The organism is Enorma phocaeensis, from assembly GCF_016901575.1.
GTDB classification, from domain to species: Bacteria; Actinomycetota; Coriobacteriia; order Coriobacteriales; family Coriobacteriaceae; genus Limicola; species Limicola phocaeensis_A.
Map to the genome: position 1 here is coordinate 1 of NZ_JACJKQ010000016.1, position 53,658 is coordinate 53,658.

At 65.2% G+C, this 53,658-nt stretch carries 51 protein-coding genes; 33 read left to right on the plus strand and 18 right to left on the minus strand.

The annotated features are described in order from the left end of the window. Positions 1-89: 89 nt before the first annotated feature. The gene (locus H6A15_RS07975; protein ID WP_204673224.1) at positions 90-479 is read right to left on the minus strand and encodes a hypothetical protein; all 390 of its coding nucleotides are present in this window, start codon (positions 477-479) and stop codon (positions 90-92) included. A 281-nt stretch (positions 480-760) separates the two neighbouring features. Between H6A15_RS07975 and H6A15_RS07980 the strand changes: the two genes are divergently transcribed. The 5 genes from H6A15_RS07980 to ruvB all read left to right on the plus strand — a co-directional run bounded on the left by H6A15_RS07980 (position 761) and on the right by ruvB (position 5,599). Then, positions 761-1,123, plus strand: a complete 363-nt coding sequence (locus tag H6A15_RS07980; RefSeq protein WP_204673225.1) for a desulfoferrodoxin family protein — start codon at positions 761-763, stop codon at positions 1,121-1,123. Between the two features lie 171 nt (positions 1,124-1,294). Next, entirely contained in the window at positions 1,295-3,295 is a 2,001-nt protein-coding gene (locus H6A15_RS07985; RefSeq protein ID WP_204673226.1) for a nitrilase-related carbon-nitrogen hydrolase, read from the plus strand. Between the two features lie 86 nt (positions 3,296-3,381). Continuing rightward, positions 3,382-3,906 (plus strand): crossover junction endodeoxyribonuclease RuvC, encoded by a 525-nt coding sequence (gene ruvC, locus H6A15_RS07990; RefSeq protein WP_204673227.1) that lies wholly within the window; start codon positions 3,382-3,384, stop codon positions 3,904-3,906. Next, positions 3,903-4,520: a Holliday junction branch migration protein RuvA gene (ruvA, locus tag H6A15_RS07995; protein WP_204673228.1), complete on the plus strand. Its 618-nt coding sequence runs from the start codon at positions 3,903-3,905 to the stop codon at positions 4,518-4,520. The genes ruvC and ruvA overlap by 4 nt, the downstream gene beginning before the upstream one ends. Beyond that, positions 4,520-5,599, plus strand: coding sequence for a Holliday junction branch migration DNA helicase RuvB (gene ruvB, locus H6A15_RS08000; protein ID WP_204673269.1), 1,080 nt, complete (start codon positions 4,520-4,522; stop codon positions 5,597-5,599). Before ruvA ends, ruvB begins: the two co-directional genes overlap by 1 nt. An 85-nt stretch (positions 5,600-5,684) precedes the next feature. On the opposite strand, the gene H6A15_RS10740 is transcribed toward ruvB, so the two are convergent. Continuing rightward, the gene (locus H6A15_RS10740) at positions 5,685-5,879 is read right to left on the minus strand and encodes a DUF2442 domain-containing protein (protein WP_204673229.1); all 195 of its coding nucleotides are present in this window, start codon (positions 5,877-5,879) and stop codon (positions 5,685-5,687) included. A 23-nt stretch (positions 5,880-5,902) separates the two neighbouring features. Then, entirely contained in the window at positions 5,903-6,130 is a 228-nt protein-coding gene (locus H6A15_RS08010) for a cold-shock protein (RefSeq protein WP_204673230.1), read from the minus strand. 215 nt (positions 6,131-6,345) lie between these two features. Between H6A15_RS08010 and H6A15_RS08015 the strand changes: the two genes are divergently transcribed. The 3 genes from H6A15_RS08015 (at position 6,346) to H6A15_RS08025 (ending at position 10,295) form a co-directional block, all read left to right on the plus strand. Beyond that, positions 6,346-7,893: a C69 family dipeptidase gene (locus H6A15_RS08015; protein ID WP_204673231.1), complete on the plus strand. Its 1,548-nt coding sequence runs from the start codon at positions 6,346-6,348 to the stop codon at positions 7,891-7,893. 160 nt (positions 7,894-8,053) lie between these two features. Next, the gene (locus tag H6A15_RS08020; protein ID WP_204673232.1) at positions 8,054-8,518 is read left to right on the plus strand and encodes a hypothetical protein; all 465 of its coding nucleotides are present in this window, start codon (positions 8,054-8,056) and stop codon (positions 8,516-8,518) included. Positions 8,519-8,522: 4 nt separating this feature from the next. Next, positions 8,523-10,295, plus strand: a complete 1,773-nt coding sequence (locus H6A15_RS08025) for an ABC1 kinase family protein (RefSeq protein WP_204673233.1) — start codon at positions 8,523-8,525, stop codon at positions 10,293-10,295. Positions 10,296-10,329: 34 nt separating this feature from the next. On the opposite strand, the gene H6A15_RS08030 is transcribed toward H6A15_RS08025, so the two are convergent. The 3 genes from H6A15_RS08030 to H6A15_RS08040 form a co-directional block, all read right to left on the minus strand. Beyond that, positions 10,330-10,926 (minus strand): histidine phosphatase family protein, encoded by a 597-nt coding sequence (locus H6A15_RS08030; protein ID WP_204673234.1) that lies wholly within the window; start codon positions 10,924-10,926, stop codon positions 10,330-10,332. Between the two features lie 115 nt (positions 10,927-11,041). Beyond that, complete coding sequence (locus H6A15_RS08035) at positions 11,042-11,593, minus strand: GNAT family N-acetyltransferase (RefSeq protein ID WP_204673235.1); 552 nt, start codon at positions 11,591-11,593, stop codon at positions 11,042-11,044. Positions 11,594-11,824: 231 nt separating this feature from the next. Next, a complete protein-coding gene (locus tag H6A15_RS08040; protein WP_204673236.1) occupies positions 11,825-13,891 on the minus strand; it encodes a class I tRNA ligase family protein in 2,067 nt (688 codons plus the stop codon). A 98-nt stretch (positions 13,892-13,989) separates the two neighbouring features. Here H6A15_RS08040 and H6A15_RS08045 point away from each other — a divergent pair, with 98 nt between their 5' ends. From H6A15_RS08045 to H6A15_RS08065, 5 genes are all read left to right on the plus strand, one after another. Beyond that, positions 13,990-14,742, plus strand: coding sequence for a DUF3267 domain-containing protein (locus H6A15_RS08045; protein WP_204673237.1), 753 nt, complete (start codon positions 13,990-13,992; stop codon positions 14,740-14,742). Continuing rightward, positions 14,739-15,371, plus strand: a complete 633-nt coding sequence (locus H6A15_RS08050) for an epoxyqueuosine reductase QueH (protein WP_204673238.1) — start codon at positions 14,739-14,741, stop codon at positions 15,369-15,371. The genes H6A15_RS08045 and H6A15_RS08050 overlap by 4 nt, the downstream gene beginning before the upstream one ends. Positions 15,372-15,447: 76 nt before the next feature. Next, positions 15,448-15,933, plus strand: coding sequence for a GNAT family N-acetyltransferase (locus H6A15_RS08055; protein WP_204673239.1), 486 nt, complete (start codon positions 15,448-15,450; stop codon positions 15,931-15,933). Positions 15,934-16,057: 124 nt separating this feature from the next. Next, the gene (gene queA, locus H6A15_RS08060) at positions 16,058-17,284 is read left to right on the plus strand and encodes a tRNA preQ1(34) S-adenosylmethionine ribosyltransferase-isomerase QueA (RefSeq protein ID WP_204673270.1); all 1,227 of its coding nucleotides are present in this window, start codon (positions 16,058-16,060) and stop codon (positions 17,282-17,284) included. Between the two features lie 92 nt (positions 17,285-17,376). After that, positions 17,377-18,078 (plus strand): phosphatase PAP2 family protein, encoded by a 702-nt coding sequence (locus H6A15_RS08065; RefSeq protein ID WP_342635833.1) that lies wholly within the window; start codon positions 17,377-17,379, stop codon positions 18,076-18,078. 149 nt (positions 18,079-18,227) lie between these two features. On the opposite strand, the gene H6A15_RS08070 is transcribed toward H6A15_RS08065, so the two are convergent. Beyond that, complete coding sequence (locus H6A15_RS08070; protein ID WP_204673240.1) at positions 18,228-19,982, minus strand: hypothetical protein; 1,755 nt, start codon at positions 19,980-19,982, stop codon at positions 18,228-18,230. Positions 19,983-20,208: 226 nt separating this feature from the next. On the opposite strand from H6A15_RS08070, the gene H6A15_RS08075 reads away from it, so the two are divergent. Next, positions 20,209-21,348, plus strand: coding sequence for an aldo/keto reductase (locus H6A15_RS08075; RefSeq protein ID WP_204673241.1), 1,140 nt, complete (start codon positions 20,209-20,211; stop codon positions 21,346-21,348). A 360-nt stretch (positions 21,349-21,708) separates the two neighbouring features. Here the strand turns inward: H6A15_RS08075 and H6A15_RS08080 are convergent, their stop codons facing one another. Together H6A15_RS08080 and H6A15_RS08085 are read right to left on the minus strand one after the other, a co-directional pair. Next, positions 21,709-22,068 (minus strand): hypothetical protein, encoded by a 360-nt coding sequence (locus tag H6A15_RS08080; RefSeq protein ID WP_204673242.1) that lies wholly within the window; start codon positions 22,066-22,068, stop codon positions 21,709-21,711. A gap of 213 nt (positions 22,069-22,281) precedes the next feature. Then, positions 22,282-22,932, minus strand: a complete 651-nt coding sequence (locus H6A15_RS08085; protein WP_204673243.1) for a lactate utilization protein — start codon at positions 22,930-22,932, stop codon at positions 22,282-22,284. Positions 22,933-23,072: 140 nt separating this feature from the next. On the opposite strand from H6A15_RS08085, the gene tgt reads away from it, so the two are divergent. Further along, positions 23,073-24,212 (plus strand): tRNA guanosine(34) transglycosylase Tgt, encoded by a 1,140-nt coding sequence (gene tgt / locus H6A15_RS08090; RefSeq protein ID WP_204673244.1) that lies wholly within the window; start codon positions 23,073-23,075, stop codon positions 24,210-24,212. Between the two features lie 88 nt (positions 24,213-24,300). On the opposite strand, the gene H6A15_RS08095 is transcribed toward tgt, so the two are convergent. Further along, positions 24,301-25,065 (minus strand): helix-turn-helix transcriptional regulator, encoded by a 765-nt coding sequence (locus tag H6A15_RS08095; protein WP_204673245.1) that lies wholly within the window; start codon positions 25,063-25,065, stop codon positions 24,301-24,303. 97 nt (positions 25,066-25,162) lie between these two features. Beyond that, positions 25,163-27,076: a 1,4-alpha-glucan branching enzyme gene (glgB, locus tag H6A15_RS08100; protein ID WP_204673246.1), complete on the minus strand. Its 1,914-nt coding sequence runs from the start codon at positions 27,074-27,076 to the stop codon at positions 25,163-25,165. A 261-nt stretch (positions 27,077-27,337) separates the two neighbouring features. Between glgB and H6A15_RS08105 the strand changes: the two genes are divergently transcribed. From H6A15_RS08105 to H6A15_RS08115, 3 genes are all read left to right on the plus strand, one after another. Beyond that, positions 27,338-27,874: a TetR/AcrR family transcriptional regulator gene (locus H6A15_RS08105; RefSeq protein ID WP_204673247.1), complete on the plus strand. Its 537-nt coding sequence runs from the start codon at positions 27,338-27,340 to the stop codon at positions 27,872-27,874. A 272-nt stretch (positions 27,875-28,146) separates the two neighbouring features. Beyond that, positions 28,147-28,839, plus strand: a complete 693-nt coding sequence (locus tag H6A15_RS08110; protein WP_204673272.1) for a TIGR00730 family Rossman fold protein — start codon at positions 28,147-28,149, stop codon at positions 28,837-28,839. Between the two features lie 75 nt (positions 28,840-28,914). After that, positions 28,915-29,856, plus strand: coding sequence for a TIGR02452 family protein (locus H6A15_RS08115; protein ID WP_204673248.1), 942 nt, complete (start codon positions 28,915-28,917; stop codon positions 29,854-29,856). 145 nt (positions 29,857-30,001) lie between these two features. Here H6A15_RS08115 and H6A15_RS08120 read toward each other — a convergent pair whose 3' ends face one another. After that, complete coding sequence (locus tag H6A15_RS08120) at positions 30,002-30,592, minus strand: HdeD family acid-resistance protein (RefSeq protein ID WP_204673249.1); 591 nt, start codon at positions 30,590-30,592, stop codon at positions 30,002-30,004. Positions 30,593-30,938: 346 nt separating this feature from the next. Between H6A15_RS08120 and H6A15_RS08125 the strand changes: the two genes are divergently transcribed. Then, positions 30,939-31,862, plus strand: a complete 924-nt coding sequence (locus H6A15_RS08125) for a tyrosine-protein phosphatase (RefSeq protein ID WP_204673250.1) — start codon at positions 30,939-30,941, stop codon at positions 31,860-31,862. Between the two features lie 11 nt (positions 31,863-31,873). On the opposite strand, the gene H6A15_RS08130 is transcribed toward H6A15_RS08125, so the two are convergent. After that, positions 31,874-32,707 (minus strand): YaaA family protein, encoded by an 834-nt coding sequence (locus tag H6A15_RS08130; RefSeq protein ID WP_204673251.1) that lies wholly within the window; start codon positions 32,705-32,707, stop codon positions 31,874-31,876. A 290-nt stretch (positions 32,708-32,997) separates the two neighbouring features. Here H6A15_RS08130 and H6A15_RS08135 point away from each other — a divergent pair, with 290 nt between their 5' ends. The 6 genes from H6A15_RS08135 (at position 32,998) to H6A15_RS08160 (ending at position 39,877) form a co-directional block, all read left to right on the plus strand. Then, complete coding sequence (locus H6A15_RS08135) at positions 32,998-34,347, plus strand: ABC transporter substrate-binding protein (RefSeq protein ID WP_204673252.1); 1,350 nt, start codon at positions 32,998-33,000, stop codon at positions 34,345-34,347. Positions 34,348-34,445: 98 nt separating this feature from the next. After that, entirely contained in the window at positions 34,446-35,288 is an 843-nt protein-coding gene (locus H6A15_RS08140; protein ID WP_204673253.1) for a carbohydrate ABC transporter permease, read from the plus strand. After that, positions 35,288-36,124, plus strand: coding sequence for a carbohydrate ABC transporter permease (locus H6A15_RS08145; protein WP_204673254.1), 837 nt, complete (start codon positions 35,288-35,290; stop codon positions 36,122-36,124). Before H6A15_RS08140 ends, H6A15_RS08145 begins: the two co-directional genes overlap by 1 nt. A 6-nt stretch (positions 36,125-36,130) precedes the next feature. Continuing rightward, a complete protein-coding gene (locus tag H6A15_RS08150; RefSeq protein WP_204673255.1) occupies positions 36,131-37,150 on the plus strand; it encodes a LacI family DNA-binding transcriptional regulator in 1,020 nt (339 codons plus the stop codon). Positions 37,151-37,172: 22 nt separating this feature from the next. Beyond that, positions 37,173-38,687, plus strand: coding sequence for a 4-alpha-glucanotransferase (gene malQ, locus H6A15_RS08155; RefSeq protein ID WP_204673256.1), 1,515 nt, complete (start codon positions 37,173-37,175; stop codon positions 38,685-38,687). A gap of 5 nt (positions 38,688-38,692) precedes the next feature. Beyond that, positions 38,693-39,877, plus strand: a complete 1,185-nt coding sequence (locus H6A15_RS08160; protein WP_204673257.1) for an ABC transporter ATP-binding protein — start codon at positions 38,693-38,695, stop codon at positions 39,875-39,877. Between the two features lie 271 nt (positions 39,878-40,148). Here the strand turns inward: H6A15_RS08160 and H6A15_RS08165 are convergent, their stop codons facing one another. Beyond that, complete coding sequence (locus H6A15_RS08165; RefSeq protein ID WP_204673258.1) at positions 40,149-41,540, minus strand: aminopeptidase; 1,392 nt, start codon at positions 41,538-41,540, stop codon at positions 40,149-40,151. 159 nt (positions 41,541-41,699) lie between these two features. On the opposite strand from H6A15_RS08165, the gene H6A15_RS08170 reads away from it, so the two are divergent. The 6 genes from H6A15_RS08170 to H6A15_RS08195 all read left to right on the plus strand — a co-directional run bounded on the left by H6A15_RS08170 (position 41,700) and on the right by H6A15_RS08195 (position 48,576). Then, positions 41,700-42,632 carry a GNAT family N-acetyltransferase gene (locus H6A15_RS08170; protein WP_204673259.1) on the plus strand — a complete coding sequence of 311 codons (933 nt, stop codon included), beginning with the start codon at positions 41,700-41,702 and terminating at the stop codon, positions 42,630-42,632. Positions 42,633-42,901: 269 nt separating this feature from the next. After that, entirely contained in the window at positions 42,902-44,626 is a 1,725-nt protein-coding gene (locus H6A15_RS08175) for an ABC transporter ATP-binding protein/permease (protein ID WP_204673260.1), read from the plus strand. Beyond that, on the plus strand, positions 44,623-46,308 hold the full coding sequence (locus H6A15_RS08180) for an amino acid ABC transporter ATP-binding/permease protein (RefSeq protein ID WP_239462459.1): 1,686 nt from the start codon (positions 44,623-44,625) through the stop codon (positions 46,306-46,308). The genes H6A15_RS08175 and H6A15_RS08180 overlap by 4 nt, the downstream gene beginning before the upstream one ends. A 47-nt stretch (positions 46,309-46,355) precedes the next feature. Beyond that, positions 46,356-46,745 (plus strand): DUF454 family protein, encoded by a 390-nt coding sequence (locus tag H6A15_RS08185; protein WP_204673261.1) that lies wholly within the window; start codon positions 46,356-46,358, stop codon positions 46,743-46,745. A gap of 85 nt (positions 46,746-46,830) precedes the next feature. Continuing rightward, complete coding sequence (locus H6A15_RS08190) at positions 46,831-47,184, plus strand: nitrous oxide-stimulated promoter family protein (RefSeq protein WP_342635834.1); 354 nt, start codon at positions 46,831-46,833, stop codon at positions 47,182-47,184. Between the two features lie 126 nt (positions 47,185-47,310). Then, positions 47,311-48,576 carry a uracil-xanthine permease family protein gene (locus tag H6A15_RS08195; protein ID WP_204673262.1) on the plus strand — a complete coding sequence of 422 codons (1,266 nt, stop codon included), beginning with the start codon at positions 47,311-47,313 and terminating at the stop codon, positions 48,574-48,576. Here the strand turns inward: H6A15_RS08195 and H6A15_RS08200 are convergent. From H6A15_RS08200 to H6A15_RS08210, 3 genes are read right to left on the minus strand one after another with little or no spacing between them, the layout of a single operon-like run. Further along, positions 48,545-49,078: an AAA family ATPase gene (locus tag H6A15_RS08200; RefSeq protein ID WP_204673263.1), complete on the minus strand. Its 534-nt coding sequence runs from the start codon at positions 49,076-49,078 to the stop codon at positions 48,545-48,547. The two genes, H6A15_RS08195 and H6A15_RS08200, sit on opposite strands and share 32 nt — an antisense overlap. Before the next feature lie 35 nt (positions 49,079-49,113). Beyond that, entirely contained in the window at positions 49,114-49,650 is a 537-nt protein-coding gene (locus H6A15_RS08205; protein ID WP_204673264.1) for a flavodoxin domain-containing protein, read from the minus strand. Next, positions 49,647-50,279 carry a TetR/AcrR family transcriptional regulator gene (locus H6A15_RS08210; protein ID WP_204673265.1) on the minus strand — a complete coding sequence of 211 codons (633 nt, stop codon included), beginning with the start codon at positions 50,277-50,279 and terminating at the stop codon, positions 49,647-49,649. Before H6A15_RS08210 ends, H6A15_RS08205 begins: the two co-directional genes overlap by 4 nt. 232 nt (positions 50,280-50,511) lie before the next feature. On the opposite strand from H6A15_RS08210, the gene H6A15_RS08215 reads away from it, so the two are divergent. After that, a complete protein-coding gene (locus H6A15_RS08215) occupies positions 50,512-51,219 on the plus strand; it encodes a TetR/AcrR family transcriptional regulator (protein ID WP_239462464.1) in 708 nt (235 codons plus the stop codon). A gap of 171 nt (positions 51,220-51,390) precedes the next feature. Next, positions 51,391-52,662: an MFS transporter gene (locus H6A15_RS08220; protein WP_204673267.1), complete on the plus strand. Its 1,272-nt coding sequence runs from the start codon at positions 51,391-51,393 to the stop codon at positions 52,660-52,662. A gap of 23 nt (positions 52,663-52,685) precedes the next feature. On the opposite strand, the gene H6A15_RS08225 is transcribed toward H6A15_RS08220, so the two are convergent. Then, positions 52,686-53,658 (minus strand): helix-turn-helix domain-containing protein (locus H6A15_RS08225; RefSeq protein WP_204673268.1); only part of this gene is annotated, 973 nt, incomplete at its 5' end.

The following is a 53,658-nucleotide window of genomic DNA, read 5'->3' on the forward strand; positions in this document are numbered from 1 at the left end:
AGATGTGTATAAGAGACAGGGCCGGAGCCGGGGCCCCGATCTCCTCCATCTCCACAAGATACTGGGTCCCGTCGATTGAGATCTTGAATTTACGCAGCATGGGTGTTCTCCGTCACTTTCTTTCGATAGATGCGTTTTACGGTAAACGAGCTTTTATCAAGCGCCCCGGCTCCCAGGGCCGTAGCGATGCAGGCCACGCGGGTGTATTCGGGGTTCGCCATGCTCACGCGGCGCAGCACCAGGTTGCTCTCGGTGTGCTCGCCGGCGGCGATGGCGGCGGCGATGATGCAGGCCACCTTGTGCCCTTCGGGATCGACGGGGAGGTATGCGGGTAGTTCCTCCCAATCGGCAGCGGGGTAGCCGGGCGCGATCATCTCTACCTGCGGCGCCGAAGCGGTGCGCGCGGGACCCGCCCGCCTGCTTCCACGTCGCCTTGCCATGCGCGAGAAGCGCTCGCGCAACCAGGAGCGAAATCCCATAGACCGTCCTCTCCCGCGCGCACGAGGGTGTCAATCGTTTGGTGAATGGGCGACACCCCGGGGGCGCGAATTACAGTAATGATGATTGTATAGAGAATTTGAAGATATGCGAAGGGGTGAAAATCAATTAACGGACAGCTTGCCCGGCGTGAACAAAGGCATGCGTACATGGAGGGTTGGTGTCGGTATGCAGCCTGTGCATACCCGGGATTATCCCCTATAGGCGAGGGGAATACTAAGCGGTACGCGAGTGGTTCACACGTATATCGAAAGGATATGACATGGCAACATTCTTTAAGGATTCAACCGGCAAGCTCTTCGTCGCGCTCAGCGCCGATGCGGCGGCTCCCGAGGGCTTCGAGGCGCTCGAGGCCAACTCGGTCGACGCCGCGCAGGAGAAGCATGTGCCCGTGGTAGACGTCCAGCGCGACGGGCACGTGATCCATGTAACGGTCGGCGAGGTCGAGCATCCCATGCTCGAGGAGCACTATATCGAGTGGATCGCGCTTGAGGCCGATGGACGCCTCGAGGTGCATGACCTCAAGCCCGGGCAGACCCCTGCCACCTTCTTTGCCGGCGGCATGAAGTCCGGCACCGTCTACGCCTACTGCAACCTGCACGGCCTGTGGAAGAAGGCCTTCTAGTCCGTCGCCCCGCGCGGCGCACGACGCTCGGCAGTGCGGTCTCGTTATCGACGTTTTACATCAAATCCGCAGCTCTACGCACCGGGTGGCCCCCGGATGGAGTAAAGTGGAATGACGAGGGGTCGCCTTCGGGCGGCCCCTTTTCTGAGGTAAGAAAGGAAGGTGGCTCGGGTGAACATCGCGCTCGCGCAGATCGATATGCGCCTTGGCGACATCGAGGGCATCTGCGCGCGGGTCGAGAGCCAGGCGGTACTCGCCAAGGAGAGAGGCGCCGACCTCTTGTGCGTTCCCGCGCCGCTGATGGCGGGAGTCGTGCCCGGAGGGCTCATCGAGGCGTCCAACTACGAGAACGACCTGGTGCGCAGCCTCGAGCGGCTGGCCGCCCGTCTGAAGGAGCTCGAGGTCGTGGCGCTCGTGCCCGCCGTGGTCTCCTATGGCGGAGCGCCGCTCTTCGAGGTGTTCGTGCTCGATCGCGGACGGGCGGTCCCGGCGCGGACCATGCTGGCGCTTCGTCGCGAGCGGACCGGCGACGACCTTTGGGCGCCGCCGGTGTTCGACGTGGCGGGCGTGCGCGTCGCGGTGACCTTCGACGCCCTGCGCGACCTCGAGGAGCTGCCCCGAGGCTGCGACCTCATGGTGTACTTCCAGGCAAACGCCTTTGACGTTCACGACGAGGCGTCGAGCGCCGTGGCATCGGTTGCCGACGGGCATTTTCGTCGCGAGGTGGCGCGGGCGGGGCTTTGGCTTGCATGCATGGCGCCCGTGGGCGCCTTTGACGACGCGGTGTACACCGGCGGATCGTTTGTGATGGACGACGCCGGGCGCGTGGTCGCCCAGGCCCCGTGCTTCGAGGAGTCCCTGCTCGTCCAAGAGGTGCGCCGCGGCATGCAGCTGCCCTGCATCGAGCAGCACGAGCTGCCGCAGTACCGGCGTGAGGAATGGCTGTGGGAGGCGCTCGTGATAGCGGTTCGCGACACGGCGCTCGCCCGCGGGAGCCGTCGCGCGGCCCTGCTGCTCTCGGGAGACCTTCAGTCGTCGCTTGCGGCGGCGCTCTGCGTCGACGCGCTGGGGCCTCGTAACGTGGTGGGGCTTGTGGTCGAGCGCTCCGAGGTGTATACGCCGTCGCAGGAGGTCGCCGAGCGCGAGCGCATGGAACTCGTCCGCACCCTCGCGTCGAACCTCAACATCCGCCTCGTCGAGCACGAGGCGCCCGAGGTCTCCGCCATCGTCGACCGCGTCCCCACGTTTGCCGAGGGCCCTCAGCTGCGCGAGCAGGCGGAGGGCATGCTCTTGCGCGACCTCGCGCGGATAGAGCACGCGGTGCCGGTGAGCTCCATCACGAAGACCGACGCCGCGCTTTCGGCTCCGGCCCTCGCGGCCTCGTTCCAGGGGGTGATGGCTCCCTTCGGCGACGTATACCTCTCGGCGCTCGAGTTCCTGGCGCGCATGCGCAACGGCGCCGGGACGGCGGTGCCCACGCGTCTGGTGACATTGAACGCGGTGGAGCGCTCCCTCTCCGAGGCGCTTGCGCGCGCCATGCGCGACGACTGGGAGAAGACCGACTGGGCAGACCATATCGCCCGGGTGCTGGCCAAGCTCGAGCCGAGCCAGGTCGACGGCATCCTCGAGGCGCACGTGGACCGAAACCTCCCGTTCGAGGAGCTTCCGACGATCGACGCCAACCGCGAGGCGGCTGCCTTGCTGTTGGTTCTGGTGAGGCACGGCGAGTATGCGCGGCGCATGCTGCCCGAGTGCCCCATCGTCTCGGGCCGCTCGTTCTCCGAGCGCATGTGGCCCGCGTCGCTCGCGTGGTCCGACCTGGGGCGACACGGCGAGGAGCATCGCGGCGTCGCAGAGCTCGCGCGAGAGGAGCTCGACCGGGCGGAGCAGCGGGGAGACGAGTACGGCGAGCGGGTCCGCGGAGAGGTCATGGGACTTATCGGCGGCTTGCTGGGCATCACGCCCGAGCAGCTCGAGCATCTGCAGTCCGAGGAGGGGCAGCGCAAGATTCGCGAGAACCTGCAGCGCTTCGAGGGACAGGTTCAGGAAGCGATCAGCCGCATGATCGAGAGCTCTTCCCAGGAGGGGCCCTCTGACGAGCACGTCGTCGGGCCCATGGGGCCCGGCCCTGTCCATCCGGACCGCAATTTCCCCTTTTTCTCGCAGAACTAGTCGCGACGGCGGCCGTCATGCTATAGTAGAACAAGTGTTCGAATTGCGTGGAGGCCGCCGCGCCCTTGTGTGGAGGGAGGGCTAGCATGATCATCTTGGGGCTCGACCCCGGCTTGGCGAATACCGGCTGGGGCATTGTGGAGGAGCGTCGGGGAGACTGCCGCTGCCGGGCATACGGGTGCATCCACACCACCACCGACCAGGAGCTCGCCCCTCGCCTCCGTCATATCGTCGACGAGCTTGCCGAGGTCGCGCGCCGCTATCACCCCGATGCCGCAGCCATCGAGAGCATCTTCTTTGGCGCCAATACCCGCTCCGCCATACCGACGGCCCACGCCCGCGGCGCCGCCCTGGTCGCCTGCTCGCTCGCAGGGCTCGAAGTGGGGGAATATACGCCTATGCAGATCAAGCAGGACGTGGTGGGCACCGGCGCGGCCGATAAGCGTCAGGTTATATATATGGTGCGAAACCTCTTGCGCCTCGATCACGATCCAAGGCCGGACCATGCGGCAGACGCCCTCGCCTGCGCGATCTGCCATGCTCACCGCTGCGCCACGGCAGAGCTCACCCACGGTCGTTACGTACAAGAGAAAGGGAACCCCTACTCATGATCGCTCAGTTGCGTGGAACACTGATAGAGGCAACCATGTCTGCCGCGGTGATAGACGTCGGGGGCGTGGGGTACGAGGTCGGCATCTCCGCCACGACGGCGGCCGGACTGCCTCCCGCGGGAGACGAGGTGCGCCTCTACACGCGCATGCGCATCTCCAACGACGCCGTCGCGCTGTTCGGCTTTCTCACCGCATCCGAGCGCATGGTGTTCGACCGCCTCATCTCGGTATCGAGCGTGGGCCCGCGGCTGGCGCTGTCGGTGCTCTCGAAGTTCTCGGTCGAGCAACTGTATACCGTCGTGCTCTCCGAGGACGCCAAGGCCATGGCAACGGTGCCCGGCGTGGGGAAAAAGACCGCGCAGCGCCTCATCCTCGAGCTCAAGGGAACCTTTGCAAAGGAGCGCGGCCTCGTGGGGGCCGACCTCCCCGCCGCAGGGCAGCTTCCCATAGGCGCTCCCGACCGGGGCGTGCTCGAAGACGCGCGCGAGGCCCTGCTTTCCATGGGCTTCAGCCCGCAGGAGACCGACCTTGCGCTTGAGGGGTATGATGGCCGTGACATGAGGGTCGAGGACGTCCTCGCCGCAGCCCTCAAGCGACTGGGAATGGGTGCATGATGTGGGAAGCCGATGACTCGCGTGACCTGTGGGACGACGTGCCGCAGCGTTCCGCCGGCGCCGCGCAGGGCGTTCGCGGCGATCGCTTCGTGACGGGCAGCCTCACGAGCGACGACTTGGACGTCGAGCGCTCCTTGCGCCCACAGAAGCTCGACGACTACTGCGGACAGGACCATATCAAGGAGAGCCTGCGGATCTTGATCGAGGCGGCGCAGAGCCGCGGCGAATGCTTGGACCATGTGATCTTCTCGGGCCCTCCGGGACTGGGCAAGACCACGTTGGCGACGGTGGTCGCCAACGAGCTGGGGTCGCAGATCAAGACGACCTCCGGCCCCGCCATCGCCCGCACGGGGGACCTCGCCGCGATCCTGACCAATCTTCAGCCTGGAGACGTGCTCTTCATCGACGAGATCCATCGCCTCAATCATTCGGTCGAAGAGGTGCTCTATCCTGCGATGGAGGACTTCGCGCTCGACATCGTGATCGGAAAGGGGCCGGCGGCGCGCTCCATCCGCCTGGAGATCCCGCACTTCACGCTCGTCGGGGCGACCACGCGCTCGGGCATGCTCACAGGGCCGCTGCGCGACCGCTTCGGCATCTCGTTCAGGCTCGATTATTATTCGGTGCGCGACCTCGCGCAGATCGTGGTGCGTTCGGCGACCATCCTCAACGTGGCGATCGACCAGGATTCTGCCGAAGAGATCGCCTCGCGCTCGCGCGGCACGCCGCGTCTGGCCAACCGTCTGCTCAAACGTGTCCGGGACTATGCCCAGGTGCGTGGCGGGGGAGACATCGACCTGCCCATCACGCGCGAGGCGCTCGAGTTCTTCGAGATCGACGAGCTGGGCTTGGACTGGATGGACATCCGGATCTTGGAGACGCTTGCGCGCACCTTCCGGGGTCGCGCGGTGGGTCTCTCGACGCTTGCGAGCGCCGTTGGCGAGGACCCCGCGACGCTCGAGGACGTCTATGAGCCCTACCTGCTCCAGCGCGGTCTCATGGTGCGCACCAAGCATGGCCGCATGGCGACGCTAGCCGCCTATGACCATCTCGGCATGGAGCCTCCTGCAAACCTGTAGCGGCTCTCGCGCCCGCCGCATGACGTCAGGCAAAAGGGCCTGCCCCGCATGTGCGGGACAGGCCCTTTTGCGCTGCGATGGATGCTCAGGGTGCAACGCAGTTCTCATAAAGCTCTTCCGGTGCTATATCGACTCCACATTGCCAAACTGCTGTGAAGCCATCTGAGCGAACTGCGGCAAACTCTGAAGGGTTGGAGAGCTTGGCGAACACGCCCTTTCCAATAAGCGGTGACATGTCATATATTCCGTGGCGCCCATCTTGGAACTCAAGGTAGAGCATACCCCGTCTGACATGGCGGCCCTTTATCCAACCTTGCGCACGTTGAGAGCCTGGGTCTCTCCAGGCTTCTTGCCGGGGCCCACCTCGAACTCTACGCGGTCGCCTTCATCAAGCGACTTGTAGCCGTCCATCTGGATTGCGCTGAAGTGCACGAACACGTCGGAGTGCGAGCCCTCGACAGGGGAGTCGGGGGTAATGAAGCCATAGCCCTTCTCCTTGAAGAAGGACTTCTTTACCGTTCCGGTTGCCATACATCGACCTTTCGTTCGGTACCCACATGGGCGTTTGGCGCATGTCGCGGTCGCGGCATACTGGTTGAGCATGGTACCCCTAAGAGCACTCTCTCATGCGGGCTATCAACATATAAAAACAATTGGTTTCAGGCGAACATCCTCGCGTCGCGTCGAGACGTCCCGCGCGTGCTACCCTGTGGAAGGCATGACACCTAATCGCAGGGAGGAACTCCATGGCTTGCACCACTATATTGATTGGCAAGGCGGCGAGCTACGACGGCTCGACCATCATCGCGCGCAACGAGGACTCGCCGAACGGGCAGTTCGAGCCCAAGCGCATGCATGTGGTGAGCCGCGACGAGCAGCCCCGCGTCTACAAGAGCGTCGAGTCTCATCTCACCATCGAGCTGCCTGACAGCCCCATGCGCTACACCTCGGTGCCCGACGCCTTGCCCGGCCACGGCGTGTGGGCGGCGGCGGGTTTCAACGAGGCCAACGTCGCCATGACCGCTACCGAGACCATCACGTCGAACGAGCGCGTGCTCGGCGCGGACCCGCTCGTGGCATACCGGCCCGCCGTCGGCGTCGAGGGCGAAGACGGCTATCTCCCCGAGGTGCCCGGCGGCATAGGCGAGGAGGACATGGTGACCCTCGTCTTGCCGTACATCGCCAGCGCTCGCGACGGCGTGCGTCGCCTGGGCGAACTGCTCGAGCGGTTTGGCACCTACGAGATGAACGGCATCGCATTTTCCGATGTTGACGAGATCTGGTGGCTTGAGACCGTGGGCGGCCACCACTGGATCGCCAAGCGCGTGCCCGATGACGCCTATGTCACGATGCCCAACCAGCTCGGTATCGACTCGTTTGACCTTGCGGACGCCGAGGGAGAGCAGCGAGAGCACATGGCGAGCGCGGACCTTCGCGCATGGATGGCCGAGAACCACCTGGATCTCACCCTCTCTTCGTCGCAGGTCGGCTTCTCGGCGAAAGGGGCGTCCGAGGGGTCTTCGGTCTTCAACCCGCGCGACGCGTTTGGCTCGCACAGCGATTCCGACCACGTCTACAACACGCCCCGTGCGTGGTATATGCAGCGCTGCCTAAACCCGAGCGACCGCTGGGACGGACCCGCCGCCCCGCTGCGTCCGGAGTCCGACAACATTCCCTGGTCGCGCACGCCCGAGCGCAAGCTCACCATCGAGGACGTGAAATACGTGCTCTCCGCCCATTTCCAAGGCACGCCGTACGACCCGTATGGAAAGGCCGGCACCGACGCCACCCGCGCCATGTATCGACCCATCGGCATCAATCGCAACGGCCAGCTTGCCGTCCTGCAGATTCGCCCGTATCGCCCCGAGGCATCGCGCACGGTTCAATGGATGGCGTTCGGCTCCAACCCGTTCAACGCGCTCGTCCCCTTCTATGGCAACGTCGACGCGGCGCCCGAGTATCTGGCCAACACCACCGCGCGCGTGACCACCGAGAGCTTCTACTGGGCAAACCGCGTGATCGCCGCCCTCGCAGACGCCCGCTTCCATGAGAACTCGGCGGCGGTCGAGCGCTATCAGGAGAAGGTCGGCTCGCTTGGCCACCAGATGCTCCGCGAGACCGACGCCGAGGTGGCAGGTCTTCCCGCCGCGGAGGTCCCCGCTGTGCTCGAGCAGGCAAACGACCGCATGGCGGCGGACCTCAAGCGCGAGACCGAGGACCTGCTGGGGCGCGTGCTCTACACCACGAGCTGCGCCATGAAGAACGGCTTCGCGATGTCGGACAACGAGCGCTAGGGCTATCGGGCTCCCGTCTCCCGGGACGGGAGCCGCTCCCGCTCGGGCCCGCCGCCGGTGCCTACCGTTTGCGGCAGCTCGTTATGGGCGTGCGCAATGGGGTACAAGAAGTGAAATGCAGCCGTCCCTGCCGGCAGCCCCGGCAGATGAAGGAGACATCATGGCCACCACCTTTGAAGATCTCGTCAACAATATGGTGAACATCGGTATCGGCATGGCTGCCACGGCGGCAGAGAAGGGCAAGGAGGTCCTCGACGACCTGAACGCCAAGGGCGAGCAGGTCCGCAGCGAGAAGCCCTCGTCTGACTTTGCCCGCTCCATGTCCGATGTGTTCGTGCAGGCGGGCGGCGCCTTTAGCGACGTCACCGACCGTTTGAGCTCGCAGGGCTCGAGCGTCGCCGAGCGCGTGCTCGACGAGCTGATCTTGGCCCGAGTGCGCATGCTCACCATGTCTGAGCGCACGGAGTTTTTGGCGCACGTGCGCGACCTGGTCGATTCGGTGGACGATGCCACGGTGACGGTGGAGGTCGAGTCGGTCGAAGAGGAGCCTGACGCCGGCGCGGACGCCCCCGTCGACGAGGCGGCAGATGCCGACGAGGCCGCCGCAGACGGTAAGGACGCATAGATATATGACGAAAGACGCCGGCAAAGCTGAGGCCCACCACGAGCCGCTGATTCCCGAGGAGCCCGGCTTCGTCGAGGAAGAGCCCCTCATTCCTTCTCGCTCGGCTCGTCGTCGCGAGCGCGCCGCCGACGAGTTCCCTGAAGAGCCCGAAGTGATGGCGGATACAGAGAAGTATCAGCTCAGCTTTGCCGGCCGTCGCAAGCGTATCGCCGAGATCTTCCGGCTGGCACGCAAGTACGAGGTGTGGAACAACATCACCCCCGTGCGCCTGCGGTGCCTGCTCGAGGAGCTCGGCCCCATGTTCGTGAAGATGGGCCAAATTCTGGCGAACCGCTCGGAGATCTTGCCGCAGCGGTTTTGCGACGAGCTTCGTCGCCTCCGCACCGATGTCGAGCCCGTCCCGTATTCGGTGGTCCTCGAGTGCCTCGAGGCCGAGTACGGCTTGAAGCTCGGCGAGATCTTCGATGCGATCGACCCCAACCCGCTCGGCTCGGCTTCGCTCGCGCAGGTGCATCGCGCTCGCCTGGTGAGCGGGGAGGACGTCGCGGTGAAGATCCAGCGTCCCGGCGCGCAGCAGGTCATGGCGCAGGACATCGACATCATGCGCTCCCTTGCCCGCCATGTGTCGCGCTTCTTCAAGACCGACCAGATCGTCGACCTGCGCGACGTGGTCGAGGAGCTTTGGCAGTCCTTCCGCGAAGAGACCAACTTCCTTATGGAGGCGCGCAACCTCGACGAGTTCCACTCCTTTCACGCGAGCTCTCACGGCATCTCGTGTCCAAAGTCCTACCTCGATCTGTGCACCGAGCACATCGTGGTCATGGACTACATCGACGGCATCTCGATCGCCGAGCCCCAACGCTTGGTGCGCCAGGGCTACACCTTGCGCGAGATCGGCTCGCGCATCGTCGACGACTACGCGACCCAGGTACTCGACGACGGCTTCTTCCACGCCGACCCGCATGCCGGCAACATCATCCTGTCGGACGGGGTCATCTACTTCATCGACCTCGGGATGGTGGGGCGCATGTCCAGCCATGACCGCGGGGTGGTGAAGGAGATCATCTTCGCCGTCGCGCAAAACGACGTGCCGCGCCTCAAGGACGCCTTCATGCGCTTCGCGATCTCTCGCGGCGACACCTCGCAGATCGACCACACGGCGTTTCTCACCGACCTCGACTATATCGTGCAGGACTTCGGAGGCAGGGACCTGGCCGACCTGGACATCGGGCGCTTCTTGACCTCCCTGATCAACCTGGCGCGTAAAAACGACATCGAGCTGCCCAGCGTGGTCACGATGTTCGCGCGCGGCATGGTGACGCTCGAGGGGCTGCTCTCCGAGTACATGCCCGACGTGAACATGGTCCAGATCATCTCCGACCACATCGCGAACGAGACGAGCTCGTTCGAGCGCGTCGAGAAGGCGGCGCAGGAGCTGCTCATGGGAACGGGCCGTGCGGTGAAGGGGTCGCTCGAGGCGGCGGAGTACCTGGGCCTCGCCTCGCGCATGCTCACCCGCGGGCAGCTCAAGGTGAACACCGAGCTCATGGGGTCCGAGGAGGTGCTGCGACACGTGGGCGGCATCGTGGACCGCGCCTCCATGGCGATCGTGATCGCAGGCCTCTTCATCGGCTCGTCGGTGGTGTACTACGCAAAGATCGAGCCGGTGATCTTCGGGATCCCGGTGATCGGCTTTTTGGGATATCTGTCAGCCTTGGTGCTCGCGCTCATGCTGGGGCGCGAGATCTGGCGAAACTCCCACGGCAGGCGCCGCTAGCCAGCCTGGCCGCGGCGGCCATGCGCCGGCGAATCTAGGCGGGGTTTACGATCTGGATGTTGGAGAAGGCCTTCGTCGCGGGGTCATAGTCAAAGACGAGGATGCAGCAGTTGCCCAAAAAGACGTCCTGCGGGCAGGTGGCGCGGGACTCCCAGGCGAGCTTGAACTGCGTGATGATCGCCCCGTGGGAGACGGCGAGCACGTTGTCGCCGGGATGGGCGTCCATGGCGCGGGTCAGCGTCTCGACGATGCGCGAGCGCGCCTCTAGCTCGTAGTCGCCACCGACCTCGACAAGCTCGTCATGGGGGTTCCACGGCGTGATGGGCATGGCGTCTTGCGGCCCCGCCTCGTAGATGCCGTAGCATCGCTCGATAAGGCCCGGCTCGTCGGCGCGGGGGACGCCCGAGTAACGCGGGTTGTGCCCGATCACGATGTCGAGGGTGTCGTGCGCACGCCCCAGCGGGGATGAGCAGAGGTATCCGACCTCGACCTCATGCTCGGCATACCAGCGGGCGGCCGCGACGGCCTGGTCGCGTCCCGCCTGGGTGAGCGGCGAGTCGCAGTGTCCTTGCACGAGCTTCAAGACGTTGAATTCGGTTTGTCCGTGGCGCATGAGGTAAAGACGAGGCATGGGGTCTCCTGGCGAAGGTGGCGGGGCGGTGGGACGAGTCGGTGCGAGGACCCCGGCGGCTGCCCTTCACGATGGCTGCGGGGCGGTCGCCGGGCGCTTCGGCCCAAGGAGGATGTTACAGCAGCTTCTCGTAGGCGATGCGCACGATGTCGGTTTCGGCGTCGCCCTTTGTGGAGAGCTTGAAGGCGCTGAGCTCGCTAAACCCCTGCTTGGCAAGGAAGCTGCGCATTGCAAGGTTGCCGGGATGCGTGTCGATGCGTATGCTCGAGCGGCCGGCGCGGCGGGCGAGGTCCTCGGCGGATGCAAACAAGAACGCCATGACGCCACGCTTGAGCGCGGCCTCGGCGGTGGCACATCGATGGATCGCGGCATAGGGGACCGGCTCCTCGGAAGGGTTCGCGGTGAGCCAGTCGATGCCCGAGGCGGCGTAGTCGCGGTCCAGGTCGAGCCTCAGGGCGAGGGCGCCCACGAGCTCTCCGGCGGCCGTGGCGGCGACGTGGCAGGCGCCGAGCGCGATGTCCTGCTCGACCGATGCGAGGTCGGGGTATCCGTGTTGCCACTGCTCGATGCCAAACCGGGCTATCGAGCGCTTGCCGTCGTCGAGTATCTCCATCACGCGGGTCGCCTCAGAAGCGGTCGCGCGGCGCATGGTGAGCGTGTCTTCCATGGAGAACCCTTTCTATCTTGGGGAGCGTTGCTCCAGCTGTTTGCACGGACCACCGATTATGCCCCTTGCAGACGTTCCCGATGCGCAGCCGGGCGTCTCCGCCAATCCTCGACAAACGGGTGCTTGTTGCCAGCGGGCTGCCCGTGCGGGCGAAACGAAGAGAGCCCCGGCAGGCGGGGCTCTCTGGTAGCCGATGGCTGCAGGCGCGGGGCGCGCGCCGGGGCCTCGTCCCTAGAACGAGAAGAAGTCGAAGCGCGGCGGCAGCGCGACGACCTGGTGCGCGCCGGCCTTTTCGCCAAGCGACGCCAAGAGCTCGTCGGTGGTGTCGAAGACGTGCTCCCACGAGAAGAAGACGGCGGGGTCGATGGCGAAGTGCTCGCAGATGAGCTCGCACCCGCGCGGCACGACGCCGTGCATGAGGACCGTCGCCACGCGCAGCTCGAAGAATGCGTCCACAAGGGCCTGGCGCATGAGGTCGTCGCCGGCGGCTTGGTCGTCTGCCTGCGCGGCCTTCGCCGCCTTGCTGGCATCGCTCCAGCGCTTGTTGGCGGCGCGCAGGAAGGTGTCGCATACGCCGAGGGCGCGATGCAACTCGAAGGTGTGCATGTACCGCTCAAAGGCAAGGACGGCCTGCTCGGCGGCATCGCGTGCGGCGGGGCTGGGATCGCCTGCGGGGATGCACCCCGTGCGCACCGACGAAGGGTCCCCGTCCTTGACGGCGACGCCGTAGAAGCACGAGCGTGCCAGGCGGTTGAACACGCCGGTAAGCAGCGTCCCCTCCTTCTGCACGGGGTCGATCACGCGCTTGTCGTCGCGGGCGAGCAACGGGCTTCCGTCGGGGTTCTTGCCGGTCTCGCGCGTGTCGTAGGCCTTCGGGGAGAAGCTCACGGGCTTTTCGCCCAGGCCGAGCGACAGGAAGTGGGCGCGCAGCTGCTCGGCGCTGTAGTGATCGAGCAGTTCGCTTGCGGGCGGCGGCGGGGTTTGCGAGCTGGAGCTCGCCTTCTTGCCCATGTAGAGCACGTGGTAGTTCGCGACCAGGGTGCTCTGCTGCATGTTGCAGCCGAGCGCTTCCCACATGGCGGTCTGCGCCACGCCGTAGAAATAGATGTTGTCCTGGCCGATGAACTGGTAGGCATGGGCCTCGTCGCTGCACCACCAGTCGTGCCAGTCGAGGCTCGCGTAGCGGTCGCCGCGTCCGGTGCGCTTCGCCTCGGCGAGCGCGGTGCGCGTGAAGCTGATGGGCGCCCAGAGGCTCTCGGGCCATACCCAGCAGGTGAGGCCGGAGCATCCGCACTCGTCGGTGACGGGCACGCCCCATTCGATGTTGCCCGTGATGCGGAACGGAACGAGCGCCTTGCCCGAACGGAAGCGAACCCCGCCCTGGTTGAGGACCTCGTGTGCCTCGTCGCGCTCGAGCCAGCTGGGGAAGGTCACCGTGAAGGAGCTCTTGTTGCCCTCGGGCTCTGCGACGACGTGCTCGGGAAGCTGGTCCTCGATGGCATCGAAGGCCTCGCGGAACTTGTTTTGAATGTAGAGCTGCGGCGGGTTGAGCCACTCCTCGAGGGTCTTCACCACCACGGGGCGCACCGTCTCGTCGTCCTCGAGCTTGCTGGTGTAGTCCTTGAGGAAGTCGAGGTAGGCGGGCAGGTCGAAGTAGATGTTGTCGACCGGGCGCAGCTCGGGCGTCTCGCCGGTGAGGGCGCTCTTGGGGGCGATGAGCTCTTCGGGCTCAAACTGATGGCCCAGGTCGCACTCGTCGGCATAGGCCTTCTCGGACTTGCAGCCCTGGATGGGGCAGCGGCCCAGCACCTGGCGGCCGTTCAAGAACTGGCCGGCGACCGGGTCGAAGAACTGCTTGGTGGCACGCTTCTGCAGCACGCCGCGCTCCTTCAGGCGCATGATGACCTCGTCGGTCATCTGCTCGTGCACGTGGACGGCGGGCTCGAGCGCGCTGCCGCCGAAGAAGTCGGGCTCGATGTCGTAGCCGGCGAGCGTCGATGCCTGGCGCTCGTGGTTCTCCTCGACGTAGTCGGAGATGTGCTTCTCGTAGCCCTTCTCGTCGCGGAGCTTGCGATAGCTCTCCATGATGGGGGAGCCGTAGCAGTCGGTGCCCGAGACGAACAGGACGTTCTCGGCGCCCAGACGGTCGCGCAGGAAGCGCGCGTAGAAGTCCGCCGGGACAAACACGCCGCCCACATGTCCGAAATGCAGGTTCTTGTTGCCATAGGGCATGCCCGCCGTGACGACGGCGCGCTTGGGCCAGCTGGGGCGGGATGCTCGGCTGAGCTTCTGAGCCATAGGAACACTCCCTTGGTAGCGGGTTGATAGTGATGGATGCAAGATGGCAGGCCCACATTATCGCACATGGACGCATGAATGCGTGTATCCTTGGTCGCATGAGAAAACGAAGCGACATACACACCTTCGAAGACGAGGCGTTCATAAAGCGGATCTCCATTATGTCGGCATGGGCGTTTCTTGCGGGCGTGCTCGCCACGCTACTGCTCGCCGCCGCGCTCGCCGCGTGTGCGCCGCAGCGCTTCGATGCCTGGCTGACGGGCTTGTTCGTCGACGACGGAGAGGGCTTCGTCGGGTTTCTGAAGTGGTTCGGCTGGACGGCCGTGGCGGTGGTCCTGTCGCTCGTCGTGCACGAGCTGGTACACGGGGCGCTCTTCAAGGCGTTCGCTCCGCGCGGCGCCCGCGTGACCTTCGGCGCAAACTGGGAGAAGGGCATGCTGTACGCCAGCGCCGAGGGCATCGTCTATTCCCGCGGGCATTACATGGCGGTCGCGCTCGCCCCGACGTTTCTGGTGACGTCGCTCGTGGTCGCGGCGGGCTTCGCCTGCGGCTGCCCCGTCGCGGGGGCCTTCGCGGCGACGCTGCATCTTTCGGGCTGCACGGGCGACTGGGGCTATGTGCGCGAGATGCTGCGTGACCCCGGCATCCGCTGGTGCGAGGACACGTCGTGGGGCGTGTGCTTTTACGGCGAAGGGGGTGCTGAGGACGCCGCCGGCAAAGGCGATGCCGGATTGCAGGGCGGCGCCGAGGAGCTCGATGACGGGTGCGCGCCGGCTCCCGCAAAAGGACGGGAGGACGCGTCCCAGGCGCCCGCCCCCGACGAGCGCATGGAGTCGGAGGCGCGGCCATGACGCGGTTGCTGCTGCACGCATGCTGCGCCCCGTGCTCGCTCGAGCCGCTGCGCATGCTTCGCGAGGAGGGGTTCGAGCCCACCATCTGCTGGTGCAACCCCAACATCCAGCCCGCCGAGGAGCACGACCGGCGTCTCGAGGAGCTCAGGCGCTACTGCGAGGCGACCGAGACCCCGCTCATCGAGGCGGCCGAAGACTATGCTCGCTGGGAGCGCGGGGTAGCGCCGATCGGCGCGCTCTCGCGCGAGCGCCGCTGCCGCGCGTGCTACGCGCTGCGCCTCGCCGAGGCGTGCCGCGTCGCCGAGCGCGAGGGGTTCGAGCACATAGCGACGACGCTCGCGGTATCTCCCTACCAGCTCTTTGACGTCTGCAACGAGGTCCTGGCGCAGCTCGCCCGCGCCCATGGCCTCGTGCCGGTCATCCGCGACTTTCGCCCGTGGTATCCCGAGGCCACGCGCCGGTCGCGCGAGCTGGGCATGTACCGGCAGAACTATTGCGGCTGCCGCTTTTCGGCTGCCGAGGCGGTGCTTGACCGGGCGCATCTGCGCGACGAGCGTCGCCGGGCAAAAGAGGCCGTCCGCAAGGGAGCTGCAGACAAAGGGGGCTGTGGCGCGGCGGGCTGCGTCTAGGGTGCGGCCCGCCGCGCCCGCGCCGCGGCGTGAGGCGACCAGGCCGCTCGAAGAGCGTAAGCGGATGGGGAGGACCATGATGGGTTTCCGGTTTGCAGAGCGCGGAGACGTCGCGCTGATCTTGACGTTCATCAAAGAGCTCGCCGACTACGAGCACATGCTCGACCAGGTTGTCGCCGACGAGCAGACGCTTGAAGAATGGCTGTTCGACCGCAGGTCGGCCGAGGTGCTCTTCGCGCTATCCGGCGATGGGGAGGAGGTCGGCTTCGCCCTGTTCTTCCACAACTTCTCGACCTTTTTGGGACGAGCCGGGGTGTACCTGGAGGACCTGTACGTGCGTCCGGAGCATCGTGGGAAGGGGTACGGGCGCGGCCTGATCGTCGAGCTCGCAAACATCGCCCGTGAGCGTGGCTGCGGAAGGCTCGAGTGGTGGTGTCTGGACTGGAACGAGCCGAGCATCGCGTTCTATCGCTCGCTGGGCGCCGAGCCGATGGACGATTGGACCGTATACCGAATCGCAGGAGAGGCCTTGGAGGGGCTCGCCGAACAAGGCGGCCGGTAGGCCTGCGGGCCGTGCGTGAAGAAGTTTGTGAGGGCGCTCGACAAGAGGGACCTGCGGACACGTTGCGCTAGGATGGGACTGTTTGAGCTATCGCCGCTCCGGCGGCTTTGTGAAAGAGGATGGAATGCGTACCGACGACTTTGACTACGACCTGCCCGACGAGCTGATCGCCCAGGCACCTGCTGAGCCGCGCGACTCCTGCCGCCTGCTCGTGCTGCATCGAGGCGATGAGACGGGCTCCGCTGCCGCGGAAGGGCGCCCCCTTGCTCACGGCGGTTCGGTCGAGCATCGCCATTTCTACGACATCGCGGAATATCTGGAGCCGGGCGACCTGCTCGTCGCGAACAAGACGCGCGTGATGCCGGCGCGCCTCGTGGGCCACAAGGCGCATACGGGCGGCGTCGCCGAGACGCTTTTGCTCAAGCGTCGCGAAGACGTCGACGCAATGGGGCACGTGTGGGAGTGCCTGGTCAATCCGGGGCGTCGCCTCAAGCCGGGGGCGGTTATCGAGTATCGTGCGGGCGGGCTGCACGCGCCCGAGTCCTCGCCTGTCGTGCTGACGGGCGAGGTCGTGGATTTTGTGCCCGAGAGCAGGGGAGGGCGCCTGGTGCGCTTCGAGCCGCACGGCAACGGCGCCGACGGGTCGCCACGGACCCTTGACGAGGCGATCCACGCTGCCGGCCACGTGCCACTGCCGCCCTACATCACCCAGTACGAGGGCGATCCCGAGAAGTACCAGACCGTCTATGCCATGAAGGAGGAGCACTCCGCCGCGGCGCCCACGGCGGGCCTGCACTTCACCCCCGAGCTCATCGCCTCGCTCGAGGCCAAGGGCGTGGGCTTCGTGACGGTCGAGCTCGAGGTGGGCATCGACACCTTCCGTCTCGTGGAGGAAGACGACCCCACCCAGCACGTCATGCATACGGAGCGCTATCACGTGTCCGCCGAGGTGATCGAGGCGGTGCACGCCACCAAGGCTGCTGGCCACCGCGTGGTCGCCGTGGGCACCACGGCGGTGCGCTCGCTCGAGAGCGCGTGGGACTCCGAGGCCCCGGCAAGCGATCCGGCGGTTGTGGCGCGCAGGTTTGAGGACGCTTCCGATTCTGCGAAGGTGACCGGGCGCGGCGACATCGTGGCGCGTGAGAACGCGACCACCAACCTCTATCTCATGCCGGGCTCGACCTATCACGTGGTCGATGCACTCATCACCAACTTCCATGTGCCGCGCTCGACGCTGATGATGCTCGTCTCGGCGTTTGCCACGCGCGACCAGATCATGGACGCCTATGCGCAGGCGGTCGAGGAGCGATATCGGTTCCTCTCGTTCGGCGACGCGATGCTGATCCTGTAGGACGGCCGTCTTTTCGGTGCTTGAACGTGCGGCGGCGCGGCGCGTCCGTCTCGACGCGCCGCATCGCGCCTCGAGGGAAATGGGACAGGGACGTGGCTTCTCTTATCGATGACATGAAGGGCCTGCTGGTGCGCAACCGCCGCCTGATTATCGTGGCGGTGTGCGCCGCGGTCTTTTTAGGACTCGCGCACGAGGTGCTCGAAGGCGAGATGCTCAAGCTCGACGAGGCCGCCTACTGGCTGGTGGTCGAGCGCCTGCGGGCGCCGTGGCTCACGCCCGTCATGGAGGCGTTCTCCGCTCTGGCGTCGCCGGTCATCTTGGTGACGCTGCTGCTCATGGTGGTTGCCTTTGCGCCTGGCCGCAGGCCGGGGGCGTGCTGCGCGCTCAACCTGGTGTTGGTGGTGGCGCTCAACCAGATTCTCAAGCAGGTGGTTCAGCGTCCCCGTCCGGAGGGCTTCCGTCTTGCCGAGGTGTCCGGCTTCAGCTTCCCTTCGGGCCACTCCATGGTCGCCATGGCGTTCTTCGGCCTGCTTGTATGGATGGTTTGGCGCTACGAGCGCGACCGCGCGGTGCGGCTGGGCTGCGTCGCGGCATTCTCCGCCCTTGCCGTTGCAGTGGGGATCAGCCGCGTGTATCTGGGCGTTCACTATGCCTCGGATGTCATCGCTGGCTTTTGCGTGAGCATCGTCTGGCTTGCCCTCTACACCAGGCTGGTCGCCCCGTTGCTTCTGAGGGACGATCCGTCCGCTGCGGGGCACGCGGGCGCGACCGCGGACGCGCCTGACGCGAGGTAGGCCTCGGCGGCCGGAGCTGCCGTTCTCTTGCGGGCCATGTAGATACATCGGGCTTCGGGTCCAGGGCGAGCGGTGCCTCTGCGGGGTACCGCCGAGCCTGAGTCCGAAGCCCGATGTAGGACGAGTCTGTGCGGGCGGCGCGCCCGCCGCTAGCTCAACACAAGCCAGAGCACGACGATGAGCACGATCGCGGCGGCGATGGCTGCGATGACCGCGATGAAGCGCAGGCGTGAGGAGCGGGTTTGCTCGCGCACGTCCTGTTCTGCCGCGGCGAGCTGTTCGACCTCGCCCGCTTGCTCTGCGCGCTCTGCGCGATCCGCCTCAAGGCGTCCGGCGATGGCCTCGGTCACGTCGGGGTGTGCGTGGATGTCCTCGGCCTCGTCGATAAGGAGCTGCGCCTCGACGCCCTCGTCGCGAGCATCGGTGGCAGCCTGCTCCTGCTCGTGGCGCTCCTTTTCTTGTTCGGAAATCTGTTCGCGCAGGGCGCGCTGGCGCTCGCTTGCCTCTTTTTTGGCCGTCTCGTAGGCGTCGCGGGCGTCGTCGGCGTCTTCGCGAATCTTCTCGAAGTCCTTCTTTGCGGCGTCGATGGGCTTTTTGGCCTCTGCCAGCATGTTCTGGGCGCTGCGGATCGCCTCGTCGAGCTCGGCGGTGAGCTGGGGGAGGCCGTCGCGCGCCTCGCGCAGCTCATGCATGGCGTCGGAGATCTGCGCCTCAAGCTCGTTGGCGCGCACGTTGTAGGCGGCGGAGTTGGCAGATGGGTTGCGCTGCACCTCGGCAAACTCTTCGCGCAGGGTCTTGAGGCGCGCCTCGGCGCTCTCGGCTGCCGTCGTTGCGGCGGCGATGCCGTTCTTCTTGTCCTCCTCTGCCTTGGCGAGGTTGCGCTCGGCGTCATCCAGGCGGCGCTTCAGGCGCGCGCTCGCCTCACGAGAAGACGCCTCCTTGGCCTCGGCGGCGTCGAGCGTCGCCTTCAGGCGTTTCTCGGTCTGGGCGTCTGCCGCCTTGACCTGCTCGAGCTGGGCCTTGAGCTTCTCGATGGCGGCATCGATGGTCTTCTGCGCCGCCTCTGCCTTGGCGACGGCTTTGGCCGCCCGCTTCTTGCGGGCGGTTTCCTGCTTGATGATCTCGTGGTAGCGCCCCGCGACGTCACGGCGATGGGCGAGCTCCTGCTCCTCTTCGGCAATCGTGCGGTCGAGCGCGTCGAGCTGCTCGCGCGCTTCGGCGTGGGCCTTCTTGGCGGCGTTCATGGCGCGAACCGCTGCCGCGCCTTCCGAGAAGAAGGTGCCCACCGCGTTTGCCGCCTCGGCCGCCGTCGCGGCCACATCGCGTTCGGGGCGCTGCCCATGCTGGGGGGCGGAGGGGCCTTCCTGGTGGTGCGAGGACGCCTCGATCCCTTCGTGACGGATGACGTCGCTCGCGTCGGCGCCATGGACCTCTGCTGGGCGGGGCTGCAGCCAGGCCGGCATGCTGCCCGCCGCGGAGGCGTCGCCGCCTGCCGCCTCGCCCTCTTCGGGTCCGTCTTCGCCTGCGCCCCACGCGTCGTCCGCTGCGTCTTCGGCGCCGGCGGCGACGTCGTCATAGGCGGAGGGGTCCGACGTCGGCAGGGGGTCGGGGGATTGCGCGTCGACGGGCGACGCGGCCGCGTCGCCCGCGTCCTCTGCCGCTATCTGCTCGATATCGTCCATCTCGGTGATGTCATGGCCGTCGGCGTGGGCGGTCATGGCATCCGCGGCCGTCTCGTCCGCGTCCTCAGGCTGGGCCCCGCTCTGCGCGCCGGCGGCCTCGGCGTCCATGTCTTCCCGGAGGCCCGCGCCCTGCCCATCGTCAAGCCCCGCGTCTCGCAGGGGCATCTCGGTTCCGGCCTCGGCGGAGGCGGGTGTTGTCTGCTCGCGCTTCTCTTCGCCCATACACGCTCCTATCGTCTGCATGCCGTAGCACGCCTCATGTCCTGGTTCCCATGATATAGCCCCGACCGGTCATAGGTGGGGTCACGTCGGGCCGATTGGTGAAAAAGTGCAACCGCTTTGGAGGTATCGGATGCCGCTGCCTTGACCTGAAGCGCGCTCCAAGTTCTATGATTCTCATCAGGGAAACGACGGGACTGTCTGCCAACCACGGAGGGAACGAGGACACATGCTGTACAAGGATTTCCAAGGGCTCAAGCTCTCGGCGCTCGGCATGGGCGCCATGCGTCTGCCGGTCGTAGGCGGCGACGACACCAAGATCGACCAGGGCGCGGTCAACGAGATGGTCGACTATGCCATGGAACAGGGCATCAACTACTACGATACCGCCTGGGGCTATCACGGCGGCAACTCCGAGATCGCCATCGGTGAGGCGCTCGCCCGCCATCCGCGCGAGTCGTTCTACATCGCCACGAAGTTCCCCGGCTACGACCTCTCCAACATGGACAAGGTCGAGGAGATCTTCGAGCGCCAGCTTGAAAAGACGGGCATGGGGTACTTCGACTTCTACCTCATCCACAACGTGTGCGAGATGAACATCGACGAGTATCTGAATCCCGAGCACGGCATCATGCCGTATCTGCTGGCTCAAAAGGAGGCCGGCCGCATTCGGCACCTGGGCTTTTCCGCCCATGGCGCGATTCCCGTCATGGAGCGCTTCCTCGAGGCGTACGGCGAGCATATGGAGTTCTGCCAGATCCAGCTCAACTTCCTCGACTGGCAGCTTCAAGATGCCAGGGGCAAGGTCGAGCTCTTGAAGAAGTGGAATCTTCCCGTGTGGGTCATGGAGCCGGTGCGCGGCGGCAAGCTCGCCCAGATCACCGACGAGGAGGCGGAGCGCCTGCATGCGCTGCGTCCCGACGAGTCCACCGTTGCCTGGGCGTTCCGGTTCATCCAGGGCATCCCCGAGGTGTGCGTGACGCTGTCCGGCATGTCCAACTTCGAGCAGCTCAAGGAGAACATCGCGACGTTTAGCGAGGAGAAGCCGCTGAACGACGAAGAGGCCGCGGCGCTCCAGGCGGTTGTCGACGAGATGCTCGGCCGCGGCACCGTGCCGTGCACCGCCTGCCACTACTGCACGAGCCATTGCCCGCAGGGGCTCGACATCCCCAAGCTGCTTGAAATGTATAACGAGGCCGTCGTGACGGGCGGCAAGGGCGGATTTATCCCCAGCATGTTCGTGGCGACGCTTCCCGAGGACAAGCGTCCCGGCGCCTGCATCGGCTGCGGAAGCTGCGCCGCGGTGTGCCCGCAGCAGATCGACATCCCCTCCAAGCTGGCAGATTTCGCGGCGAAGCTGGCTGGATAGGACGGCCTGCCAGGCGTCGGCCGCCCTCGGGGAGCGGATTTTCCTCGGGGTTCGCCATAGGGGTCGATCCATGTCGCTTGAGCTCTCGTCTCGTCTTTAGTAAAGCCTGCCGGTGGTCAATCGCGGCCCTCTCTGGGCAGTGGTCGCGCGCACGGAGTCGCTCGTGGTCAATTGGTGCGTTCCCTGGGCACGAGGTGAGCGGGGCGGAACCGCGGGCGAAAAGTTGGACGCCGGGGGGGGGCGTCCGGGAGGGAGTCCGCATGTACGACAGGGAGACGGTCGAGCTGGCCCTGATGGCGCTCGGCGAGGGCATGACGCACGCGGAAGCCGCGGAGCTGTGCGGGCGTCGCGTCGCTGGCATCAAGATGCCTTGTTGAGGCGCGTGCCGATAAGGGGAAACGCTGCGGAGAACGCCACGATGAGCAACGCCGTCGCGGGGCTGAGCAGGCCTTGTGCCTGAAAGACGCACACGAGGAGGACCATGCAGTAGACGCGATAGCTTGCCGTCCGGTGCCTAATGAGAAACAAGCCGATGGCGGCAGCGGACGAGGTGCTGGTCTTCAGGCCCGGCTCGGCGAAGCGGAGGATGTCGTCCATGGAATCCAGCTTGTTCGCTTTGACGGCGCGAACATAGCACATCCGTGCGAGGTCCTCTTGATGCAAGCCTGCTGCCTCGCGGTAGCTCTTGATGCGTTTGCCGATGTCAATCTCGATGCCCATCGTCGCCTCCGATATGTGCTGTGACGCTACCTTGAGCGTACCCGAATGGGGGAGAGGAGCGCGTGCGGTCGCGTCAAAAGGCTTTGACATGAGCAAGAAACGCTACGGGGGCGTGCGTAACGTCGTTGAGGATTCGCACGCCCCCGATGTGGCGTCTGGTTGCTTTGCTTCTGGACGAGGGGTTTCGCGCCCGCCTTTTCTTCGAGGCTCTATCTAGTATCCCAGGTCTTCGCCGATGAGCACCACGCGGATGCGGCCCTCGTGGCGGGAGTGGCGCGTCACCACGATGTTGCAGCACATGCATTTCGGCGCGTGGCACTCGGCGCATACGCCGGTGAGGTCGCAGGGGGTCTCGGTGTGCAGGCGGCTTGCGTTGAGCGGGCAGGTGATGGTGCGGATGCGCTTCACGCCTGCGTCGATGTCGGCGACGAGCTTGTTCATGCCGACGAGCACCACGACGTGCTCGGGCCCGTGCAGCAAGAGCGAGAGGCGGTCGGAGTTGCCGTCGATGTTCACGAGCTCGCCGTTGGTGGTGAGGGCGTTTGCGCTCATGAAGAACCAGTCGGCGACGTTGCGGTCAAGCCACATCTGGCGCTGCTCCTCGGGGGTGGTCGCCGTTGCGCGGTCGAGCATGCGGTAGATTCCGGCGCCATCGAGGGCCGCTTTCATGCCGGTCTCTTTGAAGGTCTCGCTGCCTCCCCACGTGACGGAGTCGCCTTCGTGCATCCATGACGTCACGAGCTCGACGGCGTCGGCGCTGGTGGGGCAGAAGTAGCCGTCCATGTTGTGCCGAGCGAGCTTTTTGATGACGCTCTCGGCGGTTGCCTCGTATGCGGCGAGGACGCTTGGGGTGGTGGTTGCCATGGGTATCTCCTCTCCTCTGGATGGTTTCATGATACTCCGTCGAGGGGGCCGACAGGGCAGGTGGGCCACGCTATACTGGTCCGGATACATCGACCGTCGAGGAAGATCGACGAGGCAAGGCAAGACCCGCGAGGAGACCCATGGACCAGAAGCTGTTCCGCTACGACATCGTCGCCGAAGACCCTACGACCCACGCCCGCGCCGCCGTGCTGCATACGCCGCACGGCGACATCGAGACCCCCATCTTCATGCCGGTGGGCACCAAGGCGACGGTCAAGGGCGTCCCGTGGGAGACGGTCAAGGAGCTCGGCGCCCAGATCGTGCTTTCCAACACCTATCATTTGGCGATGCGTCCCGGCGCAGACCTCATCGAGGAGATGGGCGGCCTGCATGACTTCATGAACTGGCACGGTCCCATCCTCACCGACTCGGGCGGCTTTCAGGTATTCAGCCACGGCGACGCGGTGAAGCTCACCGATGACGGCGTCCGTTTCATTGCGACCGACTACGACGGCAGCCACGTGTTCTGGACCCCCGAAGACAACATGGCGATCGCCCAGAAGCTGGGGAGCGACATCTGCATGCAGCTCGACCAGTGCCCGGGATACCCCGCGACGCGCAAGTTTGTGGAGCGCGCCGTCGAGCTTTCCAGCATGTGGGCGGAGCGCTGCTATAAGGCGCATACCCGCCCCGACCAGGCACTGTTCGGCATCGTCCAGGGCGGCATGCATCTGGACCTCCGCCTGCGCAGCCTGCGCCATCTCGAGGAGTGCGGCGATTTCCCGGGGTACGGCATCGGCGGGTACTCGGTGGGCGAGGACCACGAGACCATGTTCGAGACGCTTGCCCCGTTGGCTTCGGAGCACATGCCCCGGACCAAGCCCCGCTACCTCATGGGTGTGGGCAATCCCACCACGCTCGTGCGCGGCGTCGCATGCGGCATCGACATGTTTGACTGCGTGCTCCCCACGCGTACCGGCCGCATGGGGTCGGCGTTCTCAAGCGAGGGTCGCCTCAACTTCCGCAACGCCAAGTTTGCGCGCGACCCGCGTCCCGTGGACGAGCGCTGCACCTGCCCGGTCTGCACGGGCGGCTACTCGCGCGCGCACATCCGCCACATGATTACGCAGAAAGAGATGCTCGGCGGCATCCTGCTGTCGATGCATAACATCTACTACCTGCTGAACCTTATGAAGGAGGCCCGCCAGGCCATCATCGAGGGCCGCTACGGCGCCTTTGTGAGGGACTGGATGGATTCGCCCGCCGCCGCCGACTACTAATGGGTTGCATGGGGACGGGGTCGTTTCGTCCCACCAATGGATGATGGGCGCGCGCCTGGGAGCCTGCGACAGGGCGCCTGGGCGCGCGTCATGCCTCTTTCGCACGAGGGGAGCTGCTGCTGTTTTTTCCATGCTCCCAGGAAAAGGCAATCGCCGCTGGTCCAAGCATGACCGCGGCGCCGAGCAAAAGCTGGACATTGCTGCTTGCGGCGGCGCCTAAAAGCAGGCCTGCCGCGGAGATGCCGCAGGCGGCTCCGAGCCATAGCGTCCAAAACCAGCGGCAGATGAATCGCAGGGCGCGGTCGGCTCGGCTGCCCGGGTGAGCCGACGCAAGGCTTGCGAAGGCAATCATCTGGCGGATGCTGGCAAGGCCTGCCTTGCGCGCGATGATGAGAAGCCAAACGGTGCCGATCGCGAAGACCCCCAAGCGAAACGCGGCGAACGGCCTTGTGAAATCCTCGCTTGCCGCCCCGCCGGCAAAGACGGCGGTCGCGGCATTGATGGCGATGGAGACAAGCTGCGTGCTCAAGAGGATGGCGGCGGCGCAGACAAGCTCGCGGCGCGTGGCGAGCGCGCGATCATGGACGACGGCGGCGTCTCCGCCCAAGAGGCTGTCGACCGTCGTGCCGCACGCCTCTGCGATGCGTTTCAAGGCGTATGCGTCGGGCGTGGTGCGCGAACGTTCCCAATTGGACACCGTCTGCCTGCTCACGCCGACCAGCCGGGCAAGCGCCTCCTGGCTGAGCCCGGCTGCCGCTCGGCTCTGCTTGATGCGCTCGCCAATGGCCAACGATGTCTGCGCGCCCTCCGCTCCCATGGCAGCCTCCTCCCCGCAGGCTTTGGTTGCAGCCATCGTAGCCGAGCGGGGGGAGAAATGTCTGCAAAAAACGTTTGACATCAGGCGAAACGGTTCGAAAAAGGCGCCTTTGCCCCGCGGGGCGGCGCCGCGGCTATCCAAGAAGCACCAGCATGCCTGAGTGGGGTGCGAGCGTGCAGACGAGAGACGCCCCTTCGGGGCCGGCTTCCAGCGAGCAGCGGGACGTGCCGTCGGGCGTCGCGCCGCCGAAACGCTGCCAGTCGCTATCGATCAGCACCCGGCAGGATGCCTCGTCGGCGCCCTTCGCGTCGTCAGATGGAGCGGCGCGCGGCATCGTTTCCGCGGCGTCGGCGCCCAGCGAAACGCGCCAGCCCGCATGCTCGCGCTCGTCGGCGTTGATGAGGCAGGCGACGCGCTCCACGGAGCCGCCTGCCAGGCTGCCTCGGCGCACGAACGCATAGAGCAGGCGCTCCTCCTCGTGGCAGTCGAGCCACTCGAATCCATCCCTCTCGAAGTCGCGCTGCCAGAGGGCGGGATGCTCGAGATAGACGTGCGAGAGCTCGGCCATATAGCGCCGGAACGCATCGTGGACGGGAAAGTCCAGCAGGCACCAGTCCTGCTCGCGCGACTCGTCCCATTCGCGCAGCTGCGCGAACTCGGACCCCATGAAGAGGAGCTTCTTGCCCGGATGCGCCGCCATGTACAGGTAGAGGCAGCGCGCCTGGGGGAATTTGCCCTCGTAGCCGCCGTGCATCTTTTGGGCGATGGTCGCCTTGCCGTGCACGTTCTCGTCGTGGGAGAGCGCCAGCAGATGCCGCTCGTTGTAGTAATACATCATCGAGAACGTGAGCTTATGGTAGTTGGCGCGGCGCTCCGAGGCGGGCATCTGGAAAAACGAAAGCGTGTCGTGCATCCATCCCAGGTCCCATTTATAGTCGAAGCCGAGCCCGCCCGCGTCCACCGCTGCGGTGACGCCGGGGTAGGTGGTGGAGTCCTCGGCGATGAGCAGGCGCTCGGGAAAGCGCTCCTTGAGCCCCGCGTTCATGGTCTTCAAGAAGCCGACGGTATTGCCGTTGACCCCACGCCGCTCATCGCCCTGCCAGTAGATGAGTCGGCTCACGGCGTCCATGCGCAGGCCGTCGAATCCATAGGTCTCCATCCAGAACGCGGCGGAGGACTGCAGAAAGCTTCGCACTTCGCCGCGCGAGTGCATGAAGTTCATGCTTCCCCATTCGCTCACGCCCACCGCCTCATGCGGGTACTCAAAGAGCGCCTCGCCGGTGAAGCGGGCGAGGCCGTAGGCGTCGCATGCGAAGTGGACCGGCACGAAGTCCAGGATCACCGCGATGCCTGCTCGATGCAGGGTGTCGATGAGCTCCATGAGGTCCGCGGGCGAGCCGTAGCGGCTGGTGGCGGAGAAGAACCCCGTGTCCTGGTAGCCCCAGCTCTCGTCGGCGGGGTGCTCGAGGATCGGCATGAATTCCACGGCGTTCATGCCTGCCTGCGTGAGATAGGCTGCGAGCGGCTCGGCGATCTCGCGGTAGGTGGGAAAGCGTTCGGGATCGGTTTCGCTGCGGCGCCACGAGGCCAGGTGCAGCTCGTAGATGTTGAGCGGACGGTCGTGTCGGAGCGCCTCGCGCCTGCGGCTCGCCCAGCCTCCGTCGTCGCGGCGCGCGGCGATGGATTCCAGGTCGCAGACGATCGAGCGATGCGCGGGGCGAAGCTCCATGGCAAAGCCAAAGGGGTCGCAATGGTCGGTAAAGGTGGCGCCCGAGGCGTCGGGGGAGTGATGGATGCGGAGTTCGTAGCGGTCGCCTGCGCGGGCTTCGGCAACGGCGGCATCGAAGAAGTTGCCATCGTAGGCGCGGGCGCAGGGGATCGCGGCTGCCTGCCCGGCAGGGTCCCCCTCATGGGAGAGCAGTATCTCGACGCCATGGGCGCCGGGGGCAAAGACCCTAAACGCCACGCCGCCGCCCGGCAACAGGTGGGCTCCCAACATGCCATGCGCATCAAAGGATGTTCCCTGATAGAACGCCTGAAGATCCACGATGCCCTCCATTCCTCCCGGCGTGAGCCAAAATAATAGATAAGCGTCTAATAATGGACTACTATAGAGAATATCAGGGCAGGAGCAGCGCGGGCATCGTCGCTTGGCCGGGGATGTCAAATACTGGACGATGCTGCAGAAGTGACTAGCGGACTTGACGGTTCGCCGGCGTGTTGCTGGCGGCATGGCTCATGCAGCCGTCAGGATGGATCGGCGGTCCTCCTGTCGACAGGCGCGGATACCCACGGAAGGGGGCACCCGATGGATCTGAGAGAGCGTAAGACGCGCCGCAGCATTCGCGAGGCGTTTCTGGAGCTGTTGGAGACCAAGCCGCTCGAACGCATCACCGTGAAGGAGCTCGCTGCCCGCGCCGAGATCAGCAAGGCGACGTTCTATCTGCACTATCACAGCGTCTTCGACCTCTCGGAGGCGCTCCAGCGCGAGCTGGTGGACGACGTGGTGACCCATATCCTTGCCGAATGCGACCCCCTTACAGGGTCGACGGACCTGGTGGTCGAGCTGTTCGAGGCGTTTGACGAGCGACGCGAGCTCGTCGACCTCCTGTTTTCGCGCAACGGCTCGTTTGCGTTGGCGGCGCGCATCGAGGACGCGATCCGGGAACGCATCCTGGAGCAGGAGCCCTCGCTGCGCGACGACGTGCGCTTCAACACGCTTTTGACCTACCAGGTCCAGGGAGGGTATTGGGCCTATTCAACCAATCGCCGCAAGTTTCAGGCGGCAGACGTGGTCGGCGTCATCGCGGAGGCGTCGAGCGCGGTCACGAGCCTCATGCGATAGCGGGCGGGCTGTACGCGGGTGTCGCTGGGTACCATGGTTTCGGGGCGATCGCGCCTAAACTCCGAGTAGAGAGGACCGCCATGGCCACAGATATCGACACGCGTGACCACGAGATTGTATCAGGCGACGCCGCGCACAACGCGGACGCGGCTTCCGCTCCGAGCACCGAGGGGGAGGCCCGCGTCGAGCAGCCGCGCGCCGACGCCGCCGCTTCGGACGACGATGCCTGCGACGAGGCGTCGGGGCGCGTGTATCACCGCGGCCCGGTCATCATGCGCGGCAACATGATTCCCACGGACAACACCTACGCGAACCTGCTCGCCCCCGAGAAGTCGACCGACTGGCTCCACATGGATCCTTGGCGCGTGCTGCGCATCCAGGCGGAGTTTGTAGACGGCTTTGGGGCCCTGGCAGAGATCGGTCCGGCGGTGGCGATCTTCGGGTCGGCCAGGACCGATCGCCGCGACCCCATGTACAAGGCTGCGCGCCGCTGCGGGCGCATGCTTGCCGAGGCGGGCGTCGCCACCATCACGGGCGGCGGTCCGGGCATCATGGAGGCGGCGAACCGCGGCGCCTTCGAGCGCGGAGGCACCTCGGTGGGGCTTGGCATCGAGCTGCCGCACGAGCAGGGCATCAACCGCTGGGTGAACCTCGGCATGACCTTCAGGTACTTCTTTGTGCGCAAGACCATGTTCGTGAAGTACTCAGAGGGCGCCATCGTGTTCCCGGGAGGCTTCGGTACGCTCGACGAGATGTTCGAGCTGCTGACGCTCGTACAGACGCACAAGGTTGCCCGCACGCCGGTGGCGCTGGTGGGCCGCGACTACTGGGCGGGCCTGTTCGACTGGATCGAGGGCACCCTCAAGGCCGAGGGCATGATCTCCGAGCTCGACCAACAGCTGGTGAAGATCACCGACGACATCGAGGAGGCGGTGGCGGTGGCGCTGAGCGGCATTCGCAGGTGAGAGCTCGACATTGAGATTCTTGGGTCCGATGGGCTAGGATGGATGGCAAGAAAACCTGGCGAGAAAGGTGACATTATGGCGGAACGTACTGGCGGACGCTCGTTTGGAGGGCGCAGCAATCCGCGGCGCGATGCGCGTCGCGCGGCGGCGGAGCGGCATACCGAGGAGGTTGCGCGTCGCTGCGCAAAGGATATCGAGCGCTCGCTTGCCGGTGTCGTGAGCTTCGATGGCTTCCCTGAGGTCGAGGTCGCCGAGCCTGTCGTGCCTGAGGTCACGGTGGTTGCCGAAGACGCCTCCGCCGCCATTATCGAGAACGGACGAGGGTACGCGCAGTTCTGCGACCTCGCGGTGCTCGACTTCGCATCGTTCGTGACCCCCGCGGGTGGCTACATTCGCGGCGCATGGGCGCAGGAGCAGGCGCTCTGCGCTGATTCCTACCTGCACAACGTGCTCGACGAGCAGCGCGACTGGTATGCCGAGAACCGCCACCGCAACATCAACTGCGAGCTGTACCGCAACCGGGCGCTCGTGGTTCCCGCCGTGCGCTTCGAGCGCGACCACGTGCACGCCTATGCCGACGTCATCGTCGCCGCGGCGCCCAACGCCAAGAGGGCGCGTGATGAATACCATGTGGACGAGAGCACCCTGCTGGCGGCCATGCGCGAGCGCATCCGCTTCGTCCTCGCCATCGTCGACAAGCTCGGTCGCGACAAGGTGGTGCTGGGCGCCTACGGCTGCGGCGCGTTTGGCTGGGATGCCGAGCAGGTCGCCGAGATGATGCGCGAGGAGCTCGCAGGCGGATCCCATGCCGTGAAGCAGGTGATCATCGCCGTGCCCCGAACGCGCTACGACGACAACCTCGCCAAGTTCGAGCACGCGTTTTCGGCATTTCCCGAGAAGCCCCAGACCAGCTATGCCGAGGCAGCGGCGGCTGCCGCCGAGGAGCGCCGGGCGCAAGAGGCGGCTGCGGCAAGCGATGACGACGAGGACGAGGACGACTGGCGCAAGTATCTGTGACGCAGCCGACGACTCGATCTTCAAGCGCAGGGCGCAGACATGGGAAGGGGCCGGCATCCCAGAAGGATGCCGGCCCCTTGTGCATGGATGCGCTTCGCTGGCGGGCGCGTCGTCAGCCGCGCGAGGATCGTGTCCCGATGGGCTCTCAGCGCTCGATCTTCTTGATCGAGACGCCTTCGACGACGAGCGTGATGCCTCCGACGACGAGGTAGGCGGCGATGAGGTAGCTCAGCGCGAGGCTCGTCGCGAGCGGCATGAAGATGAACGCGATGCCGAGGATGATGTTCAGGATGCCGGTTGCCGTGCTCATGGAAGAGGTCGGAATCTGGTAGAAGCGCATTTGGCGCGAGAACGAGATCCGCTCGATGCCGGTCATGATGAGCAAGAACGAGAGCAGGTAGACGATGGCCCCTGCCATGACGCTCGCAGGCAGCGCGAGCAGAAGCACACCGAGCACGGCGTTAAGAATGCCGGTCGCCAGCTGGGCGCCGTTCCGGAAGAACTCGGGCGTCTGTATATACGCTGCGAACTGTCCGATACCGTGTACGATGAGGACGACTGCAATTGCTGTCTGGATGAAGAGGTAGGTGCCGATGGGCGCCGCAATGGCGGCGACGCCTGCGAGCGCAAGGATGATGCCTAAGACGATCATGCCCGCCTTCGCGCGGCCTGCGGTCTTGTTCCAGCGCTCGATATAGTCGTTGACGTAGTCGTGGTTCGAGTCGTACCAGTTCATAAGGAACTCCTTACATATAAGAAAGGCTCCCCGACGAAGTGCCTGTCAGGGAGCGCGTTGGTATCTCTCTTCTACCCGTGGCATCTGCCGATAACAGGGTGCGGGCCTTTTGCCGCAAGTACATATTTTGCACACATTGTGCAAAGGCTGCGCTTGTTGACGCAATATCAATAACGTAGGCGTGTCCTCACGCTGGCTGATGGCCGTGCTGGTCTCGTCATAATGCTTGTAGACAACGTGATGGTCATTACCCGCCGCTTACCCGCGACTCACATGTTCCTGTCATAATGGCCGCGAAACCACATAGTTGCAGAGAGCCCGACGAGCGGGCGGAGAGGGGAGACATATGGCGGTGGCCAGCGGCAGCGATCATCAGGCGTTTGCGGGGGTGCCTGGAAGCGGGGCAGCCTCGCAAGAGGTCGAGGAGAGGATCGCCCGTCGCATCGCAGAGATTCGCGCCGACTCCCCCGTTCCGGTGGACCTGCCCGATGCGGTGGGGCCGAAGGGCCGAGAGACCTATGGCTTGATCGACTTTGCCGGTCTGCCCAATACGCGCGACCTCGGCGGTCTTGTCGGTGCCGACGGTCGCCGCATCAAGCCGGGGCTGTTGCTGCGCTCCGGAGCGCTTTGCATAGGCGACGCGTCGGATATCGCGCGCCTGCACGACGCCTATCACCTTGGGCTCGTCGTCGATCTGCGGAATGGGCACGAGCTTGTGGAGCTGCCGGACCCCATGGAGGCGTTTCCGGAAGCACGCTTCATCCATGCCGACATCCTTGCCCGCAGCGCCGAGGGCATCACGCAGGAGCAGGGTACGCGGGACAAGATTTCCAGCCAGCGCGCCGAGCTTGACCGCGCGGCCCAGACGGAAGACGACGATTCGTTTATGCGCAAGATGTATAAGTATCTTCTGTTGAGCGAGTCGGGCCGCAGCGGCTATCGATCGCTGCTGCGCGGCATCATCGACTGCAAAGGCGGCGCGGTGCTCTGGCACTGCCATGTTGGACGCGACCGCTGCGGCATGGCGTCGGCTCTTGTGGAGACGGTTCTTGGCGTCGGCTGGCAGGACATCGTTTCGGATTATCTCGCGACGAACATCTTCACCGACAACGAGTTCACCTATACCTATCCCGCGTCGCTGCGCTACATCGACTCGGCCCGCGAGGGCGTGGAGAGCGAGTGCGGCGGCTTCATGGGATACATCGAAGACGTCCTCGGCGTGACTCCGTCAGAAGTCGAGCTTTTGCGGGAGCGGTATCTGGAACCGTAGGTCGTGGGGGCCTACGGTCGGGCGTGCTTCATGAACACGAGCGTTTGGGTCGAGCGCCCCGCGCGGTCGCGACCCTCATGCGAGAGCTCCGGGCAGTAGGCATAGCCGACGTCGAATCGCGTGAGCTCGCATGCGTCTTTGACCCCGCGCTCCGCCATCCAGCGCACCATCGACCCGCGGGCGATCTTGGATGCCGTGGCGCGCTGCACGGGCTTGTCCCCTCGCAGCTCCTCGCCAAAGATGCAGGTGGTTGCATGGGAATCGGCTGGAAGGTGGGGAAGGACCGCCTTGGCGTACTCGGCGCTCGCGAGGTTCACCACGCAGACGGGACCGTCGGCGCATATCGCCCGTGCGAGAAGGTCGCCCCAGAACGCATAGAGGTCCCGCGCGCCGTCGACGGCGAGCTTCGCGCCCATTTCGAGCCGATAGGGCTCCACGGCGTCGAAGGGGCGCACGCAGCCGTACAGGCCCGAGAGCACCCACAAGTGTTGCTGCAACCATTCAAGCTCGTCACAATCCATGACCTCGGGCGCCATGCTGCGGAACTGAATGCCCGTGTACGAGAAGATGGCGGGGGAGACGAGGCGCGCCACGCGCGGGTCGTCGAGCTCCTGCTTGTCCGCGACGGGCACGAACGCGTGCAAGCGCTCAACATTCTCCGCAAGCAGTTTGTCGCTCACCCGCCAGAGTGCTTTGAGGGCGGATGGGCCTTCGCGAAGCTCCAGCGCATGCAGCTCTTTTATGAGCCGGGCCGTCTTGGCGGGGAAGGGCGAGATACTCTGGGGCAGAAACGTATCGGTGCTGACGGTCATCTGCTTGGCGGGGGAGATGATTGCTTGGAGCATGCGGGACTCCTTGGGAATGCATGGGCGTGGCTGGCCTGTGGGGCCGATGCCATTGTGCCATGACGGCCCCCCGCGCGCACTGGTTCCCCGGTTGTGTGGCTTCTGCATGCCGTCCTACCGTTCACCGATGGCGAACGGTGAACGGCGCCTCCTTGTCCGTCAACGGTACGGCGGCGCGCAAAAACAAAATACCAGCTTGCGCATGGTGGTATAACTTAATCAATGATATGGAAACGTTTACAAATAGAGAACGTTTCCAATCCAACAGTTCCGATTAAGGAGGAGTAACCATGTTGGATAGGCGCCAGTTTGTGACCGCGGGACTCGGAGCGGCTATGGTGGCCGGAATTGCCGGTTTGGCTGGATGCAGCGGTGGCAACTCGGGCGGCGCCGGTTCTGCAACCGGCGGTGACGATGCCAAGGGCAAGGTTTACTACCTCAACTTCAAGCCTGAGCAGGATACCCAGTGGCAGGAGCTCGCCGAGCTCTACACCGAGGAGACGGGCGTGCCCGTGACGGTGAAGACGGCCGCCTCCGGCCAGTATGAGACCACGCTCAAGTCTGAGATGGCCAAATCCGAGGCGCCCACGCTCTTCCAGGTGAACGGACCCGTGGGCCTGGCTTCGTGGAAAGACTACTGCTACGACCTCGATGATACCGACATCATGGGCGAGCTCACCAAGGACGACTACGCGCTCAAAGGCGACGACGGCAAGGTCAAGGGTATCGCCTATGTCATCGAGTCCTACGGCATCATCTACAACAAGAAGCTGCTCGAGGAAGCCGGCTACACGGCGGATGACATCACGAATTTCGAGAGCCTGAAGAAGGTCGCCGAGGACATCACCTCCCGCAAGGACGAGCTGGGCTTCTCGGCGTTCGGCTCGGCCGGCATGGACTCCAGCTCCGACTGGCGCTTCAAGACCCACCTGGCCAACCTGCCCATCTACTACGAATACAAGGCCGACGGCATCGACACCACCGACGCCATCAAGGGCACCTACCTGCCGCAGTACCGTCAGATCTGGGACCTCTACATCAACAACGCCACCTGCGACCCCGGTCTCCTTTCCACCAAGACCGCCGATGACGCCACCGCAGAGTTCGTCACGGGCCAGTGCGTGTTCTATCAGAACGGCACCTGGGAGTACGCGAACGTCGCCGAGGTTGGCGACGACAACCTGGGGCTCCTGCCCATCTACATCGGCGTCGAGGGCGAAGAGGACCAGGGTATCTGCACCGGTTCCGAGAACTACTGGTGCGTGAACAAGAACGCCTCCGAGGACGACATCCAGGCGACGCTCGACTTCATCAACTGGTGCGTCACGTCTGATACGGGCACCACGGCCATGTGCGGCGCGGATGGCGCAATGCCCTCTGGCGACCCCGGCATGGGCTTCGTGATCCCGTTCAAGGATAACCAGCCTTCCGAGAACGTTCTCAACAACCTCGCCGACGAGATCAACGCCGACAAGACGCCTGTTAAGTGGTGCTTCTCCACCATGCCTTCCGAGGAGTGGAAGAACGGCGTGGGCTCCGCGCTTACCACCTATGCGGCCGATCAGACCGATGCCAACTGGGATGGCGTCGTGACCGCGTTTGTTGACGGCTGGGCCTCCGAGGCGGCTGCCGCCAAGTAACGCCGCGACCAGACTTGCGCGTTAAACACGTTCTCCTCCAGGCGGCGAGTGGGCGGTATGCCTGCCCGCCGCCTCTCATATAAAAAGGAGGTAGTCGTATGGAGAAAGCGATCAAGCGTTACTGGCCGGTCTTCATCGTCCCCACGCTTTTGGCGTTCATCATCGGGTTCATCATTCCGTTCGCGCTGGGCCTTTGGCTCTCGCTTTGCGACTTCACCACAGTCACCGATGCCACGTTTGTGGGATTCACCAACTATATTCGCGCATTCGAGGACACCATCTTCCAGCACGCCTTCTGGTTCACGGCGCTCTTCGCGGTGGTCTCGCTCGTGGTGATCAACATCGTGGCGTTTCTTTTGGCGTTCGCGCTCACGCAGCGCCTGCGCGGCACCAACTTCTTCCGCACGGTGTTCTTCATGCCCAACCTCATCGGCGGCATCGTGCTTGGCTACATCTGGCAGCTGATCTTCAACGGCATCCTGCAGCAGTGGAACCAGGCCATCGGCCTCAACGAATGGTACGGCTTCGCAGGGTTGGTGATTCTGGTAGCTTGGCAGCAGATCGGCTACATGATGATCATCTACATCGCCGGCTTCCAATCCATCCCCGACGACGTCCTTGAGGCGGCGGAGATCGACGGGGCGAACTGGTGGCAGAAGCTTGTGGGCGTCACCATCCCCATGATGATGTCGTCGATCACCATCTGCATGTTCCTCTCCATCACCAACGGCTTCAAGCTCTTCGACCAGAACCTCTCGCTCACGGCGGGCGAGCCCTCTAAGCTCTCGGAGCTCTTGGCGCTCAACATCTACAACACGTTCTATGGCCGCACGGGCTGGGAGGGCGTAGGCCAGGCGAAGGCAGTCATCTTCTGCATCGTTGTTGTGGCGATCGGCCTCATCCAGCTTAAGGTCACGCGTTCGCGGGAGGTGCAGCAGTAATGGGAAAGAAGAAGCTCATCCGTGGCGCCGGCACGGGCTTGCTTGCCATCATCTGCGTGGCGTGGATCTTGCCGGTCATCATCGTGCTCTTCAACTCGTTCAAGAGCCGTACGTTCATCAGCCTGTTGCCCTTCGAGCTCCCGGATGCCGACACGTTCGTTGGTTTTGAGAACTACCTCTCGGCCATCGACCGGTATGGCTTCTTGGATTCCGTGGGTTGGACCGTCTTCATCACCGTGGGCTCGGTCTTCGTCATCCTTCTGTGCTGCTCCATGTGCGCTTGGTTTATCACGCGCGTCACCAACGGCTTCACCAAGGGCATGTATTTGCTCTGCGCCGTCTCGATGGTCGTGCCGTTCCAGATGGTCATGTTCACGCTCTCGCTGGTGGCCGACCGCCTGGGGCTCGACACCCCATGGGGCATTATCATCATCTACCTGGGATTTGGCGCGGGTCTTGCCGTGTTTATGTTCTGCGGCTTTGTGAAGACCATCCCGGTTGAAATCGAGGAGGCCGCTCTTATCGACGGCTGCTCGCCCTTGCGTGCCTTCTTCTCGGTGGTGGTCCCCATCATGAAGCCCACCTACATCTCGGTGGGAATTCTTGAGGCAATGTGGATCTGGAACGACTTCCTGCTGCCCTATCTGGTGCTCGACACCAACGAGTACAAGACCATCTCCATAGTGATTCAGTTTATGAAAGGTTCGTACGGACGCGTTGATATGGGCGCTATCATGGCCGCCCTTATCATGGCCGTCATCCCTGTGGTCATCTTCTATCTGGCATGCCAAAAGTACATCATCAAAGGTGTTGCCGCGGGTGCGGTTAAGGGGTAGCGACCCATGGACATCAGGGATATCGCAGCGTTGTCGGGTTATAGCGTGGGGACCGTCTCGCGGGTGCTGAACGAGCACCCCAACGTGAGCGACCGTGCACGCGAGCGCATCCTCGCGGTCATCCGCGACTGCGGCTACGAGCCCAACAGCAATGCACGTTATCTCAAAATGCAGACCAAGACCTCTATCGCCGCCTTTGTGAAAGGTACCCACAACCTTCTGTTTGCCGACATCTTGGAGCGCATGCAGACGCTTCTCCTTGAGATGGGCGAAGAGATCCACGTGGTCTATATGGACGAGGACGAGAACGAAGTTCAGCGGGCTGTCGCCTATTGCCGCATCCGCCGCCGCAAGGGGCTGATCTTTTTGGGCGGCAACCCGTTGTACTTTGCCCGGGGTTTTGGCGAGATCGCCGTGCCCAGCATCTTGGTGAGCGGTTCGGCCGAGGGCCTTGGGTTCACAAACCTCTCGAGCCTCACCACCGACGACGCCGATGCGGCGGCGACGATCATCGACGAGCTGGTTGATCGAGGCCACACGCGCATCGCCATCATCGGTGGCAATCGCGAGGCGAGCCAGGTGGGCACGTTGCGTCTGGAAGGGGCTCTGGCGGAGCTGGAGCGGCGCGGCATCGCCTTCGACAGGGAGCTCGACTACGAGCCGTGTCGTTTCTCAATGGCGGACGGCTACGACGCGACGGTGCGCGTCCTCATGCGCTCGCGTGGGGTGACGGCCATCTTCGCCTTGGGCGACGTCATCGCCCTCGGTGTCATCCGGGCGCTTGTCGATGCGGGCCTCTCCGTTCCGGGAGACATGTCGGTGGCGGGTTTCGATGGGGTGGACTCGGGACAGTTCAACGTGCCGCGCCTCACCACCATCCGGCAGGACGCCGACCTCTTTGCACGGCGGGGTGTGGAGCTGCTCCTTGAGCACATCGAGCACCCCGAGCTCGATGCGGTGCACGAGGTCGTCCCCTTCAAGCTGTTTCGTCGGGAGAGCGTGGACAGACCCGCTGTTCACGCGTGAGCGTAAAGATTGGAGCAAAGCTATGCGCGAGGCTGGAGTCCTCATGCCCATCACCTCGTTGCCCAGCCCGTACGGCGTGGGCACCATGGGTGCGGCTGCCCGCTCCTTCATCGATTTCCTCAAGGCTTCGGGTGTCTCGGTGTGGCAGATGCTGCCCATCGGCCCCACGAGCTACGGAGATTCGCCCTATCAGTCGTTTTCTGCATACGCGGGAAACCCCTATCTCATCGATTTTGACGATCTGGCTGCCGAGAGCTTGCTCGATCCCGCCGAATACGAGGGGATGTTCTGGGGCGATGACCCAGAGCGGGTTGATTACGGCGCACTCTACGCGATCCGCTGCACGGTGCTTGCCCGGGCCGTCGAGCGGCTCTGCGCCGAGCGCGGCGAGGCGTTTGCGCACTTCTGCGACACCGAGGCGCCTTGGCTTGATGACTACGCGCTCTTCATGACCATCAAGGATCTTGAGGGCGGGCATGCGTTTCAAGAATGGCCGGACGAGCTGCGGCTGCGTCGTGCCGATGCGCTCGATGCGGTGCGCGCCACCGCCGGTGACACCATCCGCTTCTGGAAAGGCGTGCAGTGCCTTTTCTCCATGCAATGGGAGCGTCTTCACACGTACGCGCGCGAGGCGGGCGTGAAGATCATGGGGGACTTGCCCATCTACGTGGCGGAGGACAGCGCCGACGCGTGGTCCCGCCCCGAGCAGTTCCAGCTTGACGAGAACCTGCGGCCCACCGAAGTGGCGGGTTGTCCGCCCGACGGCTTCTCGGCCACAGGTCAGCTGTGGGGAAACCCGCTCTTCAGGTGGGACTACATGGCGTCTGACGGCTATAGCTGGTGGTTTGGGCGCATCGCCTACCAGCTGCGGCTGTTCGACATCATCCGCATCGACCATTTCCGGGGTTTTGATTCGTATTACGCCATCCCCGCTGGCGCCGCGTCCGCCGAAGGTGGTCGGTGGCGCGAGGGGCCGGGCATTCGCTTCTTCGAGCTGCTGCGCGAGCGCCTGGGCAGCTGCGACATCGTGGCGGAGGATCTGGGGTTCCTCACGCCCTCGGTGCACGAGATGCTCGCTGCAAGCGGTTTTCCCGGTATGAAGGTGCTGCAGTTTGCCTTTGATAGCCGCGACGGTGGCGACGAGGCCTACCTGCCCTACACCTATTCCAGGAACAGCGTCGCCTATGTGGGCACCCACGACAACGACACCGCCCTGGGCTGGCTCGCGTCGGCCCCGGCGGGCGACGTGGCGCTGGCGCGGGAGTATCTGCATCTCGACCCTGCCGAGGGCGAGGGATGGGGCATGATGCGCGCCATCTGGGCAAGCGCTTCAGATCTTGCGGTGGTGCAGATGCAAGACCTGCTGGGCTTGGGCAGCGAGGCGCGCATGAACACACCCTCCACGCTTGGCGGCAACTGGTGCTGGCGGGCTCGCGCCGGCTTCGATAGCGCCGATCTGGCTCAACGCTTGCATCGGCAACTGGAATTGTACCGGCGTCTTCCCGCTCGGGGCGGCTCCGCAAAAGAAAGGGATTGATTACCATGGCAGAAGTTCAGCTCAAGCACGTAGAGAAGGTCTACAAGGGTGCCGGCGCCAAGCGTCGCTTCAAAATGAGGCAAGCCGAGAAGAAGAACAACCTCAAGATCACCGACGAAGGCGTCGTGGCGGTCGAGGACTTCAACCTGGATGTTGCCGACGGCGAGTTCGTGGTGCTCGTGGGCCCCTCCGGCTGCGGCAAGTCGACCACGCTGCGCATGGTGGCGGGCTTGGAGGAGATCACCCGCGGTGAGGTGTACATCGACGGCAAGCTGGTGAACGACGTGGCGCCCAAGGACCGCGATATCGCCATGGTGTTCCAAAACTACGCGCTGTATCCGCACAAGACGGTGCGTGCCAACCTTGAGTTCCCTCTGAAGCTCCGTAAGGTGCCCAAGGAGGAGCGCACCCGCAAGGTGGAGGAGGTCGCCCGCATCCTGGATATCACCCTGTACCTCGACCGCAAACCCAAGGCGCTCTCGGGCGGTCAGCGGCAGCGCGTGGCGATCGGCCGCGCCATTGTGCGCGAGCCCAAGGTGCTCCTTATGGACGAGCCGCTCTCAAACCTCGATGCCAAGCTCCGCAACCAGATGCGTGCCGAGCTCATCAAGCTGCGCAAGAGTGTGGACACCACGTTCATGTACGTCACGCACGACCAGACCGAGGCCATGACGCTCGGCGACCGCATCGTGATCATGAAGGACGGCATGATGCAGCAGGTGGGCACACCCGAGGAGGTGTACGACCATCCGGCGAACATCTTCGTGGCGGGCTTTATCGGTACGCCACAGATGAACTTCATGGATGCCGAGCTCAAGCGCGACAGCTCGGGCGCGTATGCGGTTGAGGTCAACGGGGCCACGTTTGTGCCCGCCGCCGCCAAGCAAGAGCAGCTGCGCCGTCGTGGCGTGGGCCCGCAGAAGGTTACGCTGGGCGTTCGCCCCGAGCACATCCAGCTGCATGCGGACGGTGCGCATACGCTTGAGGGCACCGTCGAGGTGACCGAGCTCATGGGCAGCGCCCTCCACGTGCACCTTCGTGCGTGCGGACAGGATGTGGTTGTGATCATGCAGGGTACGGGCGACGACACGCTTTCGTTTGGCGTGCACACCGGCGACAAGGTGCCCTTCACGTTTGGTGGGGGCGCCATCCACCTCTTCGACCCCGAGACGGGGGAGAACCTGGAGTAGCGCCGGGTGAATGGCGGGGCGGCACACGCCGCCTCGCGCTGCGCCTAGGAAGGCGCTCCTACAACTACGGTGTCTCTTGCGCACTCTTTCCGTCACGCAGGGGAGTGCGCACACCACGCAAAGCGGGGCCCCGATGGGGCCCCGCTGATTTTGCCGGAGGACGATGCTCCGGAACGGGCGTGTTGTTGCACGGTGGACCGCCGCGGCGCCACCTGGCATTGGCGGGCGACGCGTGCGCGGTGGCGTGGTCGGAGTGCGCCAGAAGCTTTGACTACGCGCGCTCGATGAAGGCGCAGTAGCCCTTGTAGGCTTCGTAGACGTCGGCCTTGTTGGTGACCTCCCACAGCGAGTGCATGGAAAGCACCGCCACGCCGGAGTCGATGACGTCCATGCCGTACTCCGCGAGGATGTAGGCGATCGTTCCGCCGCCGCCCGCGCCGATGCGGCCGAGCTCGCAGGTCTGGAAGGCGACGCCGGCCTCGTCCATGATGTCGCGGACAAGGGCGAGGTACTCGGCATCGGCGTCGTTGGAACCCGACTTGCCGCGGGCGCCGGTGTACTTGTTGAAGCACAGGCCGTGGCCCATGATGGCGGCGTTCTTCTTCTCAAAGCGGTCAGCGTAGAGTTGGTCGAAGCCGGCGGAGACGTCGGAGCTGAGCATGCGCGAGCGTGCCAGGCAGCGGCGGAGGGCCAGCGGGGATTCCTCGCCTGCAAGCGCCATGATTTCGGCGACGGTGTTCTCAAAGAAGCGGCTCGTCATGCCCGAGGCTCCCACGGAGCCGATTTCCTCCTTGTCGACGAGCAGGGTGCACGAGGTGCGCTCGACGCTCTCGACGGCGAGCTGCGCGGCGAGCGAGGTGTAGGCGCACACGCGGTCGTCCTGGCCGTATCCCAAGATCATGGAGCGGTCGAGGCCCATGTCGCGTGCGGCGCCGGCGGGCACGACCTCGAGCTCGGCGGAGAGGAAGTCCTCCTCCTCGATGCCGTAGCGGTCCTTCAGGATGTCGAGGAGCATCTGCTTTACAGGCTCCTTGGGCTCGTCGTCGCCCTCGATCACCACCGGGCGGCCTCCCACGATGAGGTCGAGGTTCTCATGGTCGACGGCCTCGCCGGCGGGCTTTTTCATCTGGTCGGAAGCGAGGTGGATGAGCAGGTCGGAGATGCAGAAGACCGGGTCGTCCGCAGCTTCGCCCACGCGCACCTCGACCGTGGTGCCGTCCTTCTTGCAGATGACGCCGTGCAGCGCGAGCGGGGTGGCGACCCAGTGGTAGGCCTTCACGCCGCCGTAGTAGTGCGTGTCGAGGTAGGCCATGTCGCCCGCCTCATAGAGCGGGTTCTGCTTGAGGTCGAGGCGCGGGGAGTCGATGTGGGCGCCCAGGATGTTCATGCCTTCCTCGAGCGGCGCGGTGCCAAGGTTCACGAGCATGAGGGTCTTGTTGTGCGAGACGGCGTAGACCTTGTCGCCCGCCTTGAGCGCGCGGCCCTCGGTGCGGACGGTCTCGAGGTCGACATAGCCTGCGGCCTCGGCGAGCTTGATGCTTGAGGTTACGCATTCGCGCTCGGTCTTGTTTTCGCTGATGAACGTGCGATAGTCGCGGCAAAGCCGCTCGAGCTTCTCGACGTCGGCGTCGCCATATGCCTTCCATGCGTTCGGACGTTCCATGGGAGTCCTTTCTCACGTGGTTATAGTCACGGATGCCATGGTAGCACGGCGACGTGAAGATGCGTTATGCGGCGCAGACGGGTTGCTTGAAGACGCTCCCGCTTGATGCCAAGATAGGCTACATGCCGGAGCTTACGTCTATTGCTGATGGAGGCGCCTATGCGCTATACCTCGACATATGGCTCGCCGCTGGGCGACATCCTTATGGCAAGCGATGGCCGTGCGCTCACGGGCCTGTGGTTTGTTGGGCAGAAATACGAGGCCGCGGGTTTAGGTGAGGGCGCATGCGAGGAGCCCGGCCTTCCGGTGTTCCGCGAGGCGTGCTCATGGCTTGACGAGTATTTTGCAGGCGGGCATCCGGAGGGGCAGCCGGCCCTCTCTCCTTCGGGGACGCCGTTCCAGCGGGCGGTATGGGACGAGCTCGCGCGCATCCCCTATGGAGCTACGGTCTCCTATGGGGAGGTGGCGTCACGTATCGCGGCACGCCGCGGCTCGCCGACGTCGGCCCGTGCGGTGGGGGCGGCGGTGGGGCGCAATCCCATCTCGATCTTGGTGCCATGCCACAGGGTGACGGGCACGGGCGGAGCGCTTACGGGGTATGCCGGGGGCCTTTGGCGCAAGCGTGCGCTCTTGGCGCTTGAGGGGCGCGGCATTGTCGTGGGGGAGGAGCCCGCCGAACGAAGCGAGCAGCTCCTCGTGGGATTGACCGACGTGTGGGAGCGGTCGGTTCGCGCCACGCATGCTTTTCTCGCCGAGGAGGACGTCTCTCGTCTGCGCACGATGGTCCCGCAGGCCATCGCGGAGGTTCCGCGCCTGCTGGTCGCGCGCCGCGCGGGCCGCCTCGCGGGGTTTGTCGGCGCCGACGGGGCGTTTTTGGAGATGCTTTTCGTAGACGCGGCGGACCGCGGCGCGGGCGTAGGGCGCTTGCTGCTCGAGCGGGCGGTCGAGCTTCTGGGCATCACCGAGCTCTCGGTCAACGAGCAGAACCCGCAGGCGGTGGGCTTCTACGAGCACATGGGGTTCTCCGTCTTTCGCCGCACGGAGACCGATTCGCAGGGAGACCCGTTTCCGCTTCTCTATATGCGCCGGTAGGGGAGACGTTGCGCGCGCTGTGCGAGAAGGAGGGGAGGATCCATGCGCATTGGGAGGAATCCTCGGCGCGCGTCGCGGCATCGTCCGGGCGAAAGGATGATTCATGCGCATGGGGAGGAATCGCATGGATGAAAGGGGCGCTCGCCCCCCCCTTGATGAGAGCGACATCGACATTCTGAATCGACCGACAGAAGTTAGCTATGGCTATGTTATAGTACTTTAACTTTTTGACGCCGGCATGGCGACGCCAAGAGGTTGAGGAGGAAGACATGGTCAATGGCCGACTGGTGAGGCTCGGCAGGTCCCAGATGGGCCACGTGCTTGCCCAGGTGGCGTTCCAGTGGATCGCGCTTGCGGCAAACATCGCCCTTGTGATGGGTGTCGCAGAGCTTGTCCGGGCCTTTGTGGAAGGTCGATTTGGCTCGGAGCACGGGGCTGGGAGCGTCCTGGGGGCGCTCGCCTGCCTGGCGGTGCGCTTTGCAGCCACGCGCGCGGCGGCAGTCATGGGCAGTCGTTCCAGCAGGGGCATCAAGGACGTCTTGCGGCGCGCGCTGTACGACAAGCTCCTGGCGCTCGGCCCCTCGTATGCCCAACATATCTCGACCTCTGAGGTGGTGCAGGTCGCGGGAGAAGGGATCGAGCAGGTCGAGACCTATTTCGGGCTCTACCTCCCGCAGCTGCTCTACGCGCTCGCCGCGCCGATCACGCTCTTCGCGGTCGTGGCGCCGATGTCGCTGCCGGTCGCGCTGGGTCTGGTCGCCTGCGTGCCGCTCATCCCCCTCGCCATCGCGGCGGTGCAGGCGATCGCGAAGCGCCTGCTCGCGTCCTATTGGTCGCAGTACGCCGAGCTGGGGGACAGCTTTCTCGAGAACCTGCAGGGGCTCGGCACCCTTAAGGTCTATGAGGCGGACGGCTTCAAGGCGCAGCAGATGGACGAAGAGGCCGAGGCGTTCCGTCGCGTGACCATGCGGGTGCTCACGATGCAGCTGAACTCGATCATCGTCATGGATCTCGTCGCCTACGGCGGAGCGGCGTTGGGGATCTTCCTGGCGGTGGGCGAGCTCGCCGCAGGTCGCCTGGGGCTCTCCGAGGCCTTTGCCATCGTCGTGCTGTCCAGCGAGTTCTTCATTCCCATGCGCACGCTCGGCAGCTATTTCCATACTGCCATGAACGGCTCGGCGGCCGCGGACCGCATCTTTGCCATGCTCGATCTGCCCGAGCCAAAGGCGGGCATGCGGCGCCTGCATGGACGGTCCAACCCCATCGACGTGCGCGGCCTCTCGTTCTGCTACGTGCCCGGCCGCAGCGTCTTGCGCGACGTCTCGCTCCACATCGAGCCGGGCTCGCTGGTGGGCATCACCGGTGCGTCCGGTTCGGGCAAGTCCACGCTCGCCGCGATGCTCGCGGGAAGGCTCGAGGGATATTCGGGCTCGGTCGAGATCGGCGGCTGCCAGGTGCGCGACATCGATCCTGGGAGCCTCGCCGAGCACGTGGTGGTCGTTCCTACGGCGGGGCATCTGTTTTGCGGCACCCTGCGCGAGAACCTGCTCATGGGAGATTCGCATGCAACCGACGAGCGGCTGTATCGAGCCCTTGCCCAGGCGCGGGCAGACGAGTTCGTGCGCGCGGCGGGAGGTCTGGACATGAGGATTGCCGAAGGCGCGCAAAACCTTTCGGGCGGGCAGCGCCAGCGGCTCTGCATAGCCCGGGCGCTCCTCACGCGTGCCGAGACCCTCATCTTCGACGAGGCGAGCTCCAACGTCGACGTCGAGTCGGAAGAGGCCATCGCGGCGCTCGTCCGCGAGCTTGCCGGCGAGCGCACCGTCGTGGTGGTGAGCCACAGGCTCGCGAACCTGGTCCAGGCGGACTGCATACATGTATTCGAGGACGGGCGCCTCGTGGAGTCGGGGACGCATGGCGAGCTCGTCGCGGCGGGAGGCCCCTATGAGGGGCTTTGGCGCGCGCAGCACGAGTTGGAGGAGGGCGTGCGATGAGCCACGCAAAGGTGATGATGCGGCTCTGCGGGCTCGTGGGGCCGCTCTGGGGCGTCATGACGCTCGCCGTCACGGCAGGGATGGCGGGACACCTCGCCGCCATCGGCGTGCCGGTCGCAGGGATGCTCGCCGTCCTTGCGGCATCGGGCGCCGAGGGCCTGCCGGCCTACGGGGGTCTCCTCGTCGTGCTCGCGTCGTGTGCCGTCGCGCGCGGAGTCTTGCACTATGTCGAGCAGATTGCGAACCACTACATCGCCTTCAAGCTGCTCGCCCGCATCCGCCATCGGGTCTTTGCCGCCCTGCGCCGGCTTGCGCCCGCCAAGCTGGCCGGCAAGGGCCGCGGCGACCTCGTCTCCGTCATAACCGGGGATATCGAGCTCCTCGAGGTCTTCTATGCACACACCATCTCTCCGATAGCGATCGCGGCGGGGGTGAGCGGCGTGGTGCTTGCGCTGCAGGCCGCCATCCATCCCGTCTTCTGCGCCATGACGCTCGTCGCGTTCCTTGCGGTGGGCGCGGCGATGCCGCTCGTCGCCAACGCGGCGTCGGGGAAAGGCGGGCTGGAGTTCCGAGATCGCCTCGGTGCGCTCGACGCCTATCTGCTCGACAGCCTGAGGGGCCTTACCGAGGCCATGCAGTATGGGGTCGCCCGCCTGCGCGGAGAGGAGTTCTTTCGCCGCAGCGGCGAGCTTGCCGACAGCGAGCGCCGGCTCAAGGCGCGCTCGGGCGTCAACCAGGCCGTGATGTCGGTTGTGGTATGGGTGTTCGACCTCGTGTTTGCCGTCGTCGGACTGCATCTGCTGCATTTCCAGCAGGTCTCGCTCGCCTCCATGCTGTGCGCCCTGGTGCTGCTCATGAGCTCGTTTGGTCCGGTGCTTGCGCTGGCGAGCCTGGGTACGGGGCTGCAGCAGACGTTTGCGGCAGGCGAGCGGGTGCTTGCCATCCTCGACGAGGAGCCCGTGGTCGAGCCGGTCGATGCGGGGCGCGCTCCGGGCGGTTCCGAGGTCGATGTGCGCGACGTCTCCTTTGGCTACGGCGGCACGTCCGTGCTCAGGGGCGTCTCGATCGCGGCGCGGCCCGGCTCCATCTTGGGCATAGCGGGCAAGAGCGGTTCGGGCAAGTCGACCTTGCTGGCGCTCATCATGCGTTTTTGGGATGTGGACGCCGGGCGGATCGAGGTGGGCGGCGTCGACGTGCGGGAGGCGTCTACCCATGCGCTCAGACAGGCGGAGAGCCTTGTCGAGCAGGGCACGCACCTCTTTAACGAAAGCCTGGCGGACAACATTCGCATCGGCAGGCTGGACGCGACGGACGAGGAGGTCGAGGCAGCCGCTCGGGCGGCACGCATCCATGACGTCATCGTCGGCCTGCCCGAGGGGTACGACACGCGTGCGGGGGAGCTGGGAGACGTGCTCTCTGCCGGCGAGCGCCAGCGCATCGGGCTCGCTCGCGCCCTGCTGCGCGACGCGCCCGTCCTGCTGCTCGACGAGCCCACGTCCAACCTCGACAGCCTCAACGAGGCCGCCGTCATGCACGTCCTTGCCGACGAGCGGGGAAGTCGCACGGTGGTGCTGGTAAGCCATAGGGCAAGCACGCTCGATGTGGCGGACGCCGTCGTCACGCTGGAAGGCGGACGCGTGAGCTCGGGTGCCGAGAGGCGTGCGCCCCGCGCCCTTTCCTGATCATCTACGAGAGAGGACTCGCCGTGAAGCAGACGTTTCGACGTTCCGTGTTCGAAAAGGTATTGTTCGTGCTCGCGTGGCTGGTGCTGGGGCTTGCTGCGGCGGGCGTGGTGGTCCCGCTTTTGCCCACCACCCCGTTGGTGCTGCTCGCCTCGGCGCTGTTCGCCCGAAGCAGCCCGCGATTCGACGCATGGCTTCGGACCACGCGCCTGTATAAGCGCTATGTGGTGCCGTTTCGCGAGACGGGCGGCATGACCGCGCGCAAGAAGCTGACCATGTGGGGCGTGACCGCGGCGACCTGTGCGGTAAGCTTCCTTCTGGTGGAATTCGTGCCCGCCCGCGTCATGCTCGCCGCGGTGGTGGTGGGAATGGGCGTCGCGCTCGTGACCAAGATCAAGACCATCACGCCCGAGGAGGAGGCGCGCCGTCGGGCATAGGGGTCCGGCGCCGGCGCGCTCGCCCGCTTTTTGGCGCCCCGCCCAAACCAGGTAGCAGGATGCACGTTCGTGAAGGAGCCGCTTCGTGTCTCGAACACCCGATACGCCAGCCGTTGCCCGTCGCCGCGAACGCGAGCGACGCGTCATCTCGCAGATGATCGCCCTCTATTGCCGCAAGCAGCATCGCGGCGAGCCGCGTGACGCCTCGGCGTTCTGCGGTGAGCCGGTGTGCGCCGACTGCGCCGAGCTCGATGCCTTTGCGGTGCGCAGGACCGAGCGCTGCCCTCATATGGCCACCAAGACGTCGTGCAACAAGTGCTCGACGCACTGCTATCCGCCTGCCATGCAGGAGCGCATCCGCGCCGTCATGCGCTTCGCCGGGCCCCGCATGCTCCTCCACCATCCGGTTGCCGCGGTGCGCCACATCCTCGGTCGCTGATCTCGGGCCCCGTCCCGCGGCGCTTCGGAAGACCGTTCGGGTGTCTGGCTTACGCCGGCACCGCGCTATGCGAGAATGTGGACGGTTTGTGACAGCGTTTGCCACATCTGGCTGAAAGGGGTCGCCATGAGCAAACACGAGCGAGAAGTCATCGGGGTCGACGACCGGGTATCGGTCGGTCGCGCCATCCCGCTGGGCATCCAGCACATGATGAGCATGTTCGGGTCGACGGTGCTGGTGCCTGTGCTCACCGGCCTCGACCCCAATGTGGCCATCATGTGCTCGGGCATCGGCACCATCTGCTACCTGCTGGTGACGGGCAACAAGATTCCGAGCTACCTGGGCAGCTCCTTCGCCTTCATCAGCCCCATCCTCGCCGTGGGGGCGACTCAGGGGCTCGACGCCGCCATGTCGGGCGTCATCGTGGCGGGCATGGTGTTTCTGGCGGTCGCCGGCATCATCAAGCTGGTGGGAACAGGCTGGCTCGACCGCCTGCTGCCTCCCGTGCTCGTCGCCTCGGTCATGGTGGTCATCGGCGTCGGCCTCTCCGCCACGGCGGTCGACATGGCGTTCATGCAGGACCTTCCCGACGGCACCTCGGCCTTCTATGGGGTGGGGGCGGTCGTCGCGGCGGTAACGCTCGTCGCCGCGGTCGTCTTCTCCAGCCTGGGAGGCATCTTCGGGACCATCCCGGTGCTGCTCGCCATCATCGTGGGCTACGTGGTCTCCATCCCATTGGGGCTCGTGGACTTTGGCCCCGTCGCCGATGCCGCCTGGATCGGGCTGCCCAACGTCTCCGCGCCACGTTTTGACATGGGTGCCATCGCGCTCGTCGCCCCCGTGGCCGTCGTCGTGGTGATCGAGCATATCGGCCACCTGCTCGCCGTCGGCGAGATCGTGGGCAAGGACTACCGCGAGATGCTGCCGCGCTCCCTTGCCGGAGACGGCATCTCCACCATGATCTCGGGCTTTCTGGGAGGTCCTCCCACCACCACCTATGCCGAGAACATCGGCGTCATGAGCGTCACGCGCGTCTATTCGACGCAGATCTTCTGGTATGCGGGCGGCTTCGCTCTCGTGATCGGAGGCTTCTGCCCCAAGCTCGCCGCGCTCATCCAGTCAATTCCCGGCCCGGTCATGGGCGGCGTCTGCCTGCTGCTGTTCGGCCTCATCGCCTCAAACGGCCTGCGCATGCTCGTATCGAACAAGGTCGATTTCGACGTCAACCGCAACCTCATGATCGCCTCGGTCGTGATCATCGTGGGCGTGGGCATGGAGACCTCAGGCATCTCCATCCCCATCGGCGACTACACGCTTCCCGGCATGGCCACCTCGGCGCTCGCGGGCATCGTGCTGAACCTCATCTTGCCGGGGGCGCGTCAGGACTCGTAGCGCCAAAGGCGATGCGGCGCGCCACCTCGTGAGGGGAGAGGCCGGTGGTGTCGACCATCGGGGCGTCCAGCGACCGATAGCGGGGAAGGTAGGCGAGCGCGCGTGCCGCGGCGTCGGCGTCGCGCCTGCCTTCCTCGATGTCCCGCTCGACTCGCTCGCGAAGCGCGTCTTCGCTTGCGACGAGCGAGACGTGGCGGACCTGCGCCTCGCAGGCTGCAAGGGGCAGGCCGTCCAAGACGGCGTCGACGATCGCCTGCTCATGCATGACCCAGCAGAAGACCACGTGCTCATAGGCGCTGCATCGCAAAAAGTTTCCCAGCAGATGCCGGATATTGTCGAGCACCATGGCCTTCGTTTCCTCGGTCACCTGGAAGGGGTCTGCCTGCCAGCACCAATCTCCGTCGAGAAAGACCGACCTTGGCAGCATGCGGTTGAGCTCGCGGCATGCGGTCGTCTTGCCGACGCCCATGGGCCCTCCGATGAGGTATAGCGTCTTCGACAATGATCTCTCCTCACATTGTCCGGGTCGAGCTGCGGCTATGCGCGGAGATAGGCGACAACCGGCTCCAGGTTTGCCCGATCGGTGGCATCGAAGCCCTTCTTCATGGCGTCGAGCGCGAACGCGATGCGCGGGTCGGTCTGTGCCTGCCTTGCCTGCATGCGGAAGAAGGCGCGCATGGCGATCTTGTCGAGCGCACATAGCCGGTCGAAATCAAAGCCGCCTTGGCAGTAGAAATGCGCGAGGGCCGGATAGCGATCGCGCGGGAAGGTGTGCTCGAACGCCGCGTCGGTCTCGCTTTGCGGCCAGTCGTCGCTCGGCATGGGGTAGGCGCCTACGCCGACAACAACATAGCGCGCCCCGGGGCGCGCGTCCATGAGGGACTTGAACCACGCGGCGCCCTTGATGCCGCCGGCATGAAACCAGCTCATGAACACCACGGTGTCCGCGGTCTGTGCGCCTGAATGCGCACGCCTGCTATAGGGGACGGCGTCGATGCCGAGCTCCTCGGCAAGCCAGTGGGCATAGGTCTCGGTGAATCCGGTCTGGGAACAATAGACGATGGCGGTGCTCATGGCTGCTCCTTTGCTCGATGTTGGTCTTGAAAGCTTGCAAGGTGGCGTGCGATGAAGGTGCGTGCGTCGGGCCAGGTGGTTCCTTCGGCAAGGGCGAGGTAGACTGGTCCGTGGAACTGCCGGGCGGCAAGTTCTGCGTCGCAGGGGGCAAATGTGCCGGCTTCGATGAGCTGCGAGAATATCGATTGCTGAACCTCGAGCGGCCGCTCGATGAATATGGTGCGATACAGCGCCTCGATGCGCTCGTCCGCATGGCGCTCCGCCTCGAGAACCTGTCGGAGACACCCGATCTGCCCATCGTTGAAAAACGGCTCGTAGCTTGCGAGCACCACGGCGAGGAGGGACTGGCCGGTTGCCTCCAGGTAGGCATGGGCGTCGTCATCGGGGTGCACGAGCGCGCTGCGGTCGCGAAGCATGGCCGACAGGCGGTCGAGCTGCCGGGCGACGACGGCGTCGAACAGCGCCTGCTTGCCAGGAAAGTGATTGTAGAGCGAAGCGTCCCTCATGCCGGATGCGGCGGCGATGTCCTTCATGGTCGTGGCGGCGTAGCCCTTTTGGGCGAACAGCGCGAGCGCCTGCTCGCAGATAAGCTGCTTGGAGTCGCGTGGCTGTCCTGCCGGCCTTCCCATGCCCCTGGTCCTTTCCTCGTGGCTCAATAAAACTAGCAATTACTAGTTTATCGAAAAAGGAGTAGGCGCGCGAGGGGAAACGTCCCTGCGGCATCGTGGACGTCAGGCCCCACCCAGCTCTTTTCGCCCGTATGGCCGCTGCGCCCCGACATATGGTTGACCTATATACATACTAATGCTATGTATAAAGCGAGAAGCGGGAGGCCCGTCGCTCCCGCTGGACGTGTGGTCGATGCTGGAGGCGGCGATAGTGCGCAACAAATATCCCGAAGAGACCGTTCGACGAATCCTCGACGTCGCCGAAGAGCTGTTCATGACAAAGGGCTATGAACATACCACGATGGCAGACATCGTGAACGGGCTCGGCGGGCTCACCAAGGGCGCGGTCTACCATCACTTCAAGAGCAAGGAAGACATCTACGAGGCGGTGTTCGAGCGTGCGAACGCCCCCATGGTCGAGGCATGCGACAAGATCATGCGCGACCGGTCGCTGACGGGCCTGCAGAAGATCAGGGCGCTTGAGGAGGCTTCTGCCGCCGGTCCGTCCGCCGAGATGTGGGTGGCCATGAAGCCGGACCCGGACCCCATCAAGAACGCCCGCATGCTTGCGCGCGAATACCAGGATCTGCTGGAGACCGCCCACACCTATATCGAGCCAGCGATTCGCGAGGGCATCGAGGACGGCTCGATCTCTTGCGAGCTGCCGCGCGAGACCGCCGAGGTTTTGCTGTTGATCGCAAACCTGTGGATGGTGCCGCTGTATAACCCCGTCTCGTCGCCCGAGGAGTTTGCGCGGCGCGTCCGGGTGTTCGAGAGCGTCTCGCGAGCGCTTGGGGTAGAGCTGACCGATGCGAACGCAGGCGGCCTTGCCGCCATCGAGGACGCATGGAGTCCTTTTGTCGACGGCTCGGAGGAAGGGGAGGGCCACATCGAGACGTAGCCGCCCTCACCCTTTGGGCAACCGCGGGGTTGCACGGGAGAATTGCTACCGCTGGTTGGTGGAGGCAACCGCAGGCGGGCATGACGATATACCTAAGGGATGGCCGCTCCCGCGGCCTTTCTTAGAACATATATACATACCAACCGAATGTATGAAAGAGAGGAGCACGATATGGACGGACATGGGGAGCGGATGGCGGCGGGCGGGGAGGGGGCGCCTCGAGACGGCCGCCTCTTTACGCCGGGGTTTCGCGCGATCGTGGCGTCGCAGGCGTTCTCGTTGCTTGGCATGGAGATCTTGCAGTTCGTGCTACCGCTCCATCTGCTCAACCTGACGGGTTCGGGGGCGCTGTATGGAGCGGTCGTGGCAGCGGGGTTTGTTCCCTACACGCTGTTGGCGCCCGTGGGCGGCGTGATCGCCGACCGGACGCGCAAGCGCGGGGTGATGATCGCGCTCGATGCGCTGCTTGCCGCGATGATGGCGGGATATCTCGCCCTATCTGGTTCTCCGTACCTGGTAGGGGTCACTATTGCCGTGCTTATGGCGGCGTTCGCCTCGCAGGCGCTGTACCAGCCCTGCGTGCAGTCGGCGATGCCGCACGTGGTGGCTCCCGACCGGCTCGAGCAGGCGGTGGCGGTCACCAATCAGCTGAGCATGGTCACCGGCATAGGCGGCCCGGTGGTCGGCGGGCTGGTGTTCGGCTTTTTCGGCCTCGCTCCCATCGTGGCGGCATCGGCGGTCTGCTTTGCCGTCTCAAGCGTGCTCACCGCGATGTTCGTACGTGTTCCCTATGAGCCGCCGGCGCGCACGGCGGGCCTCGTCGCGACGGTTCGCGGCGACGTCGCCGACGCCCTCGGGTTCTTGCGCTCGCGTCCCGCCATGTGGAGCATCATCATGGCGGCGACCTTGGTGAACCTGTTCGGCTCGTCCTTCTTCAACGTGGGATCGCCCTATATCGTGACCGAATCGCTGGGGCTGTCCAACCAGCTCATGGGATTGCTCCAGGCGGCGCTTGCCTTGGGCGGCCTGGTGGGCGGCATGGCGGTGGCCATGAGGCCGGGACGCTTCGGCATCCGGTCGACCCCGCGGCTGCTCATGGCCGTCACCGCCGGTCTCGTTGCGGTCACCGCGGTGCTTCTGCTGCCGGTCGAGCCGCTCGCAACTTATGTCGGGCTTGCCGTCGCCTATCTGGCGACCATGGCGTGCTGCATGGCGTTTTCGATTGTGGCGACGACGTACCTGCAGGTAGAAAGCCCCGGCACGCTGGTGGGAAAGGTCATGGCGCTCGCCATGATGCTCGCCAACTTCGCGACGCCTCTGGGCCAGATCGCCTATGGAGCCGTCTTCGACCTCGTCGACCCCTGGATGGTCGCCGCAGTGGCCGCGGTTGCCTGCGGCATGGTCGCCGCGCGCTCGGGCCGTGCGGGACTGGGGGAGCGGTGATCCGGGTCCTTCTGGCCCGTGTCCTAGAGGGCGCCCTCGCGCCACGCGGAAGGCCCCATCCCCATCTCGCGCTTGAAGGCGACGCTGAAGCTCGACGCTCGGGGATAGCCGACCTCGCGGGCGATCTCGGCGATGCTCAGGCTGCCGATGCCCAGCAGCTCGCGCGCCCGGCGAATGCGGGCGTGGCGGACGAACGCGCCCACGCCCATGCCTGTCTCCTGCTGGAACGCGGCGCAAAGCCTCGACCGGCTGGTAAGAAGATCGTGCGCGAGCTCGTCAAGGGTCAGCTCATCGGAGAGGTTGTTCTCGACGAGCCGCTTTGCCTCGCGCACCAGCCGCGCCTGTGCGTGGGTGCCTGCCGCCTGCTCCGCGCGGTCGCGCGCCTCATGCCACGCAAGCGCGAGGGCGAGCGCCCTTCGCACGCTGCGGACGACCGCCTCGCCCGTGCCGCCCGTCCCGCCTGCGAGCGCCGCCGCCCGGATGGCCCGATCGAGCCGGGGCGTGCCGTCACCCTCGAACGCGCTGCCCGCCTCGCCCATGATCTTTCGCGCCTCGAGGCGCTCGCGCTCGCCAAGCCCTGAGATCCATCCGGGCAGCATCATGACCGAGGTCGCGTCTTGCGCGGTTCCCGCGCGCAGCCAGCAGCAGGTCTGCTCGCCTTCCATACCGAAGGTCACCACGTTGCCGCGCTCCTTGAGGCGGTCGGGTTGCACGACGGGGCAGAGCGGCACGCAGTCGGCGGCGAGGCTGCTCATGCAAAGGCCTCGGAAGCCCTGCTCGTAAAACCTGACGTCGCGCTTGACGCGTATGCGGTGAGAGGTGATGGCGAAGCAACCGCCGACGAGGCGCACCGATACCTCGGCGTCGACAAGCTCGTTGGACGCAACGCCTCGGAGGGCGTCCCCGTCGCGGACGAGGGGAACGCCCAGCTGTTCGACCTGCGGCTCGAAGGCGGCGGCAAGGGGGTCTCTCATGCGGGGGAGCAGGGGGCTCACG

What these genes read in the sequence shown, in the direction of transcription:
- H6A15_RS07975 (WP_204673224.1), bottom strand. Translation starts at nt 479, where the DNA reads ATGGGATTTCGCTCCTGGTTGCGCGAGCGCTTCTCGCGCATGGCAAGG.
- H6A15_RS07980 (WP_204673225.1), top strand. Translation starts at nt 761, where the DNA reads ATGGCAACATTCTTTAAGGATTCAACCGGCAAGCTCTTCGTCGCGCTC.
- ruvC (WP_204673227.1), top strand. Translation starts at nt 3,382, where the DNA reads ATGATCATCTTGGGGCTCGACCCCGGCTTGGCGAATACCGGCTGGGGC.
- ruvA (WP_204673228.1), top strand. Translation starts at nt 3,903, where the DNA reads ATGATCGCTCAGTTGCGTGGAACACTGATAGAGGCAACCATGTCTGCC.
- ruvB (WP_204673269.1), top strand. Translation starts at nt 4,520, where the DNA reads ATGTGGGAAGCCGATGACTCGCGTGACCTGTGGGACGACGTGCCGCAG.
- H6A15_RS10740 (WP_204673229.1), bottom strand. Translation starts at nt 5,879, where the DNA reads ATGCTCTACCTTGAGTTCCAAGATGGGCGCCACGGAATATATGACATG.
- H6A15_RS08010 (WP_204673230.1), bottom strand. Translation starts at nt 6,130, where the DNA reads ATGGCAACCGGAACGGTAAAGAAGTCCTTCTTCAAGGAGAAGGGCTAT.
- H6A15_RS08015 (WP_204673231.1), top strand. Translation starts at nt 6,346, where the DNA reads ATGGCTTGCACCACTATATTGATTGGCAAGGCGGCGAGCTACGACGGC.
- H6A15_RS08020 (WP_204673232.1), top strand. Translation starts at nt 8,054, where the DNA reads ATGGCCACCACCTTTGAAGATCTCGTCAACAATATGGTGAACATCGGT.
- H6A15_RS08025 (WP_204673233.1), top strand. Translation starts at nt 8,523, where the DNA reads ATGACGAAAGACGCCGGCAAAGCTGAGGCCCACCACGAGCCGCTGATT.
- H6A15_RS08030 (WP_204673234.1), bottom strand. Translation starts at nt 10,926, where the DNA reads ATGCCTCGTCTTTACCTCATGCGCCACGGACAAACCGAATTCAACGTC.
- H6A15_RS08035 (WP_204673235.1), bottom strand. Translation starts at nt 11,593, where the DNA reads ATGGAAGACACGCTCACCATGCGCCGCGCGACCGCTTCTGAGGCGACC.
- H6A15_RS08040 (WP_204673236.1), bottom strand. Translation starts at nt 13,891, where the DNA reads ATGGCTCAGAAGCTCAGCCGAGCATCCCGCCCCAGCTGGCCCAAGCGC.
- H6A15_RS08045 (WP_204673237.1), top strand. Translation starts at nt 13,990, where the DNA reads ATGAGAAAACGAAGCGACATACACACCTTCGAAGACGAGGCGTTCATA.
- H6A15_RS08050 (WP_204673238.1), top strand. Translation starts at nt 14,739, where the DNA reads ATGACGCGGTTGCTGCTGCACGCATGCTGCGCCCCGTGCTCGCTCGAG.
- H6A15_RS08055 (WP_204673239.1), top strand. Translation starts at nt 15,448, where the DNA reads ATGATGGGTTTCCGGTTTGCAGAGCGCGGAGACGTCGCGCTGATCTTG.
- queA (WP_204673270.1), top strand. Translation starts at nt 16,058, where the DNA reads ATGCGTACCGACGACTTTGACTACGACCTGCCCGACGAGCTGATCGCC.
- H6A15_RS08070 (WP_204673240.1), bottom strand. Translation starts at nt 19,982, where the DNA reads ATGGGCGAAGAGAAGCGCGAGCAGACAACACCCGCCTCCGCCGAGGCC.
- H6A15_RS08075 (WP_204673241.1), top strand. Translation starts at nt 20,209, where the DNA reads ATGCTGTACAAGGATTTCCAAGGGCTCAAGCTCTCGGCGCTCGGCATG.
- H6A15_RS08080 (WP_204673242.1), bottom strand. Translation starts at nt 22,068, where the DNA reads ATGGGCATCGAGATTGACATCGGCAAACGCATCAAGAGCTACCGCGAG.
- H6A15_RS08085 (WP_204673243.1), bottom strand. Translation starts at nt 22,932, where the DNA reads ATGGCAACCACCACCCCAAGCGTCCTCGCCGCATACGAGGCAACCGCC.
- tgt (WP_204673244.1), top strand. Translation starts at nt 23,073, where the DNA reads ATGGACCAGAAGCTGTTCCGCTACGACATCGTCGCCGAAGACCCTACG.
- H6A15_RS08095 (WP_204673245.1), bottom strand. Translation starts at nt 25,065, where the DNA reads ATGGCTGCAACCAAAGCCTGCGGGGAGGAGGCTGCCATGGGAGCGGAG.
- H6A15_RS08105 (WP_204673247.1), top strand. Translation starts at nt 27,338, where the DNA reads ATGGATCTGAGAGAGCGTAAGACGCGCCGCAGCATTCGCGAGGCGTTT.
- H6A15_RS08110 (WP_204673272.1), top strand. Translation starts at nt 28,147, where the DNA reads ATGCGCGGCAACATGATTCCCACGGACAACACCTACGCGAACCTGCTC.
- H6A15_RS08115 (WP_204673248.1), top strand. Translation starts at nt 28,915, where the DNA reads ATGGCGGAACGTACTGGCGGACGCTCGTTTGGAGGGCGCAGCAATCCG.
- H6A15_RS08120 (WP_204673249.1), bottom strand. Translation starts at nt 30,592, where the DNA reads ATGAACTGGTACGACTCGAACCACGACTACGTCAACGACTATATCGAG.
- H6A15_RS08125 (WP_204673250.1), top strand. Translation starts at nt 30,939, where the DNA reads ATGGCGGTGGCCAGCGGCAGCGATCATCAGGCGTTTGCGGGGGTGCCT.
- H6A15_RS08130 (WP_204673251.1), bottom strand. Translation starts at nt 32,707, where the DNA reads ATGCTCCAAGCAATCATCTCCCCCGCCAAGCAGATGACCGTCAGCACC.
- H6A15_RS08135 (WP_204673252.1), top strand. Translation starts at nt 32,998, where the DNA reads ATGTTGGATAGGCGCCAGTTTGTGACCGCGGGACTCGGAGCGGCTATG.
- H6A15_RS08140 (WP_204673253.1), top strand. Translation starts at nt 34,446, where the DNA reads ATGGAGAAAGCGATCAAGCGTTACTGGCCGGTCTTCATCGTCCCCACG.
- H6A15_RS08145 (WP_204673254.1), top strand. Translation starts at nt 35,288, where the DNA reads ATGGGAAAGAAGAAGCTCATCCGTGGCGCCGGCACGGGCTTGCTTGCC.
- H6A15_RS08150 (WP_204673255.1), top strand. Translation starts at nt 36,131, where the DNA reads ATGGACATCAGGGATATCGCAGCGTTGTCGGGTTATAGCGTGGGGACC.
- malQ (WP_204673256.1), top strand. Translation starts at nt 37,173, where the DNA reads ATGCGCGAGGCTGGAGTCCTCATGCCCATCACCTCGTTGCCCAGCCCG.
- H6A15_RS08160 (WP_204673257.1), top strand. Translation starts at nt 38,693, where the DNA reads ATGGCAGAAGTTCAGCTCAAGCACGTAGAGAAGGTCTACAAGGGTGCC.
- H6A15_RS08165 (WP_204673258.1), bottom strand. Translation starts at nt 41,540, where the DNA reads ATGGAACGTCCGAACGCATGGAAGGCATATGGCGACGCCGACGTCGAG.
- H6A15_RS08170 (WP_204673259.1), top strand. Translation starts at nt 41,700, where the DNA reads ATGCGCTATACCTCGACATATGGCTCGCCGCTGGGCGACATCCTTATG.
- H6A15_RS08175 (WP_204673260.1), top strand. Translation starts at nt 42,902, where the DNA reads ATGGTCAATGGCCGACTGGTGAGGCTCGGCAGGTCCCAGATGGGCCAC.
- H6A15_RS08180 (WP_239462459.1), top strand. Translation starts at nt 44,623, where the DNA reads ATGAGCCACGCAAAGGTGATGATGCGGCTCTGCGGGCTCGTGGGGCCG.
- H6A15_RS08195 (WP_204673262.1), top strand. Translation starts at nt 47,311, where the DNA reads ATGAGCAAACACGAGCGAGAAGTCATCGGGGTCGACGACCGGGTATCG.
- H6A15_RS08205 (WP_204673264.1), bottom strand. Translation starts at nt 49,650, where the DNA reads ATGAGCACCGCCATCGTCTATTGTTCCCAGACCGGATTCACCGAGACC.
- H6A15_RS08210 (WP_204673265.1), bottom strand. Translation starts at nt 50,279, where the DNA reads ATGGGAAGGCCGGCAGGACAGCCACGCGACTCCAAGCAGCTTATCTGC.
- H6A15_RS08215 (WP_239462464.1), top strand. Translation starts at nt 50,512, where the DNA reads ATGCTGGAGGCGGCGATAGTGCGCAACAAATATCCCGAAGAGACCGTT.
- H6A15_RS08220 (WP_204673267.1), top strand. Translation starts at nt 51,391, where the DNA reads ATGGACGGACATGGGGAGCGGATGGCGGCGGGCGGGGAGGGGGCGCCT.